This is a genomic window from Acinetobacter sp. AOR41_HL, assembly GCF_027854645.1.
Classification (GTDB): domain Bacteria; phylum Pseudomonadota; class Gammaproteobacteria; order Pseudomonadales; family Moraxellaceae; genus Acinetobacter; species Acinetobacter nosocomialis.
The window spans coordinates 288,357-340,789 of sequence record NZ_JAKTHZ010000019.1 but is presented as its reverse complement, the minus strand read 5'-3'; the positions used below and the strand labels follow the sequence as shown (position 1 = coordinate 340,789).

Genomic DNA, 52,433 nt, shown 5'->3' with positions numbered 1-52,433 from the left:
CTCTGTACACGACAAATTTCATAGAGCCCTTGTCCTATCAGGCTTTTTCTTTCTTAAAATTGCGAGCACTTTCTTAAATTCTTCTTTTTTTCCAAAACCAATCAAACGTAGAATAGCCATTTGAACATAGTCCAAACCGTAGCGAAATAAACTTACTGAAAGTCGTCCATGCTTCTTTATTTTTATCGCTTTTTTTCGATCATGTTGCCATTCACCTGTTAAATAGCACCAACAGAAACCGATCGCTAGCACTGCTATCAATTTCTTGACTCGTCTAGGGTCTGTTAAACGAGTATTTTCAAGATTGAATCCACGTCCTTTGAGACAACTAAATAAGGTTTCGATTTCCCAGCGTAATGCATAATCACCAATAGCAGAAGCATTAAACATAGGAGAAACAACAAGTAAAAGTTCTCCATCTTCTAATCGTAACGCACTAATATACAGTTTCACTCGACCAACCCAAATACGTCGTTTACGACATTCAGTTTGACCAACTTGAAGATGACGAAATAAATCACTAATTTTATGACTCTTGGCTAAGTGATTGGTCACAATAAAGTTTTTTTAACACGTATACAGAAGTTAATGTCATTTTCAATTAACCATATAAACCATTTCTCACCGATAAATTCTCTGTCTGCAAACACATTCACAATACGATCTTTACCAAAAATGGAGATAAAGCGTTGAATCAAAGCAATACGCTCTTTTGTATCTGAATTTCCACGTTTATTGAGCAATGTCCAAACAATAGGTATCGCTATTCCACGATAGACGATGGCTAACATCAAGATATTGATATCTCGTTTTCCCCATTTCCAATTGGTTCTATCCAAAGTTAATTGGACTTTATCGAATGAAAATATATTGAAAATTAACTGAGAAATTTGACGATAATCGAAATACTGATCTGCAAAGAAGCGTTGTATACGTCGATAAAATGATTGTGGTAAGCACTTGATGGGTAAGGCTTTAGATGCAGAAGAAAGATTACATGTCTGTTTTACAATTAATGCAAGCATAATCAGTGTAAAACATTTTACACGTGACTTGTTCCACTTTAGATATTTGTTTAAGATGAGATGTAACTCATTGAAATGTGTCATCATATTCATCGTCAGAAAACAAGTATTATGCCATTATTTCAATGAGTTGTCTTTTTTTGTCGTGTACAAAGAATTTTTTGTTAGGTTTGGCATTTGCTTCAGCGGTAGCCGCACCTGCCTCTCATGCAGAAATTGTAATTCATGGCACTCGTGTAATTTATCCATCAGATGCCCGAGAAGTTACGCTACAAGTTAGCAATAACGGTTCAAAACCAGCACTTGTCCAAGCTTGGATTGATGAAGGCGACCCAAAAAGTACTCCGGATCAATCAAAAGTTCCTTTTATGATTGCTCCTCCAATTTCTCGTGTTGAAGCAACAAAAAGTCAGACTTTTCGTATTACTGCTCTACCCACTGCTTCTCAGTTAAATCAGAAGCAAGAAACTGTCTTATGGTTAAATGTTTTGGATATTCCTCCAAGACCTACCTCAAAGGGCTCAGATGCGACACCTGATAATTTTCTGCAATTAGCAATTCGTTCACGTATTAAATTCTTCTATCGTCCAGCTTCGATTAAAGATGATGCGAACTTAGCGGCAGATAAGCTTCAATGGGTTAAATCTGGTCAAAACTTAACGGTAAAAAATCCAACACCTTTTCATATTACGATGACTTCTGTTTATCAGAAAGTCGGCGATAAAAAAGTAGATTTATTACCTGAAGGGCTAATGGTTAAGCCTTTTTCTGATGCATCCATTCAGCTTAAGAATGGCAATCTTCAGGATATGAGTTTTATTAATGTGAATGACTACGGTGGCCGAGTCGAACACTCAATAAAACTTCAATAATCAGATTTATATTTTTTAATAAATTTTAAGCACCTATTATGTGAGTAGGCGGACTTAGCTATGCCAAAAAAACGGCAAGAATCTTATAAATTATTAAAACGCCATATTTGTTATTACTTGGCTTCCGGTGTTGTTACCATGACAATGCCTGTATTCGTGCACGCTGAAGAAACAGCTGCGAGTGCTCCTGTCGAAGCTGAGTTTGATTCTGCTTTCTTAATTGGCGATGCAAAAAAAGTTGATATTTCTCGCTTTAAATATGGCAACCCTGTTTTACCTGGCGAATATAACGTTGACGTATATGTAAATGGTCAATGGTTTGGTAAACGTCGTATGGTGTTTAAGGCGGTAGACCCAACACAAAATGCGGTCACTTGCTTTACAGGAATGAATCTTCTTGAATACGGCGTAAAACAAGAGGTTTTGTCTAAGCATGCTCCCCTTCAAAAAGAAAATAATAGTTGCTACAAAATAGAAGAATGGGTTGAAAATGCATTTTACGAGTTTGATAACTCTCGTTTACGTGTCGATATTTCAATCCCTCAAGTCGCATTACAAAAAAATGCGCAAGGTTATGTCGATCCGAGCGTATGGGATCGCGGTATTAATGCAGGCTTTTTATCTTATAACGGTAGTGCTTATAAAACGTTCACTCAATCGAATGATAGAAGTGAAACCTCAAATGCGTTTATGGGTATCACAGCCGGACTAAATTTAGGTGGTTGGCAGCTACGTCACAATGGTCAGTGGCAATGGCAAGATACACCTGCTGAAAATCAATCTAAGTCAAGTTACGAAGAAACAAGTACTTATTTACAGCGAGCATTCCCGAAATATCGTGGTGTTTTAACACTTGGTGATAGTTTTACAAACGGCGAAGTATTTGACTCTTATGGCTATCGTGGTATTGATTTCTCAAGTGACGATCGAATGCTGCCGAATAGTATGCTTGGTTATGCCCCACGTATTCGTGGTAATGCTAAAACTAATGCAAAAATTGAAGTACGTCAGCAAGGCCAACTTATCTATCAAACAACGGTAGCACCGGGTAACTTCGAAATTAATGACCTGTACCCTACTGGATTTGGTGGCGAGATTGAAGTTACCGTTATTGAGGCGAATGGGGAAATACAAAAATTTTCTGTGCCTTATGCATCTGTTGTTCAGATGTTACGTCCGGGTGTAAACCGTTACTCACTCACTGTAGGTCAATTCCGTGATCGTGATATTGATCTTAATCCTTGGGTGGTTCAGGGTAAATATCAACAAGGTATTAATAACTATTTAACGGGTTATACCGGAATTCAGGCTTCTGAAAATTATACAGCTTTATTGCTGGGTGCTGCTTTTGCAACACCTATTGGTGCTGTTGCATTTGACGTTACGCATTCTGAGGCGGACTTTGAAAAACAAGCTTCGCAGTCTGGTCAAAGTTTCCGTTTAAGCTACAGTAAATTAATTTCACCAACCAATACGAACTTAACACTTGCAGCTTATCGTTATTCAACAGAAAACTTCTATAAATTGCGTGATGCCCTTCTTATTCGTGATTTAGAAGAAAAAGGTATCAATACTTACGCTGCGGGTCGCCAACGTAGTGAATTCCAGATTACCTTGAACCAAGGACTCCCTGAGGGTTGGGGTAACTTCTATATGGTAGGTTCATGGGTCGATTATTGGAACCGTAGTGAAACAACTAAACAGTATCAGATTGGTTATAGCAATAATTACCATGGTTTAACTTATGGTTTGTCTGCGATCAATCGTAAAGTTGAATACGGCGCAAGTAACCAATCACGTGATACTGAATACTTAATGACATTGTCTTTCCCAATGAACTTCAAGAAGAACTCAGTTAATGTCAACATTACTGCATCTGAAGATAGTCGTACAGTGGGTGCAAGTGGAATGGTGGGTGATCGCTTTAGTTATGGTGCTTCTATGTCGCATCAGGACTATGCAAACCCAACATTTAACCTAAATGGTCGTTATCGTACTAACTATACAACTGTTGGCGGTTCTTATAGTGTGGCTGATTCTTATCAACAAGCTATGGTGAGCTTAAGCGGTAGTATCGTTGCTCACTCAAAAGGTGTGTTATTTGGACCTGAACAAGGTCAAACAATGGTACTTGTACATGCACCTGATGCAGCTGGCGCAAAAGTAAGTAATACCGTTGGTCTAAGCATCAATAAAGCAGGTTATGCCGTAGTTCCATATGTTACTCCATACCGTCTTAATGACATTACCCTTGACCCTCAAGAAATGTCTAGCAAAGTAGAACTTGAAGAAACAAGTCAACGTATTGCACCGTTTGCTGGTGCAATTGCTAAAGTAGATTTTGCGACTAAGACAGGTTATGCAGTTTATATTAATAGTAAGACTGCAGATGGCAACAGCTTACCTTTTGCAGCACAAGTCTTTAACCAAAAAGACGAAGCTGTAGGTATTGTTGCACAAGGTAGTATGATTTACTTACGTACCCCACTTGCTCAAGATCGTCTGTATGTAAAATGGGGAGACGAAAGCAATGAGCGTTGTTCGGTTGAGTACAATGTTGGTAATCAGTTGCAAAACAAGCAACAAAGCGTGGTAATGACGGAGGCTGTCTGCAAATGAAAAGAATATTATTAACGGGTGCTCTATTTACCGCGGGCTTAGGTGTGTATGGTGAAGCTAATGCATACTGTACACTTAGCTCTGGGTTTACTACGGTTGATATCTCAATGGCTGTTGGGCGAGTTGTAGTGCGACCAAGCGATCCTGTAGGAAAAATTCTCACAAAAGCAACCTTTCCTATTAATCCTAATGGTTCTACACTACGGTGTACTTCGTATAGTGACACTATTACAGCTGCGTTAACTCAAAATTATCCTTTAAGCTCCTTAGGTAATAGTATTTATTCTACCAATATCCCTGGGATCGGTATTCGTTTATATCGTGAAGCTGAAAATGCCACTAATTTTTCTGGATATTATCCCTATACTCGTAGTTTAACTCCTGGAACTACTTATAACCTTGCTCAAGGTTATTTTGTTGTTGAAATCGTAAAGACAGCTCCGCAGACAGGCTCTGGTACTTTAGTCCCAGGTTTATATAGTCGTTATTATGTAAATGGCTATATGGATCGCCCCTTCTTAACTAGTACTGTTTATGGAAACGCAATTACGATTGCTTCATCGTCATGTGAAATCCAAGGTAACATTAACAAAGTTGTACAGCTTCCTACAGTTACCAAAGCTGGCTTTAAAGGTGTTGGTTCAACTCAAGGTGAACAAACCTTTGATATGAACATCCTATGTAATGGTGGTATTAACCCTACTGGCTATGAAGAGAAAAATCTCATTAGTTTGACCTATGACTTTACTCAAGATGGTACAAACAATCAGGTTTTAGCGAATACAGCTGCAGCTTCTGAAAAAGCAAACGGTGTAGGCGTTCAGTTACTTTGGAATTATCAAAATAAAAATCAGGTTATCAAAAAAGGCGATAAGCTCGCTTTAGGTACATTGTCTTCTAACCAGACGCTTCAATATAACGTACCGATGACTGCCCGCTACTATCAAACAGCAACGAATGTTACGGCGGGTAAAGTTCGTGCAATGGCAACTGTAACGATCGAATATGATTAATCATATTTGATCGTTACGAAACAGAATAAAATTTTAAAAATTAAAATTATAAAAACTAAAAGAATAGATTTTATTACATCAAAACTTTCTAGAACTTTATATTTATTAGGAAAAATTATGAAAAAAATGGGTATCATTGTCGGTAGTATTATTATGTTAAGTTGGGCAGTAAACTATAATGCTACTAGTTTGCCCACAGATCCTTTAGCTACTACGGCACCAGCAAATAGCACAACGATATCTCAAAAATTGTTTATCAATAAGCAAGGAGAGTCAAAGACTTTCTCATTGAAAAAAACGCTGCCTAATTATCGTAAAATTTGCCAATATAATTTTGATGCCGATCAGGAAGATTTTGATTTATGGAATATGCAAAATATTGAAGATGATACTCCTATCAAAAAATTTCCATTGGTCAAGGCTCAGGAGTTCGGTTTTACTATAGACTCAATTCCTAAAGATGAATATTCCAATATAGAATATGTGGCTCAAAGTAAAAATAAGCTTAATTCAACAAATGATATCGGTGATTTTTTACTACCTACAAAAGGTATCATTGCATTAGAAATGCAGCTTAAGGTTCCAATGATAGAGTTAGGTAAATCCAATTATATATCAACTATTTTTATAACAGGTACTACAAATAATCGTTACACAGTTCGCTTGCATTATGGTTTTAATTCAGGTGCTTATACTACGGAATTTAAGAAAATTATACCTAATGTGAACTACTCGATAACTTATCGCCTGAGTAATCTTAATGGGCCTATTTTTAGTTATTATGATTCTAGAAACGTAGCTTTAAATGCAGATGGTTATCAGCGTCTAGGTATATACATTAACCAAGATACTAAGCAAGTTGGTTTTATTTTAAATGGGGTTGATCTGGGTTATAGATCTAACCTTCCTGCTCCTTTAGCGAATCTAAGTTTTATGCTGTCTAGTAGTGCAGGCGTCTTTTCGGATCACTTGTTTGGTCAAGAGTTATCTAGTGAACTTATAACTGATCGAGATGATCTTCAATTTATTTACCCACCAGATACAACTGATATTTGTGGTAATATTCTTTAGGGTAAAAACTATTAAGCATAAAAAAAGGGCTGAATTACAGCCCTTTTTACTTCATTTAAAAATGAATGACAGTGCGAATGGATTTACCTTCATGCATTAAATCAAAAGCGGTATTAATGTCTTGTAAAGGCATTGTATGCGTTACAAAAGGTTCAAGTTGAATATCACCTTTCATAGCATCTTCGACCATTTTAGGAAGTTGTGAGCGCCCTTTCACACCACCAAATGCTGTACCCAACCATTTACGGCCAGTAACTAACTGGAACGGACGGGTTGAAATTTCTTGGCCTGCACCGGCTACACCAATAATGACAGATTGTCCCCAACCACGATGTGCACACTCTAGAGCTGAGCGCATAACATTGACGTTTCCAATACATTCAAATGAATGATCTACGCCCCAGCCTGTCATTTCTACAATGACTTGCTGAATAGGTTGGTCATAATCTTTAGGATTTAAGAAATCTGTAGCGCCAAACTGTTTTGCCAGCTCAAATTTATCTGGATTTGTATCTACAACAATAATGCGCCCTGCTTTTGCTTGACGTGCTCCTTGTACAACGGCTAAACCGATACCACCTAAGCCAAATACAGCAACAGAGTCGCCCTCATGTACTTTCGCTGTGTTATGCACGGCACCAATACCTGTAGTTACCCCACAACCTAATAAACATACTTGCTCGTGATTCGCCTCAGGATTAATCTTAGCTAAAGATACTTCGGCTACTACCGTATATTCACTAAAGGTTGAACATCCCATGTAGTGGTAAATTGGTTCGCCATTATATGAAAAACGTGTAGTACCATCTGGCATAACGCCTTTACCTTGAGTTGCACGTACAGCAACACAAAGATTGGTTTTTCCAGATTTACAAAATAAGCATTCTTTACATTCTGCTGTATAAAGCGGAATAACATGATCACCCGGTTGAACGCTTGTTACCCCCTCACCAACTTCAACTACTACCCCCGCGCCTTCATGACCTAGGATTGCCGGGAAAACACCTTCCGGATCATCACCAGATAAGGTAAATGCATCGGTATCACATACTCCAGTATGGGTAATCTTGATTAAAACCTCTCCCGCTTTGGGTGGTGCAACATCAATTTCAACAATTTCTAAAGGTTTTCCTGGAGCAAAGGCGACAGCTGCACGAGATTTCATCTTTGGGTTTCCTTTATATCATTCGGTATTTATAGTCGAGCAAAATAGATAATGTAATGCTAATACAAGAGCTTAATTTTGCTTAAATTAAAATTGGCTTTCATAGCAATCCATTACAGCATAGCCAGTCACATACGTCTAAGCAAGCCTACATTTAAAAAACGAGAAAACCCCTTACTTGAAGAGGTTTCTTATCAAATCATTATCTTGTAACCAGCTTATTTTTACTTATAGGTAAATATCCGGTGGGTATGGTGTGTTATCACTAATAGGTGTATAGAGCGTATTTTCAACAAAGAAGCCATTTGGAGCTTGAGTAGTATCGATTGTAATCGAGTCAAACATAACTTGTGGATATGCCCAGATAAATTGCTTCATAAGCCCTAGAGATACATTATTTTGCATATCTCCAAAAATACGTTGCCAGATAGGTGTTCGATATGGTTTGTTTTTGTCGAATCCATAGATATAAGCAATAGATGCATCTGGTACAAACCCTGATAAATAAGCAACTTTACTGGCAGGATAGCCTAAATCTTGAGTTGGTATTTGTGAAACAGCTTGATGGGCTAAATCTAATTTCGCTTCTAAAAGCCAATCATAGGCTTCAGTCATAATGTAATCAAAATGAGGGTATGAATAATGCTCACTTGGATAATTAATATAAGTTGCTAGGGTTTGTATTGGTGAGCGAATAGATGGGAAAAAGATTAATGGGCACACTTGGGCATTTGCATATTTTGCTTTAATTGCTGTTCGAATATCTTGGCAGGTCTGCCCTAACTTATTTCTTAACCATGTTTTAAATTCATCATACGGCGTTCCTGTTTTATTCATCGCCTCATAAATTGTTCCTAAGTCTGGTGCATATAAACCTGTATCTGCATTAAAAGCTAACTTGGTTGGATAGTCATAGACACATGGTAAGTTCGTATCTGTGTTATACCACCACCAAGGCTCACCAATTTGCATGTTGACATCACACCCACCCGTCACCATGGTATCTGCAAACTCAATAAAAACTTTATGTAAATATGCCAAAGCATTTTGATCACTTAAACTGAAGAAATAACTTGGTGGCTGGTAGCCTGTTTTACCCAAATTACTATTCCAGTCTCGCTGTGCCCAAAATTCATTTGCGCCTAGCGAGTACATTTCAAAACTTACCCCAAAAACGGGTTGCATATTTGCATTATGCAGAGCTTGGGCATATTTCTCATGCCATTTACGGGTACATGGGTTAATAACATCCTGTCCTGTAACGAGTGTGTCAGGAATCTGGAATCTATTAATATCACTTCTCCAGATCATTTCAGGATAATGTGACATACCACAGTAATGATTAATGAAACCGTGATAACCCAAAGCAGCCATGTTATCTACTATACGCTGCGGGTTCAGGTCGTAATGATCGTCATAGCTGGTACATAAGCCATAGTTATGCTGTGGTACAACCACTCGGCTTAGATTTAGTTTTGCATTTGCACCTGTCACGACTGAATTAGTAATGCGAATATAACCATCTTCAGCCTGACTTAAGGGCAATGATGAGTGTGGGTTATAACTACTTGTAAAAGCCGAAAATGTGATTTGCTGAATATTGGTAACTGGAAAACTATCTGTAGCCGAGAAACCTGCTTTGACTGTATCCCAGTTGATATGAATATGGGCAGATCTTGAAGATGGAGTATTTGCATAGTTGAACAAGACAATATACGCAATTTTATCTACTCCATTGTCGTTATAATAAACCGTTAAAGTTGGAGTTAGCGACTCATTATTTAGAACTGGCATAGATGGTGATAGTTCAATGTCAAAGTCCCATACCACACCTGAATAGCTATATTTAGTTTCATAAGCTAAAAATTTATGGTCTTTAGAGTCGTAAGAGTCCCAACTAATACCAGCCAAGTCTGTAGTCATGCGTGAGCGGAAAGACGCCTCAAAACCGTTGCCATAATTGGTAATCGCAAAAGACATGGTTTGTGGACCATCTATTCTCCAATAAGTTGGGTTGAACCGATCAATAAGTATATTTTGAGTAATGGGTTGAGGTGAAACAGTCGAATTATTTTGTACATTTTCTGAATTATTTATCATGTCATATTGCTCTTAATGGTTTTAAGAAGCTTTATATTAAATAATAATTTTATTTATATTGTTCAGATAAGTAACAATTTAGTCTAATCTATTAACAGTAGATAATGGTTGGAATCATTAAAATAATGTAAAGCTAACATATTATTTTAATTCTAAAGTGGACTTTGCAATAAGGAGCAATGAATGCCAAACTTTTCTCATTTAAGCCACTTTAGACTACTCGTTATTTTTACTCCAGTTCTTTCATTATTAAGTGGCTGTAGTGATCCAATATTTTATAAAAATACTAAAGCTTCTGCTATTTCTACTCCTACCTATACAACTAATTATCCAATACCTGATGAATATTTAAATGAAAAGCTCCAACCAAATGAAAAAAAACTGGCTCAAGAAATCTCTAGCGTTATTGAAGAATCAATACGTAAAGAGTATGCACCTGGTAAAGCCTTAAGAGATGCACATCCTAAAGCACATGGCTGTGTTCGTGCCGAGTTCCATGTACTTAAAAATATTCCAAATCAACTTGCAAAAGGTATATTTGTTCCTGATAAGAGCTATCAGGCTTGGATCCGATTTTCGAATGCATCTAACGATGCATCTCAAGCAGACATTGAAAAAGATGCTCGCGGCATAGCCATAAAAGTCTTAGGCGTACCAGGTCAGAAAATTTTAGAAAGTGAAAAAGAAGCGACAACTCAAGATTTTATTATGATCAATCATCCTGTCTTTTTCGTAAATGATGGGCAAAGATATCTTTCTTTTATGCAGGACGTTAATAGCAAAAGTACTCTCAGAAAGCTTCATATTCCGTTTGCTTTAGGGCTTAAAGGAACAATCAATGCTTTAGGAGCGCGTAATTCTAAAATTTCTAATCCATTATATGCACGTTACTGGTCTATGGTGCCCTATCAATTAGGATTAGATAATGACCGTCAAGCTGTTAAGTACTCCGTAAGAAATTGTTCTACGGTGTCTACATCTCTACCTGACCATCCAAGCCATAATTTTTTAAGAGCTGCACTACAAGATACGCTGCAAAAACAAGACGCTTGTATGGAGTTTCTTATACAGCCAAGAACTTCAACTCAAATGCAAGTTGAAGATGCAATGACAGAATGGAAAGAAGCAGAAGCACCTTTTTATCAGGTTGCAACTATTCGTATTCCAAAGCAAAGCTTTGATACACCGGAACAGAATCAATTTTGTGAAAATCTCTCCTTTACGCCGTGGCATGCTTTACCTGAGCACAAACCTTTAGGTGCAATAAACAGATTACGTAAAATTATTTATGAAAATATAAGTAAAGTGAGACACGATATGAACTCTGCCCCTCGACAAGAGCCTTAAAAGTGAGTTCGTCATACTTTACATATAAAAGAACTACCGATAAAAAAGGTAGTTCTATATCAATGGACCTTAAAAGAATGGCTATACTAAGCTAAAGCCTATAGATCAATTTTCTCAACAATAGAGTGTAGGATGGCTAACTTCTTTTTTATTGAATAATCTCCTTTACTTGTGTCGATAGTGATTCGATCAATGAAATCTGCTAACCAAAAAATAAAGTCTTCTTCACTTTTATAGATGGGAATCAAGCTAATATCTAACTTGAAAGGTAACTCATCCTGAAGATTAAGAAATGTGCCTCCGAAATCAAAAAAATTATATAAAAACTTTAATTCTGTACCATTAATTGCTTTTTTGATTTCCATAATTAAACTATGTAGGTTTTTTAGATGATTATTACTATGTTCTTTTTTTATATTTTTTGAAATTTTTTCTGCTAATAGTAAATATTTTGGCATTTCTATCTCCTTATTAATTTCTTATAAAATATGAGTATAAGATTAAAGTTATAAATTTAAGTTTTTAGTTTTTATTGAAGTGTTATTTATTTTTTAAATTTAATATAAATTTATGTAAATTGAAACCTTTTATAATTTAAAAATGTGATCTAATTTGAATTATATTCTGAGTAAATTAATAGGTTTTTTATTATACATAAATAAGCCCAATACTTTTAAATTATTGGGCTTATTTTTTAATATGCTTAAAATCACTTTCTTTAATCTTAAGTCATTTTATGGGAACTCTTCACTTTATGAATTTTCCCACATTTTCTACATTCTCTTACCTCAACATGAGAAATATCAAAATCATATTCCCAGATGTGCATGCAGAAAAACTGTCTAAAATTATGGAGCATAGACACCTCCTTTAAAAAACTAACAAACATGAAAGTTCTTTATAGATTCAGAATACATCTAGACTAAATTGTCTACAAGGAAGCAATTGAACTCTCTTTTAAAATTTCTATATCTCCTTAAATCATGAAGATAATAAAAAGCTACCATTGATTTCTGTATCTATTTTTATAGCGAACAAGTGAGTTATGTTCATAGTGAAAACTTATGTGAAGACATCAACATAACAAGGAATTTTGCTAATTCCATAAAAAAACCGCCCCAGAAGGCGGTCGCTGAATTTTGACAGCGATATAGAAGTGTGGTGGAAACACTTCTATTCTTTAAATTATTTTTCTTCGTTTATAATTTTCATGAAGGCCTCTGATTTAAAGTAATTAATGATAAGTTCCCCCTCATCATGTCTCTGTACTTCTACTGGCTGAGTATGACCACTATCAAATTCACAGTTAAATTTAAAGTCTGGTGGAATAAATTTTGAAATAGGAGGAAGATGAGTCTCCCCACCTGTCGTCATTCTTTCTATAAATCCCGCTAACCATAAAATATATTCATCTTTATTTTTATGGCTTGGCATTAGGCTAATATCAATCTTAACGGCGCATTCATCCAGTGGCTTTGTTAAACATTCTTCAAAGTCAATAAAGTTATATTTAAGCTTAAATTTTGTACCTTTAATCTCTTTACGGATTACGCCTATCAAGTTATTCAAATGTTCAGTCGGAGTATCAGAAAAAAGATTATTTTCTTCAATTTTTTTATATACCTTTTCAGCAATCATTAAATATTGTGGCATTTCCTATCTCCTTCCTTCTACCTTCCATTGTTTGGTAGGTTGCTTATGCAGCTTTTTAAGGAAGTATGATAGAAATCATGTGTTTTAATGTAGTAGTTAGTGACCTCATTGTAAGTAATGTGAACTTGTGAAATTAGAGCGCATGTTAAAACACAACTTATAAAAATAAGGAGTAATATGTCACAGTTTTATAAGTGAAATTCATAAATTATCGAAATAATTTCTTGCAGTAAAATACAGCTCACACAATCAAAATGATTATTTAACACGTCGCTAGTAAAATTTTAATATCTACTAATACATTGTTTTCATTATATTTTAATTTTATAGTTTTTTAGAGTACAACAAAATCATACAGTTATTGAGGTTTTTGACATATAAATTGAATATAAGAATGCTCTGATAGATCTAACTTGGATGCAAATTAAATGCTTACATGATCAATCAGCTATATGAACAGTATAGTACTATGGCCTTAAGTGCTTGGGGTTTTACTGATTTACCTTCTTATACAGATACATACGATCCTAATGAGAAAGATATAGTGATAAAGACAAATAATTGGTTGAATGATGAGGCAGCAGAAGAAAAAACACGTCAGGGTCTTACCGCTTTTGTAGCCCTCGATGATGCATTTATGAGTATCGCTTCACGTATTTATTTAATTAGAAATGCCAAAGAAACCATAGATCTACAATATTACATTTGGACTAATGATTTTGTGGGTAATCTGATCTTGCATGAATTACTGAAGGCGGCAGATCGAGGCATAAAAGTCAGACTGTTAATTGATGATCAAAACGGTATAAAATTCGATGGCATATTAAGAAGCCTTTTACAGCACTCCAATTTTGAAATTAGGCTATTTAATCCTTATAAATTTAGATATTTAAGAATATTCGACTATATTTTTCGCTTCAAAAAAGTGAATCACCGTATGCATAATAAGCTCATTATTGCAGATGCTTCAATTGCAGTAACCGGTGGTAGAAATATCAGTAGTGAATATTTTGAAGCAAGCAGTAAGTTTCAATTTACAGATTTAGATATTTTGTTTTATGGAGATGCTGTACGGCATGCCCAAGCTGTATTTGCTGACTTTTGGGAAAGTACCTTAAGTGTAGACGCGACTAAAGTGATTGGTACTTGTGCTGAGCATCATTTAAAAGCTCTAAGAGAGCATTACGAACAATTACACCATGAGAACCATAGCCTGACTGAAGATAAACTTTATGATGCTCAGTCTTATCTAAAAGAGCTTTTAGAGCACAACCCTATTCAATGGTCTAAAGCACACTTTGTAGCCGACTCTCCCAAGAAAATTTTAGGTACCGCAGCTGAACATGAAATGCTGTATGGGCAAGTCATGTCTATTATGGGTAAACCCAAGCAGCACTTAGAATTAGCTTCTGCTTATTTTGTACCCACTCAACAAGGTACGTATTATTTGAAACAACTGCGAGTTGAAGGAATTAAAGTTCGTGCTTTAACTAACTCTTTTGCTGCGAATGATGTTGCGATCGTACATGCTTTTTATAGTCAATACCGTGTAGAAATGCTTAAAAATGGTATTGAGCTTTATGAGTTTAAACCTGTTTTAGAACGGCGACGTAGAACTTGGTACGAAATCGTAACGGGTAGCGTTATACCGGCAAAGGGTAAAAATAAATCAAGTTTGCATGCGAAATTTTTTGATGTAGATGGCAAAGTATTTATTGGTTCTTTTAATTTTGACCCCCGCTCTACTTATTTAAATACCGAAGTAGGTTTAGTCATTGAATCTAGCCAATTACAAACTCAGATTTCCGTTATGTTAGATCAACATTTACCTCAAGTGGCCTATCAGTTAAAACTAAATAGCCAAGGTGAAATTACTTGGCTAGATTACCAGTCGAATGGGCAAGTCATTGAATACGATAAAGACCCGGGAACCAGCCGTTTTCAACGAACAATGATTAAAGCCGTTTCTTACCTGCCTATTGAGTGGATGATGTAAGTTTGAATATTACAAGAAACCTATTTCTTTAAAGAATTTTTGATAGGCTTCTGCTTTCTTCTCAAGCGCTAGTGGATATGCTCTAGAAGATGACGGTAACCGATATAAATGAATATCGCGGTCAGCAAAATAAGTTGTTGTCGATGTTCCAATTAAAGGTTTTTCAGTGTTCTCAGGTAAAACTGAAATCAAGGTATCAGTTGCTTTGTCACCTGTAGTCATAATAGTTTGGCATAAAGGGATTTTTTGAAGCAAAGCCGCCAAGTCTGTGGGTGTGACAATTTCCAGAAACTTATCTGAAGCATTACCTTTGAGGCGTTTAATTTGATAAGCCGTATCGAAAATGGCAATACCTGTTTCAGTTAAGAAGTTTCGGATACGTTCTTCATTAAATGTTTTCTGATTTTCGCTTAAAAAATAGGTCTTGTTTTGGAAAAAGATTAAGCCAAAAATTCTCCACATGTCATTTTGAATGTTTGGATAGTAAAAGTCCATCTTCCATTTATTACGAGGAGGTGGGAAACTCCCTAGCATTAATAAACGGGCATTTTCAGGTAAAAATGGTTGTAGTGGATGGGTTTCTATCTCAATTATCATAAAAAATCAGTATTTACTTCAAAAATTATAAGTAACTTAACGCATTTTCAGGTTAATCACGAGTCAAGAAATGCAAATTCACTTAATTAAATGCATTGAGGCGAAACCTTTTGTTGTTTCGCCTCAATCATTTCGTTTATATGCATGTTAGTAACCAAACTGCTTAAGAGTTTAAAATTTTAAAGACTTTACCTGTTCTTGGATGGGCAAAGGTATTGTCTTGATCTAAATTGATAACTTTGTCTGAAATGACAATCTTCGAAAGTGGTAACCAGTTTTGCTCTACTTCGGTTGAAGCTAAATTTTTTTCCAACGCATTTTCAAAAATTTGCTCTACCACAATTTCCATACCACACATACTTTTTGCATTAACTTCTTTTAAAATATGACGTTTAGACATTTTAGTCTCCATTTTTTTATTCTTAACGTTAAAGATAATAAAGGGAGTTTTGCTACAACATGTAAAATTTAGCATTTGAAGTGTTTTTTTTGTTTTAAACATATTTATTTAATAATTAAATGAATAGTGAAATAATTATTTAAAATAAAAGTTAATATTAGATGAACTTGTAAAAAAGTTTATTATTTTAAATAAATCTAATTTATAGAAAATAATATTTAAAGGGTCCACGTATGAACCCCTTTATTTACTTTTAAACTTGTACAGCATTATCTAGAGAACTATCATCTTTGTTTTTATTATTATCTTTACTAATCAATGAGTCAGTATCGTTATCGGTACTAAAGCTCTTACTATTTTTTTGCTTCTTCTTGTATACGCACATGCCAATGGCAATACCTGTTCCTAGTACTAAAATTGATTTTAACATTTTGCACCTCTTCAGTTGACGGAGAAACTTTTGAGAAATCAACTTAAATTAATAGCACATTATTTGTTATTTAAGGGCTTTGATTTGAGTCGCTTTTGTAAGGTATTTAATTTTTATGTTAATTGAAGAGTATAGTAGTTTCAAAAATAAATTTTGATACAAAGCAAAAAGCCTATTCTAAAAATGGAATAGGCTTTTTACTGTATTTCAGGATTAAGCAGTATTATTAATTGCTTTAAGCAATCTTATTTATCTTTAAATACATTTCCAATGTATTTAATGCTGAACTTTTAGTCAAGATGGGAAAGGGACCATTTGCAATTAATTGGTCATTCTTGTGATGAAATTCTCATTTTTAAAATAAGCAATAAAAAACGCCCATTTCTACTTCTCAAAAAGAAATGGGCGCATGTGAAAACCACTAAAGACCTGAAATACCAAATGTTCTTACATTCAGTAATATTGATTCTAATTAATTTACCGAATGGTTGACAATTAAACTATTTGTACTTTTTTTAGTCATTTCGGCCAATAAAAAATGCAAAATAATTCGCTATTTTCAATATGTTTAGCAATAAATTATTTATCTAGAATGCGATTGAGTACGGTTAACCAGTTAGAAAAACAAATTTTTTCTATACTTTCATTGGAATAATGTCGCTTTTGCATTGCTTCAATAAGTAGGTGTAGTCCCCTTACATCTTCAATTTCATCGCTAATAAGTGCTCCATCAAAGTCGGAACCAAAACCGACATAATCTTCTCCCATTTGATCTATTAAATATTCAAGATGCTCTAAAAGTACATCAATAGATGTGTTGGCATCGCGCTGCCCGTCTTTACGTAAAAATGCAACGTCAAAATTTACCCCGACTATGCCTTTAGAGTCCCTGATCGCCCTAAGTTGGTCATCTGTTAGATTTCTGGCTTGTGGACATAAGGCATGTACATTCGAATGGGTCGCGACTATGGGCTGTTGAAGAATGTTAGTGGTATCCCAAAAAGCTCGTTCATTCATATGGGAAACATCAATCACCATTTTTTTATCAGTACAGCGTTTTATAAATGCTTTCCCCTCGTGTGTAAGGCCGGCTCCCGTATCTGGTGAATGGGGAAACTTAGCATTTAAACCATGTCCAAAACGACTGGGTCTATTCCAAAGCGGCCCAATGCTACGAAGCCCTGCATCATAAAATACATCGAGTAAATCTGGATTGTGCTGTAGTGCTTCGGCGCCTTCCATATGCAATACAATGGCTAACTTTTGTTTTGCTAAACAGTGCTGAATATGCTGAACAGTTGTGCAAATTTGAATATCGTTAGAATACTCGGCAAGTTGTTTTGCTAAATCGAGTTGTGCCAGACAAATTTGCTCAATTTGCTGTTGGGTAAAGTCAGACGCGTTTTGGTCAAATAGTTTGTTGGGATGATGCTGCTTAACATAATGAAAAGGCGGCAAGAAAATAGCAAACATCCCACCGACAAAACCCGCTTCTTGACAGCGTTTTAAATCGAGATGCCCTGCTAAACGTTCCTGAATAAAAGCCTGAGCAGGATTGCTATGATCACTTAACCACAAACGGGTTAATATATCGTTATGGCCATCAAAAACAGGAAATGTGCCATGATTCATATCGGTTTTCTCACAGCTAATCATCTACAATATTTTGAACAGGAATGTTTTTCTGAACCGTAAATTGCTTTGAATTTTTAGTATTACGGAATACCAGTTTTTCTAGAGTTGCATCGAATTCACTCTCGGCACGTGCCTGTTCAATCAGCTGATGATATGGTGATTTACCGCAAACAGGGTCTGCATTACTTGCGTCACCTGTTAACATATAGGCTTGGCAACGACAGCCACCAAAGTCGCGGTCTTTATCTGGGCAACTACGGCAACCTTCTGGCATCCATGCATCGCCACGGAAGTGATTAAAACCGGTAGATTCATACCAAATTTTTGATAGGCTTTGCTCACGAACATTTGGGAAAGAAATAGGCAATTGTCTTGCTGCGTGACATGGCAAGGCCATACCATCTGGAGCAACTGTAAAGAAAATTTTTCCCCAACCATTCATACAGGCTTTTGGTCTTTCTTCGTAATAATCAGGTACCACAAAAATAAGTTTGCAAGAATGGTTTTGCGCTTTTAACTTGTCGCGATATTCATTGGTAATACGTTCAGCACGTATGAGTTGTTCTTGCGTTGGTAATAAATCTTGACGGTTTAAAAATGCCCAACCATAAAACTGACAAATTGCTAGTTCGACTGTATCGGCATTGAGTTCTAGACAAAGCTCGATAATTTTATCAATTTGGTCAATGTTATGCCGATGAATCACAAAATTAAGAACCATCGGATAATCATATTTCTTAACAAGTCGGCACATTTCATACTTTTGTTCAAAAGCATGTTTCGAACCTGCCAAAGCATCATTAACAACTGAGTCACTTGCTTGAAAGCTAATTTGAATATGGTCTAGGCCAGCTTGTTTTAAATGGGAAATACGCTGTTCAGTAAGGCCCATGCCTGAGGTAATGAGATTGGTATAAAATCCGAGTTGGTGTGCGTGTGCCACAAGCTGTTCCAGATCTTGACGTACTAAAGGTTCACCACCTGAAAACCCGAGCTGTACAGCACCCATTTGCCGAGCTTGATCGAAAACATCAAACCACTCTTGAGTAGTCAGTTCATTTTTGTGCTGTGCGTAGTCTAAAGGGTTTGAACAATATGGACATTGTAGCGGACAACGATATGTCAGCTCCGCTAGTAGCCATAGTGGTAAACCAACACCATTAGTCATATAAAAACAATCCAGTGCTGTTGCTGGGCAACTAACATGTAATCAATAACATCGTTGTCAATTTCGGCTATATCGCCAAATTGTTGCTTGAGCTGGGCAATAATGGCAGAGACATTATTTTTCCCATCAATATACTGTCCAATCGCCCCAGCACTTTCATTTAATTTAATCATGCCTTCAGGATATAAAATGACAAAACTATTTTGAGCAGGCTCAAATTGAAAGCGATAACCTTGTCGCCATGTAGGCACAAGATTTACATCAAATTGTTCTTTATTCATTTAAATAGTCCTTTGTGCCATACCCGTTCTTGAGTCACGCTATGATATGGTGCTTCATTGTGTACGTATGCCAGTGTTAAGGCATCTAAAATGCTCCATAAAATATCCAGTTTAAACTGCAATATTTCCAGCATTCTTTGTTGTTGCTCATGAGTGGTAAATGAATCAAGCGTAATTGTTAAACCATGTTCAACATCACGGCGTGCTTGACTTAAACGAGAGCGGAAATATTCATAGCCCTTGTCATCAATCCAAGGGTAATGTTGTGGCCATGATTCAAGGCGAGATTGATGAATCTGTGGGGCAAAAAGTTCAGTTAAAGAGCTGCTTGCTGCCTCACGCCATGATGCACGGCGTGCAAAATTTACATAGGCATCTACAGCAAAGCGAACACTTGGTAAAACCAAATCTTCGGAAATCACTTGTTCACGACTCAAACCTACAGCTTCGGCTAACCGTAACCATGCTTCTCGTCCACCACCGTCAGGATATTCACCATCTTGGTCAATCATGCGCTGAATCCATTCCTGACGTACACGTTGGTCTGGGCAATTTGCCATGATCGCGGCATCTTTGAGTGGAATATTGATTTGATAATAATAGCGATTTGCAACCCAAGCCTGAATTTGTTGTTGAGTGGCTTTTCCTTCATACATCATCACATGAAATGGATGATAGATATGATAATACTGACCTTTATCAATAATGGCTTGTTTAAATTGTTCGGTTGTTAAAGCTTCAGGTGTTTGAGTCATGTTTCACCTTAGAGTTCGAACTGCATGCCATCATAGGCAACTTCTACACCATGTGCTTTTAGTTCAGCAAATTGAGCAGAGTCTTCATTTAAAATCGGATTGGTATTGTTAATATGAATCAGTACTTTTTTGGGTGTATTGAGTTGGTTCAAATAAGACAGTGAACCGCCTTCCCCACTAATATATAAATGCCCCATTTCACGGCCAGTTTTTTTACCTACACCCGTTTGCTGCATTTCATCATCGGTCCAGAGTGTGCCATCAATCATGACGCAGTCAGAATTTTGCATAATCTGCATGATTTGATCATCAATCTTTCCAAGCCCTGGTGCATAAAACAACTGTTTTTGTGTTTTACGATCTTTGATGATTAAGGCAATATTGTCGCCCTCATGCGGGTCATGGCGATGTGGTGAATATGGCGGTGCCGCGCTTTGAATAATTAAAGGTAAAAATTCTAAATTTTCGAAACCATCAATTTTAAAAGCTTGTTTAGGATTAATTTCATTGTATTGAAGACCGCCATTCCAGTGCTTCAACATATTAAAGACTGGAAAACCTGTAGTCAGGTCTTGATAGACCATTTCTGTACACCACACATTCATTGGACAGCCTTCACGTAAAGTTAATAGTCCAGTGGTATGGTCAAGCTGGCTATCCATCAAAATAACGTTGGTAATGCCCGTGTCACGTAATTTACGTGCAGGTTGAGCTGCTTTAAAGTCAAATAATTGCTGACGGATATCTGGTGATGCGTTTAATAAAATCCAGTCTACGCCGTTTTCTGAAACCGCAATTGAAGATTGAGTTCGTACTTTGGCATTAATTTTACCTGTACGAACACCATGACAATTAGGACAATTACAGTTCCACTGAGGGAAGCCGCCTCCAGCCGCTGAACCTAAAATATAAATATACATAAAATTAATATCTTATTAGAAAGACATAAGCCCTAGAACAAAACTAGGGCTTATGACAGATTTGAATAGAAATAATTAACGTGCTTCAAAGTACATTGTTACTTCAAAACCAATACGTAAATCAGTGAAAGCTGGTTTTGTCCATTGCATAAATTTTTCTCCAGTCAGGATTAATCTTGCGAAATGAATCACTTGATTAAATCTTATAAAGCAATTAAAAATTTATTCTAATTAAAAATGCCACGTTTGTAGATAAGCTTGGCACAAGATATTGTTCGATAATTGTGTTTTTTGTCCAAATTTTAATAACTCCTTATCAATCAAAGGCGATTAAAAGGTCATAACAGACAAATATTCTGCTATGACCGATCTTTTACACGGCTAAGTTCATTAAGTATTGCTGTGCAATATAAAGATCTTGCTCTGGTTTAGGCTGGCATTGCACCCAAGTTCCATCAGCTTGTAGTTCCCATGCTTGACGATTATCTTTTAGGTAATTGTTTAGGCCATCTTCAATAACTTGTTTCTTTAATTTTTTACTTTCGATTGGAAAACACGTTTCGATACGAGAGAACAAATTTCGTTCCATCCAGTCTGCACTAGCACAAAATACTTTTGTATCGCCATCATTATAAAAATAGTAAACCCGTGTATGTTCTAAATAACGCCCAACAATTGAACGTACCCGAATATTATCGGACAGCCCTGCAACTTGTGGTCTTAAACAGCAAATTGAACGAATAATTAAATCAATTTGTACACCCGCTTGAGAAGCTTTATAAAGCGCACTGATGAGCTGTGGTTCAGTAAGTGCATTCACTTTAATAATGATATGTGCTTTCTTGCCAGCCAGACTTTTTTTAATTTCCTGTTCAATAAGCTCTAGTAATTGTGAATGCAAGGTAAAAGGTGCATGAAAAAGTTTCTTAAGCTTTGCCATTTTGCCCATACCGGTCAGTTCTTGGAAAATTTTATGCACGTCTTCACAAATTTCAGCATCACTCGTAAGCAGGCCAAAATCAGTATAAATTTTGGCATTCACCGCATGATAGTTGCCTGTACCTAAGTGAACATATCTTTTAATTTTGTCTTGTTCACGGCGAACAACTAAAATCATTTTAGCGTGAGTTTTATAGCCAACAATGCCATAAACGACAACTGCGCCTGCTTCTTGCAATACGTTAGCTACTTCAATATTGGACTCTTCGTCAAAACGTGCTCTTAACTCAATAACAGCAGTAACCTCTTTACCGTTACGCGCCGCTTCTGCAAGAAGTTGAACGATTTCCGAGTTGGCACCACTACGGTATAAGGTTTGTTTAATTGCCAAGACATTTGGGTCTTGAGCAGCTTCCCGAAGAAACTTAATGACGGGTGCAAAAGAGTCAAATGGATGATGAAGTAAAACATCCCCTGCTTTTAACACATCAAAAATTGGCTTTTTGCTATAGAGAAGTTTTGGTAAAACCTGTTGATACGGTTTATAGCGCAACTCTGGCAAATCAAAGTTGGAAATAAAACGGGCTAAATTGACAGGACCATCGACGTAATAAAGATGTTCTGCATCTAAATCAAATTGTTCTAATAAATAGTTCGCAATTTCTTCAGGACATTTTTTTGCTACTTCCAAACGAACTGCTTGACCAAAACGGCGTGAAGATAATTCACCTTTTAAAGCTGCCGCCAAGTCTTCTACATCTTCAGAAACGGTTAAATCAGCATTTCGGGTCACACGAAATTGATGACAGCCTGTCGCTTTCATGCCCGGAAATAAATCCGAAATATGCTGGTGAATAATGGCAGAGAGCAGAATGTAATGTTCTGCACCACCAGAAATATGCTCCGGAATTTTAACAAGTCTTGGTAAAGAACGCGGTGCCGGCACAATAGCTAAATCAATCTGACGTCCGAAAGCATCTTTGCCTTCCAAAGTCACAATGAAGTTAAGACTTTTATTAACTAACCGTGGAAATGGATGTGCAGGATCAAGACTAATTGGTGTAACTACAGGTTGTACTTCTTTAAAAAAGTACTCTTTAATCCATTCTTTATGTTTTTCTAATATATCGCCATGCTGAATAAAGTGGACGCCATAGCCTTGCAACTGTGGCAACAACGTATAATTTAAAATCTTATATTGCTCTTCAACGGCTTCATGAGCATTTTTCGAAATTTGCTTTAATACTTCTGGTAATGGCAGACCTTCTGGTCCAGTCGCTTGTGTCATTAGACTAATTTTCTGGATTAAACTTGCCACACGAATTTCAAAAAATTCATCCAGATTACGTGAAAAAATAATTAAAAAATTTAAACGTTCAAGTAATGGGTGTTCAATATCTTTGGCCTGAGCGAGCACACGCTTATGAAACTCTAATAAAGAGAGTTCTCTATTGATATATGTCTCTAAATTATGCTGGTTTGAGCTAGATAATGTAGGTAATGATGTCATTCTTGACTCTTATAATGGATAAAAAGTGAACATGAATAAAAAAGATTAATTTAAAAATATATAACCGATTTTATTCACTGAACATTTTGTAACTGTTTTATTGCAAATTCATGAATTTTTTATGAAAAACTTAAAAATTAAGATCTATTTATGTGTCTTAAATTTTTCCTTTTATTAGTTTACCTCTAATATTATCTTAGCATTAATTTTTTAAAGATCATCTGATTTTGATTAAGATTTAGTTTTCATCAAATATTCACATAGTATGCGTATTTTTTATGCATCTTAATTCACCAATTGATAAAAAATGACAACTTTAAATATATTATTTAAGACAACATCTTTATGTCTGGCGATGGCTTTATTAGCCGGTTGTAATGATAACAATGACAGTGATTCAAATACATCTGCGCCCCGAAGTAACCAGATTGTCGATATTTTAGCTTTTAATGACTTTCACGGAAATCTAGAGCCACCTAAACGCTACGTTGATGCCGCTAACCCTAATGACGCCTCTCAAACAGTTCGTATTCCAGTTGGTGGTGTGAGTTACCTTGCAGACGCAATTAAAAAACTTAGAGCTCAAAATCCAAATAATGCTGTTGTTTCAGCGGGTGATTTAATTAGTGCTTCCCCACTCACTTCTTCATTATTTTTAGATGAGCCAACCATTGACGTCATGAATGATATTCAAATTGACTTTAATGCAGTCGGTAACCATGAGTTTGACCGAGGTACAGATGAGTTACGCCGTTTGCAAAATGGTGGATGTCAACAATATACAAGTACAGCACCCTGCCAAATTAATAAAAACTTTAGTGGGGCGAAATTTAATTTCCTTGCAGCTAACGTCGCAATGAAAAACGATGCAAGTAAAACTATTTTTCCAGCTTATAAAGTCAAAATGTATGGCGGAATTCCAGTAGCATTTATTGGTTTAACGCTTAAAGCGACTCCAAGTATTGTTTCTGCAGCCGGCATTAAAGATGTTGAATTTCGCGACGAAGCGGATACGGTCAATGCGCTAATTCCTGAACTACAAAAACAAGGAATTCAGGCAATTGTTGTAGTTGTTCACGAAGGTGCTGCACCAAGTACTAAACTTAATGAAAAAACTTGTGATGGCTTAAGTGGACCTATTTTAGGTATTTTAGATCGCTTAAATCCGGCAGTTGATATTGTTGTTTCAGGGCATACGCATCAATCTTATATTTGTGACTATGCAACTAAAAATCCAGCTAAGCCATTCTTACTTACTTCAGCTGGCCAATACGGCACACTTATTACCGATATTAAGATTGAGCTAGACGGTAAAACTGGCGATATCATTAAAAAAGATGCTAAACAAATTCCTATTCAAAGTGAGGCCTATACTTCAGGCACAACGACCGTAAGCCTTACAGATCTTTATCAAAAATTTAGTAAGACACCAAGTATTGAGGCGATTTTAGATAAATACCGTCAAGCGGTAACAACCATTTCTGGACGCGTAGTTGGAACTTCTACTGCTGTTGTGAGCCGTACTCAAGTCGAAAGTGGTGAAAGTCCGTTAGGCGATATGATTGCCGACGCACAACAAGCCTCTGCTCTTAAAGCAAGCGACCAAGGTTCAGACTTTACACTCATGAACCCAGGTGGTGTACGTGCCGACCTCTTAATTAATAACAATAACCAAATTACTTTTGGTGATATTTTTGCGGTTCAGCCTTTTGGTAACTCTATTGTGACATTGAGTTTAACCGGTAAACAAATTCGAGATGTGCTTGAGCAACAATGGTCTGGTGGAAATGCTAGCTCTCCTAAAATTTTACAGCCGTCTAAAGAGTTAAGTTATCAATATGCAGCAAACACAACTATTTCACCGAGAGCAAGCAATATCATGGTTGCTGGTTCTCCATTGGTTGATACGAAGGTGTACCGTGTAACGGTAAATAGTTTCTTAGCAGATGGTGGTGACAACTTCACTGTATTAAAAGATGGCCAGAACCGCGTTGGTGGTGGTCAAGATATTGATGCCTTTGAAAGCTATGTTGCTAAAAATTCACCACTCATTATTCCGTCTACAACTCGAATTAAAGTCATCAAATAATTTCATTTAATGAAGTATAAAGGACAGTACGAAGCTGTCCTTTATTTTTATATGAAAATTTAAACGAAATTTTTATTCAGTATAGAGGTTAAGTTCTACACTGCTGATGTCTGTTCCAGTATTTGCAAAAATAATATCCATAACTTCGTATAATAGTTCATTCACTTTTTCATGTTTAAAGCTTGAAGTTTCTCCTGTTTTTAAGCAAATCAGGTTACAACTCATTTTGTCTTTTCTGAGTTTATAAATACTTTTACTTTTTCCCAAGAACACTCTTTTAACAAGTTTACGATTTTCAAACTCAGATAAAATTCGGTAAATGGTCCCTAGCGTTATTTTATGTTCATTTTTAATTTGTGCATAAATACTATCTGCACTTAAGCCGTGTGGGTTCTGATTTAAAATTTCAAAAACCTGTATTCTCGATTTTTTTATCGGTAGTCCATTTAATAATGATTTTGATATTGTCGTCATGTTAATTAACCTGAATGTTTAGAAATATAGGAATTTTTAAAAATTATTTTGTCTATATTTACTTGAAATCATGGGTGTTTTACTAAAAATCTCAAAGCCTATTCCCCTATGAATAAGCTTTGAGTCTAGATTTAACTTAGAAACTGTAAGTCGCTTTTAAGAAGTAATTGCGGCCATAAAGTTTGGTATTAAAGGTTTTGTTTTTATCCTCCAAATCAACATCGGTCAGGTTTTTTACACCATAATCCAGTGTTAAACGTGGCGTAATAGGAGAAGTAAATGTCACGTCATAGGTGGTATATGCTGGCAACTCGTTAGTTGCAGAGTACATTTGTTTGCCTACATAACTCACGCCTGCATTGACACGAAAGTCTTGAACTGGTGCCCAAGAAATAGAGCCATTGGCAAGCCATTCTGGACGTTCGGTTAAGTCTTTACCTGTGGTTTTATTTTTTGCGTCGAGATAAGTTGCATTTGCCTTAACACCTAAATTGTCAGTGAAATCATATCCACCTGTAAGTTCAACACCTTTGAGTTCTGCGCGGCTCACATTGGTCCAGATTTTTCTAAAATCACCTACTAAACGCGGGTCACCATCACTCAAGGTAATTGCTTCAATCAAGTTCTTCACATCGTTTTGGAAAACTGTAACGCCAGCATTCCAGTTTGGACGGGTCACAATTAAGGATGCTTCATAGTTTGTACTTTCTTCGGGTGCGAGATTTGGATTACCTCGAATATGACAACTACCTCCACATGAAATCATCGAGTAGTTAATGTCTAACTGAGCAGGAGCCGGAACTTTATAAGCTTGTCCCACGCCACCTTTAAGTATGACTCCTTCAGCGAGTTGATATGCTAAATAGGCTTTACCTGTGGTTTTACCATCAAAGTCATCAAAATCGTCGTAACGACCACCTAATGTTAAGGTAAGTGCGTCATTAATATGGGTATCGTTTTGAACAAATATACCGTAGCTCTTTTGCTGATTCTTTCCAGTGCCGATATAACTTACGACATCTGTAATTTTCTGATCTTTATAATCAAAACCACTGGTCGTATTATTCATGAGCCAGTCAAAGTTGGCAAAAGCACGGCCAATTAAATTTTCTTGTTTATAGTGACGGCTTTGAGGCGCATCGTATTCACTGTCATAGTCATAAATTTTGGCGGTTTCTTTACCGATATAAGCTTCTGTTTTACCCCAAGCCCATTTACCACGGTGAGCAATCCCCACATTGGTACGTTTCATTTCTGATTCTTGAATGGAGGTAGCTGCATCTTGAGTTAGCGGGCGTTTATCGTTGTTATAGCCCAAATCTAGATCTAAGGTTTGCTGGTCATTAATATTCCAGCTTAAAGTACCATTTACATTTTTGGTGTCTTTTTCTACAAAATATGCACCATCTGGATCTGGCTGGCCCTTTCTATACCATGCATCGCGGTTATAAGCATCACCTGCCAGAGTGAAACTTAAATTATCGGTTAAACCACCGTATAGGTTAAACCCGTAACGGTACTGGTTTTTACCATCACCACGGTCTGCTCGGTTATATTGACCAAAAATAGAACCGTGTAATTGTCCATCTTCTGCTTTTTTGGTAATAATGTTAATAACACCGCCCATCGCATCTGCACCATAGAGAGATGACATTGGCCCACGAATCACCTCAACACGCTCAATACTATTTAAAGGAATCGCACTCCAGTCAAAGTCATTGCCTCGCCACATGGCGCCATTAGATGACATGCGTTTACCGTTTAAAAGAATTAAGGTGTAGTTCCCTGAGGTATTCAGCATTCCCCGTATAACGATTTTATCTTGACCACTGTTATAGTTATAAACCCCAGCTTGTTTTTGTAAAACATCGGCAAGGCTGAGTGCCGCGCTACGTTCAATATCTTCACTTGTGATTACACTAATCGATGCAGGTGCTTTATCTACATCTTGTTCTTTTAAAGCAGCAGAAACCACAATAGTTTTAAGTTTTTGAACAGGTTCATTTGTGCCTTGTTGGTCAATATCGATATTTGCTTGGACTGCAAATGGAAGCAGTGTTGAGAGGGCGACCACCAGCGCCTTTTTTGTTAACGTCATTTCTCGGTCCTTATATTTTATAACGATTACCATATGATAATTGTTATCATTTATGATGTGCCGAGCATGATAGCCTCATGACTTTTATTGTTCAAGATAAAAGTAATTATTATTTATATAATGATAATCATTATTGTTTGTTCGGTTTAAAAAAGTTAATATTGCAATTTGGTGTGCCTAAAAACCTATTGAAAACAAGCTTAAAGTAGACATAACAATGCTCTCTCGATTTTTTATTTATCACCCTATTTTTGTATCTGTCATTGCCATCACTATTCTTATTTTTGGTTTTTTTTCTATTCGTGCAATGCCGGTTGAGCGTTATCCAAACCTAGCTCCTCCAAGTGTCACAGTGGTTGCTAATTACCGAGGTGCGTCTGCTGAAACTGTTGAAGAAAGCGTAACTCAGATTTTAGAACAACAAATTAAAGGACTAGATAACTTACTTTATTTCACATCAAATAGTGAATCGTCAGGAACGGCCAGTATTGATATTCATTTTAAAATTGGTACAGATATCGATAAGGCACAATTACAAGTACAAAATCGCATTAACAGTGCATTAAACCGTCTACCTGAACAGGTCCAACGACAAGGGGTAAATATTTGGAAAACCACAGGTGATATGCTGTTAATTGTGGGGCTATACGATGAAACAGGAAAAGCCAGCAATATCGAATTATCGGACTATATGGTCAATCACTTTGAACAACCACTCTCACAATTGCAAGGAATTGGTGAAGTGGATGTGTTTGGTTCAAGTTATGCAATGCGTATTTGGTTAAATCCAAATCAACTTAGAAATTATCAACTTATGCCGAGTGATGTTGAACAGGCACTTGAAGATTACAATACTCAAATAGCTGCTGGCTCAATTGGTGCTATGCCTTCTGCTTCTGATCAGAATATTTATGCCAAAGTTACTGCTGGCTCTCGATTAAAAACAGTCGATGATTTTAAATCGGTTGTCGTTAAAGCTAATGTAGATGGCAGTCTGGTTTATTTAAAAGATGTGGCGAGAGTTGAATTAGGCGCCGAAAACTATGAAAGTATCAATACGCTAAATGGCTACCCTTCCGCTGGTTTAGGTATTTCACTCAGTCCTGATGCGAACGCGATTGAAACCTCTGGTCTAATTAAAGCAAAAATTGAACAGCTCAAGCAGCATCTACCTACTGGATATAAAATTGTTTATCCACGTGACAATACACCGTTTATTGAAGAGTCCATTAAACAAGTCATCATTACTCTGCTTGAAGCTGTGGTGTTGGTCGTCATTGTCATGTATCTCTTTTTACAAAATTGGCGCGCTACACTTATTCCAACCATTACTGTACCTATTGTGATTTGCGGTACCTTTGTTGTGTTGTATTTGACTGGTATGAGTATTAACACTCTTACCCTGTTTGCACTGGTTTTAGCGATTGGATTATTAGTTGATGACACGATTGTAGTGGTTGAAAATGTTGAACGGCTTATGCATGAACAACAATTAAGTGTTCGGGATGCATGCTTAGCATCGATGCAGGAAATTACTGGTGCATTGATTGGTATTACCTTGGTACTAACCGCCGTATTTATCCCGATGGCTTTTTTTAGTGGTTCAACGGGTATGATTTACCGCCAGTTTTCAATCACTCTAGTGGCTGCGATGTTGTTATCTTTATTGGTAGCCATGTTTATTACGCCAGCTTTGTGTGCTGTCTTACTAAAAAAACAAACTCAAAAACCTAAATGGGGACAAAAACTTGAGACTTTGCTTGAAAAAGTTAAAGTTGGTTTTAGTTTTTTAGCAACAAGTTTAATCAAATTTAAAGCACTTTCATGTCTTGTAGTGTTAGCTTTAGTCGCTGTTTTAATTGTGATTTATCGTAGTTTACCGACGAGCTTTATTCCAAATGAAGATCAAGGTTTGTTGGCTGTGCCTTATAGTTTGCATAACAGTGCTTCTATGAGCCAAACACAAGAAGTAGGTAAACTGGTCAATAACTATTTCTTTGAACATGAAGCTAAAAATATTAATACCGTACTAGTAGTTAATGGGCAAAACTTTTCAGGAAGCGGTCCAAATTTAGGCATGGCCTTTGTTTCCTTAAAGCATTGGAATGAACGTAAAGGTGAAGCTAATACTGCAAGTGCTATTCGTGAACGTGCGCAAAATTACTTGCAAAAAAACTTACCCGCTAAAGTTATGGTGGGTATGCCTGCAAGTGTTTCTGGTTTGGGCCAATCTGATGCCCTAGAACTTTGGCTCAGAGATGTAAATGGTCAAGGACGCAATGAACTCATTAAACAATATAAAGCTTTAGAAAAAGAATCTCACAATTATCCTGCTTTTGAAAATTTAAGCCCGCTTGTAAGTGAGAATAAGGCTGAGGTTTTCATTCAGCTCGATCAGAATAAAGCCAAAATATTAGGGATTGATCAACAAGCGATTCGCTCAACCCTATCAACTGCTTGGGGTGGAAACTATGTAGGTGATTTTGTTGAAAGAGGCAAAATTAAACGAATTATTATGCAAGGTGATGCTGAGTTTCGTTCTAAACCTGAAGATTTAGCTTATTGGCACGTCCGTAATAATACAGGTGGAATGCTTTCTCTTGCGCATTTTGGTCGAAGCGAATGGATTGGTGGCCCAGAAACCTTAACGCGTTTTATGGGGCTTGCTGCCATACAACTTGAAGCAAATGTCAGTTCTGGCTTTAGTTCAGGTCAGGCGATGCAACAGTTAAGTGATATGGTGAGCAAACAATCTGGTGTAGATGTCGCATGGAGTGGCCTCTCTTTACAAGAGCAGCAATCGAGCCAGCAAGCCTTATTTTTATACATTATCTCTATTTTATTTATTTTCTTATGTTTAGCCGCTTTATATGAAAGCTGGAAAGTACCTCTTATTATTTTGCTTGGGCTTCCGCTAGGAATTACCGGAACTCTTGTATTTGCTCAAATCTTTAACTTACCAAACGATGTGTATTTCCAAATCGCGTTACTAACGGGTATTGGTTTGTCTTGTAAAAACGCGATTTTAATTGTGGAGTTCGCAACTAAAGCCATAAAACACGGTAAAGGCTATGTTACTGCTGCGTGTGAGGCTTTAGCTTTACGCTTACGTCCAATTTTAATGACGTCTTTAGCTTTTGGTGCAGGTGTTATTCCCCTTGTCGTTGCTACAGGTGCTGGTGCCGTGAGTCGCCATGAAATTGGTATGAGTGTATTTGGCAGTGTAGTTATAGGAACTTTACTGGTACCTGTATTTACGGTCTTTTTCTTTGTTTTGGTACATAGTTTACCGGTTTTAAAATGGTCGCTTGGCCGTGTATTTAGATATAGAAAAGACCATTCATCTTTATAAAATAAAAAAAGCAGATCAATGATCTGCTTTTTTTTTGATTGATTAAATTTAAGCGACTAGTTTCTCAATCCATACTTCTAATGTAGGTTGTTCTGCCAAATCTTCAAAGCTTACCTGAGCACCATAAGCCTGCCATTTACCCACTAAGGTCATTAAGCGAACTGAATCAAGTCCAAGCATAAGTAAATCATCATTTAACTGAATGTCTGAAGCTGGAATTTGTAATTGTTCACTTACCGCGAGAACAATTCCTTCTGGGGTTAATGGCGAGGTTGCTTGTTCGAGTTCCCAAGCACGAGTCACTTGTTGAGTTGTCATCACTTGAGCACAACGTGTACTCGCATATTTTAATGCCATATCGTGCTCTTCGCGACTAAAGTCAGCGAGTGCATCTCCACATAAAAATGGTTGTATGTTTAGCATAAATGCTTCTGCGGCACTCATGAGACAGCCAATATGGGCATAAACACCACAAATAATAAGTTGATCACGGCCCGACTCACGCATGAGTTGTTCAAGTGGGGAAAACTTAAATGCGCTATAACGCCATTTTGTTAAAACAGTATCATTTTTCTGAGGCGAGATTTCCGGCAAAATCTGAGTAATATACGGATCATCTTTTAACCCGGTTCCCCAAAAATCGGTCAATAGCTGGCGATGTTCAGGTGTCTGATTACCGGGCTGTGCAGTATAAACCACTGGAATATTAAATTTACGTGCGGTTTCAATCAGTTCTTTGGTATTTTTAATGAGCTCGGGAATAGGTGCTTGAGTTTGGTCATAAAAATCTAAAAAATACTGCTGCATGTCATGGACCAGTAACACGGCGCGATTGGTATGTAACTGCCAATGGGTTTTATTGGGCGTAAACTCATGGGCTTGAGGCATACTGTAGCTAGCAATTTTGGGAATACTCATTAAATTTTCCTTTTTTATCTTTAGGCAAGAACATTGGTTTTAGTTTCAAGTTGTTGACGTAATCTTTTTTTGTCGATTTTTCCAAAAGCTGTATATGGAAACTGCTCGATAAATTCGACACGATCAGGAATTTTGTAGGTAGCAAGCCCATAGTCTTTCAGATGTTGTCGAACTAACATCGCAAGGCGAATTGGACTTGAATCATCGGGTTGTGATTGCCATGCCACGAAAGCACAACTTTTTTCACCCATAACCTCATCGGGCATAGCAACCAGCGCTGCCAAGCGGATTTGTGGATGAGTTAATAACGCTTGTTCCACTTCTTCAGTCGCAATTTTTTCACCAGCACGATTAATTTGTTCTTTTGAACGCCCTTCCACAACAATGCAGCCATCTTCACGGATACGGACTAAATCGCCTGTGCGATAAAAACCGTCTGGTGTAAAAGAACGAGCATTATGCTCCGGTGCTTGGTAATAGCCGCGAATGGTATAGGGGCCACGAGTGAGCAAATGCCCTACTTGTCCAGCCTCTACGGGTTGGTCATGATCATCTAGTACTAAAATTTCATCATCTGGCGAGATTTTTAAACCTTGGGTATGAATAATTTGTTCTTTTGACATGCCAAAACGGGTGTAGTTCACAAGCCCTTCAGCCATTCCAAAGACTTGTTGCAAACTAACCTTAAACTCATCAATTAAACGTAAGGCAACAGCATCGGGTAAGCGTGCTCCACCGACTTGCAAGCAACGTAGAGTTGATAATATTGAATCTTGATCTTTGGCTGCTTTATCCATCCACGGTCGAACCAAGGCAGGAACCAAACAAGCATCTGTCACACCGTGTTTTTTAATAAGTGGGAATGCAGTTTCAGGGCTTGGATCTGTACCTAAAACCACCGCGCCGCCAGCATAAAAAATGCCTAAAGAACCAGCCGAGCTCATTGAAAAGTTATGTGCCGCAGGTAAAACCATCAATAAACGTGAAGTCTGATTGAGTTCGCAAATTTTGGCACTTTCACGCACACTGTATAGATAATCATCATGAGTACGTGGAATCAGTTTTGGAACACCTGTGCTACCCCCCGAAAGCTGTAAAAAAGCCACTTGATCTGCTGTAGTTGGCGAGATTGCTTCCGCTAGAATTTCTGTTTCTTTTAATAGATTTTCGATAGCAACAAAATTGCCAGCATCTCCAAGTACAAATACATACTCTAAGCAAACTGCTGTTTGCTGAAGCTTTCCGGCAAGCTCTCGGTAGTCAAATTTTTGTGCACCAAAATCAGAACAGAAATAAGCTTTTGCTTGCGTTTGTTTAAAAAAGCTACTGAGTTCAGCATATCGATGGGCAGGCAATGACATGATAGGTAAAGCACCTAATCGAATCAGGGCGAAAAATAGAACATAGAACTGATAGTGGTTTGGCATTTGTACGACGGCTTTATCACCCGCGCGTAAGCCATATTGATATAAATGGCTTGCACAACAGTCAACTAAGTTGTCAAATTTTTCATAGCTAACAGCTTTATCTCCATCATAAATTGCAATATTTTTCGCATACTTTTGAGCACTTTCCCGTAAAAAGTCACTCAGATTTTGCCCAATCCAATAGCCTTTTTTACGGTAAGCCATGGCAAATTCTTCTGGATATGGTACAGCGCCCTCTAAATACTTTATTGTTGTCATCTGTATATTCCTTATCGTGGTAATTGGTCTGGTGAAATGTGCAGGCCATCAAGTACAGTACGGAACTTTGCAGCAGTTTCAGCATGTTCAGCTTGTGGACGTGAGGCTTCCACAATTCCTGCACCGGCAAATAAACGGGCAATATTTTGATAAATACGAGCACAGCGCACGGTCACAGACCATTCACCATTACCTTCGGCGTCGGCCCAACCCATGGTTCCAGCGAATAGTTCACGATTAAATGGTTCAAGTTGCTGAATTAAATTTTTTGCTACGGAGCTTGGCTCACCACAAATTGCAGGTGTTGGATGTAGACGTTCAATTAAGTCAAAAACATGAGTATCGGCTTGCTTAAGCTCGCCCGTAATGTGTGAGGCCAAGTGCCAAAGACGTTTGGTGCGAATAAGTGAAGGTTGTTTGGGCACATGTAGTTGCTTGCAGAAAGGAGTGAGTTCATCGGCAATCATTTCGATGACAAGAGCATGCTCATGTTGATCTTTTTGTGAAGCCAGTAAAGCTCTTGCATTATTTTGGTCAACAATTGGATCATCATCGCGTGCTAATGTGCCCGCAACAGGTTTACTCCAGATTTTATTATTTTGCTTTGCAATTAATAGTTCAGGACTTGCACCAACAAACCAACCTTCGCTTTGAGGGTGTCTTGCGACTGCATAGTTATATCCTTCAGGATTATGCTTGGCCAAGTTATAAAATACATCTGAGACTGGAAGATTCTCTTCAAATTCAAGTTGTAAAATACGAGCAAGTACTGCTTTATCTAGCTTTTGTGCCCGCATTTGTTGTACTAAATATTCAACCTGTTGTTTATAGTGTTCACCTGAAGGTAAATAATCGGCCTGCTTTAAGATTAAGTCATCAAGATTAATATCAGTTTGTGAAAATAAAGCTTTCTGGTAAACCTTGGCATCTTGCATTAGCATTAAATTGACATCTGCCGATGAACTAAATGGCAACCCACCCATAACCTTGGCATCGCTATAACCATCTGCAATTGCTTGTTGTAATTGTAGACGGGCTTCGTTTAGCCACTCTTTTAGCTGAGTGTCTTTTGTAACCTCAATATCTTTAAGTTTTTGATGACTCGATATGATGTATTCAGGAGTCGTAAATATAAAACCAGCGTTATCAGTGCAATTTAAAACTTCTTTTGCGAGTGTAATTCTGCTTTCAGTAAAATTTTCTCGTTGGATAAAATACGGATGCTGTACCGACATCTCGCAACTCCTTATAAAATTATTTTGTTGTGATGAATTAATATTTAAACGCCTAATGTGGCTCCCCCATCGACCACAATTTCTTGCATAGTAATTTGTGCTGCTTGGTCTGAAAGTAAAAAGCTAACGGTATTAGCGATATCTTCAGGCTGGGCAAGTTTTCTAAGTGGAATGCCAGTGCGGTACTGGTTTAAGTCGCCATCAATAACAGCAGGTGGAGGCGAATTCTCTGTCCAAAGCTGTTGTTGCATTTGCGTTAAAGTAGAACCTGGCGAAACGATATTGAGTCTGACTTGATGAGGTGCGATTTCAAGTGCAAGATTACGGCAGTAATGACTCAGTGCCGCTTTACTCGTTGCATACATGCCGAGCTGCATACGTGGCATACGTGCACTATTTGAGCTAATAGTGACAATACTTCCCTGTTTTTTTTCACAAAAGTGCTTGGCAAGTTGTTGACTAATTGCGATGGGTGCCATGACATTCACCGCAAAAAGTGTTTGCCAATCTTCCGGTTTTGCTTCAAGCATAGAACGCATAATTAATACGCCCGCTGCATTTACTAAGCCTGTAATGTTGTGCTTTTCCAAAAGCTCTGCAATCAAATTTTGAGTAGTTTGTTGCTGTGTAATGTCTTGTGAAATTCCTTGCCAACGTGATATTTCACGGTTTTCTAGCTTTTGAATGATTTCCCATTGTTCTGGGTTTTCCTGTTGATCAATACCGATCACTTGATGCCCTTGCTGCAATAATTTTTTTGCAATAGCGGCTCCAATACCTCTTGCAGCACCTGTGACCACGATGGTAGAGCTCATATTTAACTCCTGTTTGAAGCGATATTAAATTGCGCAACATAATTGCAAATAATTATCATTATTATCAAGTGCAATAAATATCAAACATATGATTACAATCTAAATCAAGCTATTTATTAACCATAATTTCAAATTAAGTTATTGTTTTTAATTAATATTATAAAATTAAGCATTTCTTTATTGATTATAATGATAATTGTTTTCATTTACTAATAATAATCATTTTGATAATTTTACCGCGCTTTCTTGTCGAGATGGACTCAAAATGAAGCCATTTTCTCATCCTTTACATCCCCTATTTCAACAACTCAATGTTGGGAGTGAAGTCTGGTGGAATACCATTAAAAAAGTAGGTAGCCCACTCGTTAACCTACAAAAAAATAAAGCGCTATGTACCTTTGTTTGGCGTAGTGCTGAGTCTAAAGAAAGTATCGGTGTTTACATCGATATCTATTCACAGAGCCCTTCTATCTATGAAAAGTGGAATCGTTTTAGCCATATAGCTGGAACGGATGTGTACTTTTTTGAAATAGAACTTCCTCTAGACTGGTCTGGGAGTTACGTTCTAGTTGTCACGAAAGATGAAGCTCCAAACTCAACCTGTACTACTACTCGACGTCAGTGGTGGCAAACACAACTAAAGGAAAACGCTCAAATTGATCCTTTAAGCCACCAAGCAGTTTATACAGGACATTTAGCGCGTTATATCAATCAGATTCAACTCAAAAACACAAAATCTTTAATAGACGATTGCCGAATTACTAAGACATTTAAATGGTCAAGTCGCTTATGCCAACAAGATTACTTGGTTGATATTTTTATTAGTGGTGAATTAGCAGAAGAAAATCTGCCATTAATTATTTTGCTTGATGGCCAAATCTGGAGTCGAGAGCTTTCTCTTCTTCCTGAAATTCAACATTTAACTGTTTCATATAAGATTCGACCAGCAGTTTATGTTTTTGTTCATAGTTTAAATAGCCAACAACGTCAGCGAGATTACGGATGTCATGATCTGTTTTGTCAGGCACTTTTAAATGAGTTAATTGAACAACTTATTCAAAAATACACCTTTATTTCACATCAAAACATCACATTGTGTGGGCAAAGCCTAGGCGGGTTATGTGCACTTTATAGCGCTCTGCTTTATCCAGATATTTTTCAGCGGCTAATTTTGCAATCCGGATCTTATTGGTGGTCGGATTTTTCAAAAAGTGCTTTAGCCAAAGAACACATAGGTAACCTTTTAGAATTCGTTAAAAAATCTCCAAATGCTTTATCTCAAAAAGCACAGATTTATATCAGTGCAGGCATCTATGAAACCGATATGCAAGAAGATGCACTTCAACTTTACCAACAATTGCAAGCATTTAATGACGTGAGTTTCGACTGTTTTGCAGGAGGCCATGATCCTGTGAACTGGCGCCCAGACTTACTTAAAGCATTGCAAGTTTTTCTTTCACTATAACCATTTGTTTCATCAAGGATAACAATACTATGAGTAACTTACAGGAAAATTATATCAATCCATTTGATAACGAAAGTTTGTCTTTTCAAGTTTTAAAAAATCAGCAAGGTGAATTTAGTTTATGGCCTGCGCAGCATCCCGTTCCGTCTGGATGGGATGTGCAGTATGGTCCTGACACACGGTCTTCATGTATTGCTTATGTAGAAAAGCATTGGTTAACCATTAATCCTTTTCAGCAAGCGTAATGGAGAGCAGCTATGAATCAAGCATTACATAATGAGTTTACCCAAGATATTTCTGGTCCAACACGTTTTGAGCTGGCTTCTACACAATTGGGTATATTTCTAGCCGATCATTTAAGTTCTATTAACGATCTATATACCATTGCACACTGTCTTGAACTGCCTAAATCAGTTGATCTTTCATTATTTAAACAAGCCATTCAAATCGGTTTAAATGAGGCTGATACGGTTATTGCTTCATATTCATCTGACCCGTCAAAACCTTTTATTGAGCTTAATCATCAGGTCCAAATACAAATAGAGGAGTTTGATTTTTGTCATTTAACACCTAAAAAAGCTCAGCAACGCTTATGGGATTGGATGCCAACCGATCGGTTATGCGCAAAATCACTCAAAGAAACCGATAATCACTTATATCGTCAGGTGTTATTTATTACTCACAATAAAGTGTATTGGTATCAGCGTTATCACCACATCATGCTGGATGGTTTTAGTATGATTAACCTGACAAAACGTATTGTTGATTTGTACCAGCAATTGCAAGCAGAAAAAGCTCTTAACCCTTCGCCTTTTATTGATGTTCAACAGGTTACTCAAGAACGTCAAGCATATGAAAATAGTCATCAATTTAAGCAAGATCAAAATTTCTGGAAGACATATTGCCAAGATTTACCAAGTCCTGTCACTTTAAGTACTCATCATTTAGCATCAAAAACTACTGCACAATTTGTTAAACATCATCTTCGTTTTTCTTCAGGAATTTTAGGCCTGATACAACAGATTGCTTCAAATCTCAAAGTTGGTTTGAATGACATGATGATGTCATTGTCATTACAATATATTTACAAAATGACCGACAAAACAGAATTGGTTGTCGGTATTCCATTTATGCGCCGTTTAGGTTCAAAAGCAATTCGCTCGACTTTACCCGCGGTAAATGTCTTACCGGTAAAGTTCAGTGTGAGTGAAAAAGACAGTTGGGCGAGCTTAGCGCTGCATGTGCAGGCACAACTGCAACAGATACGTCCACATCAAAAATATGATGCTGAACAAATTTTAAGAGATTTAAATAGTATCGACATTCATGAACGAATGTATGGCCCTATTTTAAACTATAAAGCTTTTGACCAAGATCTAGTGTTGGATGGTGAGAAAGTAAAAACACACCACATTTCTACAGGTCCAATTGATGATTTTGAGTTTTCTTTTATTGTTCAAGATCAAGAACTCATTATAGAACTGCGTGCAGATGCAGAGCGCTATACACAAGATGAGCTCTTTATGCATGGGCAACGTTTAACTCTATTGCTTGAACAAGCGCTGATTCGACCAGAACAACAATGGAATAGTTTTAATATTACACCACAGCAGGAACTTGCTGCCCTGACTCAAAGTGGTATTGGTCCGCGTGTTAGTCATCCTGAACAATATAATAATGTTCTAGATATTTTTTATGAGCAAGTTAAAAAGTATCCCGAACGTACGGCAATCGTGAGTGGCGAACGTCCAAATATTGAGCATCTTAGTTTTGCTGAGCTTGCAGTACGCGTGAATCAATTGACTCGTTTTTTACAAGAAAATGGCGCTAAAAAGCAAAAGGTTATTGCTGGGGCTATTCCTCGTTCGATTGACTCAGTTGTGGTGATGTTATCTGTACTAAACTCTGGTGCGAGTTTCTTGCCTCTAGATTTAGATTATCCAATCGATCGTATGCAAATGATGTGTGAAGATGCTAACCCATTATTTGTATTAACTACTCAAGAACTTGCACAAAAGCTACCGCAAAATATTCCGCAGTTATATCTTGATCATGAAGATGTTCAAATACAAATCCGAAAGCAAGATGCGAGTGATATTCCTGCCGAAAATCGTAAATTTAATTTCCAAGACGTCGCTTATGTAATTTTTACCTCGGGAAGTACGGGCCGTCCTAAAGGTGTAATGAATACACATGGTTCTTTACTTAACCTTATTTTGTCACATAAACCAACTATTTATTGGCCTGTATTAGAAGCTGTAAATCAGCGTTTCCCTAACCGTCCACTACGTGCAGCGCATACACACTCTTTCTCGTTTGACTCATCTTGGTTGCAAGTTTTCTGGATGTTATGGGGCCAAGAGCTACATATTTTTGATGAAAATATGCGGCGTGATGCATTTGGTTTAGTGCAAGAGATTCAGCAACGACAAATCGATACACTTGATTTACCGCCATCTTTTTGTGCGCAAATGATGACGAATGGTTTATTTACTGAAAACCAGCATCAGCCAACGCTTATTTTAATTGGTGGTGAAGCTGCACCGTTAGCTTTATGGCAACAACTTAATGCTCAGCCTGAACTTTTTGCTCATAACTTATATGGCCCAACGGAATATACGGTTGATACTTTCCGAGCAGAATTAAAACAGACAGCTCGTCCTGTTATCGGTAACCCTATTGGTAATACACAAGCCTATGTACTCGATCGTCATTTACAACGATGCCCGACTGGCGTTATTGGTGAGCTTTATATTTCTGGTTTTGGGATTGCCAACGGTTATTTAGGTCGCGCGGACTTAAGTGCTGCCCGCTTTGTAGCAAATCCATTTGAACATGGACAGCGTATGTACCGTACAGGTGATTTAGTTCGCTGGAATAGCGTGGGTAAACTTGAATTTATGGGACGCTGTGATGATCAGATTAAAATTCGTGGTTATCGTGTGGAGATTGGTGAAGTTGAAAATGCGCTTTCGATTTTAGCCAATGTTGAAAGTGCTGTCGTGATTGCAGAACCGATTAATAATAGTCATCGTTTACTCGGTTATTGTGTAGTCAAAAATGTTGAACTTGATGAAAAAACCAGTGAACAATTAAGTCAGCAATATCTAAGTCAGTTACGTCAAAACTTACCTGAGTACATGGTGCCTTCTGCCCTAACGGTTATGTCCGAATTTCCACGAAATGTAAGTGGCAAAGTCGATAAAAAGGCGCTACCACGTCCTCAAATTCGTACCCATAGCCGAATGGCCGAAACACCAGAACAGCAACTTCTATGTCAAATTACTGCATCTGTTCTTAAGCTTGATGCTATTGGAATTGATGACGACTTCTTTATGACAGGTGGTGATAGTATTTCTGCGATTATGCTTTGTACTCAATTGCGCCAACGTGGGTACGGCTTAAGACCAAGTGATGTATTCCAATTTAAAACAGTCGCCGCTATAGCACAGCAACTCACCCGACTAGATGAGCAACAAGCAGCCATTTCAAAACCGTTATTTTCAGCTGAACTAGAACAAAAGGTTCAAGAAAAATATGGTAAAAACAGCACCATTTTACCTTTGCTTCCTTTGCAAAAAGGCATGCTGTTCTTGTCTCAAGTTGAAAAACAATTGAATTATAATGCCTTTACTCGTCTTAGCTTAAATGGAGACATTGATCCGGTACGTTTGCAACAAGCATTAATTACTGTATTAAAACGTCATCCTCAACTAGGTGGACATTTTGATAGCGAATTAGCTGAAGAACCTGTTTTTATTTATTCATTACACCCTACTCAAGCTTGGCCAGTTCAGTTTTGTTCAGTCACTCCCGATCTGCTTGAGCAAAGCATTCAAGAAGTCTTACAGCAGCCGATTCACCTTGACCAACCTTATGGCCTGATTCGGGCAACCTTAATTCAACATGCTCCAGAACAGTCAGAACTATTGATTATGGTGCATCATCTGTTAACAGATGGCTGGTCAACTCCACTATTTTTACAAGATTTTATTAAGGCCTATCAGCAAGTTAACCAGCCATTACCTGCACTTGAACATAGTTATGAAAAGGTCATTAAAGCCTTATCTGCACGTGACCATGAAATATCAAAAGTGATATGGAAACGTGATTTAACTGATTTGCAGCCACTTATTTTATTTAATCAACCACAGAAAGCTGTACAGGAAACTTCATATCGTTTAAGGGCTGAGTTGAGTGCAAAACTTCAGCACAAATTACGCCAGCAAGGCATCACGCTTAATGTCTTCATGCAAATGATTTGGGCAATAACCTTAAATATTTATGCTCATCGTGAAGATATTGTATTTGGTACACCTGTTTCTGGGCGTTCAGCACCTATTAATGGTTTAGAACAGCAAATCGGATTGTTTTTAAATACAATTCCAGTGCGTGTGAAGCTCAACATGCAGCAATCACTTTGGGAGCAATTACCTCATTTACAGCAATTGCATGTTGAACATTTAGAACATGATGGTTTAGGCCTACACGGTATTCAACAATTAATAGCTCAAGGCAATCTTTTTGATAGTTTATTAGTTGTAGAAAACTACCCAGATAGCCAATATTTACAGCAAAAACTTGGTAATGCTGCAATTTCAAAGCTCACAAATCGCGGTTATAGTCACTATCCACTTGCGTTACTGGTCATCCCTGATCATCAAATTGAGCTGTTGCTCGAACAGCGTGGTGTAATTGATCAGCCTGAGCATTTCCTTGAGCGAATGGTTCAATTAATTGAAATCGCATTAAATGAACCGGAGACTTGTCTAGGTCACTATCGCTTACAACTTGCTGGGGAGCGTGATTTAATCCAGAAAGTTAATCAAACTCAACATGAAGTTCGTCCAACAACCTTACAGCAATTACTCAGAGAACAAGCTCGAAATACTCCCGACAAAACAGCTTTATGTGATGAACATCATCAGCTTAGTTTTAGTGACGTACGTTTTCAAGTTTGTGCTTTAGCTCAGCAATTGCAAAAAATGGGCGTGCAGGCTGGAGACATAGTTGCCGTTGCCCTGCCAAGATCAATCAAACTCAGTATTGCTATTTTAGCGGTGATTGAAGCAGGTGCAGCTTATTTACCTATTGATTTACAACATCCGTCTGAGCGCATCAAATTTATGTTGCAGGATGCCAAATCTAAACTTGTGATTGGTGAACAAAAAGATCTAGCTGCTATTGCCCATCCATCAATAGCTACCTGTGCTTTTAATGAATTGTTTGATGACACAAAGGTTGATTTAAGTAGTTATAAAACGACAGTTATTACCCCACAACATCCGGCATATTTAATCTATACATCAGGTACAACAGGCCAACCAAAAGGTGTCATGGTTTCTCACCAAGCCATTGTGAACCGTATTTTATGGATGCAATCAGAATATCCACTGTCAGCCAACGATACGATTTTGCAAAAAACGCCATGCACTTTTGATGTCTCTGTATGGGAATTTTTCTGGTCGTACTTAGTAGGTGCACGATTGGTTATGGCACCTGCAGATGCACACCGTGATCCATTGGCATTATTAAGTCTTATTCAAAAATATCAGATAACGACATTACATTTTGTACCTTCAATGCTGGCTGTTTTTGAAAATGCTGCCACTGAAATTTTGTCACCTGCTCAGCTCCAAAGTTTGCCAATCCGCCGAGTATTCTGTAGTGGTGAGGCATTACCAACGGCTTTAGCAAAATCATTTACCGAGCACTTTAGCTCTGAGCTGCATAACTTATATGGCCCAACAGAAGCTGCGGTAGATGTGAGTTATATGGACGCAACACTGGGATTACACCCAGAAGAAAGTAGCGTTGCAATTGGCTATCCAGTCTGGAATACCCAGCTTTATATCTTGGATCAATACTTACGCCCTGTTCCTGTTGGAGTAGATGGTGAGCTTTATTTGGCAGGTCATCAATTGGCTATGGGTTATTTACATCGACCAGACTTAACAGCAACACGTTTTGTGGCAAACCCATTTGCAGCAGGTCAACGCATGTACCGCACTGGTGATATTGCCCGTTGGCATGCAGACGGCAGTATTCAATATGTGGGCCGTGCTGACGACCAATTAAAAATACGTGGACAACGTATCGAACTGGGTGAAATTGAACAGCAATTATGCTTAATCAGTAGCCTTGATGTAGTTGTACATCCGATCTCTTCCGAACAAAATAAAGCTGATGTTCAGCTGGTTGCTTACTTGCAAACAACAGCACCTGTGGATATTGAGAAGTTAAAGAAACAATTAGCGAAACAGCTCCCAGCTTATATGGTGCCTACACACTATGTGCTAGTTGAGAAATTCCCATTAAGTCATAATGGGAAGCTAGATCGTAAAGCACTGCCGCAACCGCAACTTAATCCTTCAAATACAGAAAAACAGTACGCCACCACTGCTTTTGAACACGAACTGACACGTATTTTCCAGCAAGTTTTAAATACGGATCAAAATATTGGTGTGAATGAAGATTTCTTTGCCCTTGGTGGACATTCTATTTTAGTAATGAAGCTTGCAATTGAAATCCGAAAGGTATTTAAGCAGACCATTCCAATAGGTCAGTTGATGAGTCATGTCACAATTCAACGTTTGGCGGCTTTACTTCTTACACAAGAACGTTTGGCAGAAGTCGAACAAACTGGCATGCAACCCATTTTACCGATCCGTTCTGGCTCTGCGCATCCATTGTTCTGTTTTTACCCAGGTTCTGGTTCCGCATGGCAATATACGGTATTGAACCGTTATCTACATCCTGATTTACCAATTATTGGGTTGCAGTCACCTCGCCCAGATGGCTTATTGGCAAATAGTACAGATATGGATGAGCTGGTTGAAAAACAACTTGAGATTATTCGCAAGCAACAACCAACAGGCCCATATACTTTATTAGGTTATTCACTTGGCGGTACGGTGGCTTATGCGGTTGCAGCGAAGTTAATTGAACAAGGTGAAAAAGTTGATTATCTCGGCTTATTAGACACTTACCCTGCTGAAATTCATCAGTGGTTAGATTTGTCAGTAGAGGAAATGAATGCTGAAGCTGAACAAGAGCAGCTTCAATTCTTCAATGATATTCTAGCCGATGCAGATACGGCATTAAGTGAAGAAACCCGCCGTTTACAAGAGGATATTTTCGCAAACTACCGTGATGCCGTACGTTTATTAAAACCTTATAAGATGCCGCAGTTTAATGGTGAACTACATTTAGTTGTCGCTGAAAAAGACTTGCTACCCTATATCCAACCAGAACAACAATGGTCCCCCTTAGTTAAAAAACTCAATATTGTTCGACTAAGCGAAGCAGACCATACTGATATATTGTCACCGCAGCAGCTTGAAACACTTGGCCCCATTTTAAACCGCATGATCTGTCAGGCACGCGGTTTAGAGGAGCACACGCCATGAGCTTTAAATCTATATTGACCGATTTTAGTCTTTTAAACCGTAATGCTCATTTCCGACATGTATTTATTGCTCGCACATTGTCATTGTTAACGATTGGCATGTTGGTCGTAGCTATTCCCAAACAAGTCTATGACATCACTGGTAGCTCACTTAACGTCGCGATTGCTATGGCTTTTGAAGGCATCGCAATGTTTATTGGTTTATTACTTGGTGGCTTACTTTCAGACCGCAAAGATCGAAAATGGCTGATTCTATTAGCACGTGGTGTGTGTGGTTTAGGTTTTGCTGGTCTCGCCATCAATGCCATGTTTGAGCACCCTTCACTCTATGCCATTTATTTTCTATCCGCATGGGATGGTTTCTTTGGTGCACTGGGTGTAACTGCAATGATGGCAATCATGCCTGTGATTGTAGGGCGTGAAAATATCGTACAAGCTCGTGCGATCAGTATGGTATCCGTACGTCTTGCAACTGTTATTTCACCAGCAATCGGCGGTATTTTAATTGCTGCTAGTGGTGTCGCAATTGTGTATTGGGTCTCAACGGTTGGTACTTTACTTACTGTATTTTTATTGATGGGGCTGCCTGCACTTAAACCACAACATGCATCAAATGGCGAAAGTCCTCTTCGCCAATTAGCCCAAGGGTTTAAATTTGTTTTTAAAAATAAAGTAGTCGGTAGCACCATTTTAATTGGAACATTGCTGAGTTTTAGCAGTGCTATTCGTATTATTTTTCCGCAAATGGCAGATGAAATTTTCCACGGCGGCGCATTTGAACTCGGACTTATGTATTCGGCCGTGCCTTTAGGCTCAACTTTAGGTGCCTTACTAAGTGGATGGACAACAAAGTTACTTAAACCCGGCTTAGTTATGCTCTATACGTGCTTAGGTGTTTTTAGCTGCATGATTATGATTGGACTTTCACCGTGGCTCATAGTGACTTTACCAATTTTATGTGTTTTCGGATATTTGATGTCGATTGCCAATTTGCTTCAATACAGCATTGTACAAGGACATACACCTGATGAATATTTAGGGCGTATTAACGCCATCTGGCTCGCACAAGATGCATTAGGCGATTCGATTGCCACTACAACTTTAGGTCTTTTAACGCGTTTCTTACCAATATCAGGAAGTATCCTCTTCTTTGGCATACTAAGCTTTGCAGTAGGATTTATGTTCCTATTCAACTCTCAAGATATGCGTGAAACAGGATTTCAAGATCCTAAACTACAAGAAAATTAAAATCTAAATAAAAAAGAAGGCAATGCGTTGCCTTCTTTTTCTTTAAACAGAATAGCTTGCTTGAAAAACCCAAGTCATAATATAGTCTTGTTCTACAGCCCAACCACCTTGATATTGTTCTAAGAGTTGATAGCGCTGTTGAATTTCTGGCAAGAAAGTTAGCGTTAATGTTTGATTTTCAAAATTAATATCACCGATAGATGCTTCTAAGAAATCGATATACTGCTTTGCAGTGGGATAAATCGCTTTATATAGACTTTCTTTTATAGAAAAAATTAAGCTCACATAGCGGGCAAAATCAAAAAACTCAGCCGCTTTATTTTTCCATAAATCAAACTCAGATGGTGTTAAAATAAGGTGTGCACTTTCTTTTGCAAATTCTGAAGTTACCCAGTGCTCGATATCAATTCCCAAATAAAGCGCGTTATTTGATAGCCCAACAATTAACTTATTTTGTGAATGACTAATACTACCCAAAACATGAGATGGCCAAATGGGCAAATGTTCATGCATAGAAGTTATTGGCTGATTCAAACTGAAATGATGATTTAAAACAGCCTGTGCTAAGACCCTACCACATAAGTACTCATTTTTACGCTCGATACGCGCTTGAGCAATTTTTAGGGGATGCTCTAACTGTTGATCTATATGCAAATGCTGTGTTTTTGATAAGTCTACCCCATAACAGAATAGCCCCGATGTGAGAAAAATAGAGCTCGAAATTTCATAAATTGATTTGCTGAGTTGTTCAGGAATATATAGATAATGACTCACTGTATTTGGCTTCAAAATAAATACTTTTAATACGTTCTCTCTTATCTTAACTTACGAGTCGCAATTTAATAAATAATTATACTTATCATTTGATAATAATTATTATTTACTTATACTGTTGGGTAAATTTTGACTTTAATTTACTTATAAACATCGATTATGAAACTTATAGGACTTTTTTTGACCCTGTTAGGAGCGGTCAGTATCTATTGTAGTCATAGCAATCAAAATCTGTTGTCTCACCATCTTCCAGCTCTATTTAAGTATTTGGGTCTAGTACTGTTGAGTGTTGGATTGATTGCACTCTTTGCGAGCTTACCAAAAGTTGTTGCTGCTTTCTGCTGGTTCATGCTCATCATTTTTGCATGGTCGTTTCTTCCCTTTATAGCGCTTTTTAAACGGAAATTGGTTTCATGAAAGCTAAAATTCAGTCTCCTATCCAGCCAGACTGGTGGGGTAAAACTTTTGCTGGCGGGGTTTTAGGACTAAGTCTTTCTATCGCGATTGGCAATTTAGTAGTTCTATTAGGTCGTCCTTATGTTGCCATGGATTTATTAGTGCAATTGGGAATGTGGAGTGTGCCTTGGGTTTGGATGCCTATTATGTTTGCCAGTTATTTTTTTACGACCGGACAAAAAGCACTGATCTATTTATCCATTGCGAATGCCCTAGCGTATAGCTGTATTTTCGTATTGCGGGGTTAAACATGAAAGTACGTTCAGACATTATGAAATTAGCAAAAAGCATGCATACTTGGGTGGGTGTATGTGCAGGGATTTTGCTTTTTATCTGTTTCTTTGCTGGTGGGCTTAGCATGTTTCAGCACCACATTAGTAAGTGGGCTACGCCAACGCAGCAAGTTTTACCTAAAGTTTCACCCAACCAATATAATGAGCTTATTCAAAAAGTTCAGGCTACCTATCCTGCTGCACAAAAGAACTTCACACTAAACTTAGCGTCTAATGAATTTCACTACGCGCCTATTACGTGGAGTGAGCATGAACGTGGAGATGGCTTTAATGCTGCTCAGTCTACGTGGATGGCAAGCTTAGACAATAAAGGTCAGTTAATCGTTGCTCAGGAAAACTTATCTAAAGCAGGTTGGCTAATCGAACAGTTGCATGAAACAGCAGGCATACCCGGCATGGCAGGTCATCACGGATTAGGACTTTACGTGATGGGCGTGGTTTCGATTTTATATTTTCTTGCTTTACTTTCAGGAGTGATTATTCTTTTACCAACTTTGGTAAAGGATTACTTTGTCATCCGTCCTGGTAAAAATAAAAAGCGTTTTTGGTTAGATGCGCATAACGTGATTGGAATTACGAGCTTACCTTTTCACATCATTATTAGCATTAGCATTATTGTCTTTGCTTTTCATGACTTTTTTTACGATGCGATTGGTGAGCTGGCACTCAAAGGACAGCCAGTTTTTCAGCGTTCTCCCCCTGCGCTTATTCAACCTAAACAAACACAAATAAATGTGCAGCAAATATTAGCTCAAACAAAAAAAGTAGCACCTGAATATTCAGTTGACTATATCCAGTTCAGTAACCTCGATAAACCTGAAAAAGCCAATGCACGTATAGCCTTGTATAGCCCCGATCAGATGTTACGCGGCGCAAATCAAGACTTTATGCGTATGAACCCCTATGCAGTTGAGCACTTTAACCATAAAGGTATTAATACTCAGACTGACGGAGGTAATAAGTTAATCAATGCCATGTTTAGCCTACATTTTGGAAGTTTTGGGGGTACGGGCGTACGTTGGATTTATTTTGTGTTAGGTGTCGGTGGCGCTTTCTTGTTTTACACAGGGAACATTCTTTGGGTTGAAACTCGTGCACGTAAACAAAAGCGTGCTGAAGATTCTGTTCCTGTTCAACGTAAAGATGTGGTGTTCCTCGCGAACTTAACTATAGGTGCATGTTTAGGGTGTGTTCTAGCTGTCGTAGGCACAATGTTAGCTAGTCGTTGGCTTTTCGCTACACTCAACATTGAAAGTATAAATCACCTCTTCATGTATGGTTATTATGCGATTTTCCTACTGACTTTGATTTATACCTTTGTGATTGGCTACGCAAAAGCTTTACCACAACTGCTCTTAACCTTGGTTTTTGTGTTATTTGCGATTCCACTTACATCTCTTTTAGCCTACTTCATTCCCCAAAGTGGCTTATGGGTACATGGCGGAGAAATCTTAGTAGTTGATTTCTTAGCTGTCATTTTTGCGTTCGCTTTCTGGCGTTTTTATCAACAAGCCCAAGATCGCCGAAAATCTGCTCCAACGGGCAGTTTATGGGCTAGCTAACAACCATAAATCAACATGGCTGAAATAATGTGTGAAATATGAAAAATTATAAAATCCACATTGTTTCGGTCAGTTGTTTAATTTCTTGAATATCATGACTCACATAAATCATCGGAATTTTTATTTCTTGTTTTACTTTCTGAAAAAAAGGAATAATTTCAGCTTTATGATTCGCATCTAGTGCGGATAAAGGTTCATCAAGTAGTAACAGCTTAGGTGAATATAACAATGCTCGACCCAGTGCCACGCGCTGTTTTTCCCCTCCTGAGAGTTTGATAGGCATACGTTGTAATAAGTGGTCTAACTTTAATAACTCAATAATGTAATCTGCTTCAAAGTGACGTTCTTGTTGGGAAAGATGCTTAAGACCAAATAATAAATTTTGCTTTACCGTTTTATGCGGAAAAAGCTGAGCATCTTGAAAAACCAATCCAACATGCCGCTTTTGCGTGCTCAAGTTAATTTTTTGATCTGAATCAAACCATGTTTGGTCCTGTATTTTAATGAGCCCACTACGCGGAGTGTTCAGCCCTGCAATGGCATGTAAAATGGACGTTTTACCTGAACCGGATGCACCAAATAGCCCAATAACAGAAGCATCGGACTGGAAACTAGGCTCAATATGAAATTGACCCATGTGTAGCTGGAAACGGCAATCAATCAACATAATCTTACCGCCCTAAGCGCTTCTTTTGATAACGATGAAACCACTGTGCAAACCATAGCGCTAAAAAAGCCACGCTTAACGATAAAACAATAAGCCGTTGAATAGCGGCCTCGGTATCGGGTTGTTGCATTAAGCTATACATGGCCAAAGGCAAAGTACGTGTTTCATTTGAAATATTACCTACAAAAGTAATAGTGGCTCCAAACTCACCTAAACTGCGGCAAAAGCACAAAATAGCGCCAATTAAAATGCCACTGCTGGCAAGTGGCAATGTGACATGAAAAAATGCCCCTAAAGATGAGGCACCTAATGTCTTTGCTGCCATTTCTAAACGCTGATCGACCAGTTCAATTGCTAGTCGAATAGATTGTACCAACAGCGGAAAACCCATTACTGCGGAAGCAAGAACGGCGCCTTTCCAGTTAAATGCAAAATCAATTCCGAGTGGAGCTAAATATTGCCCAATAATTCCACGGCTCCCAAATACCTGTAATAGCAAATAACCAGGCACCACTGGCGGAAGTACTAAAGGTAAAAACACCAATGTTTCAATGAATGACTTACCCCAAAACTCTTTACGCGCCAAAAACCATCCCACACAAATTGCAGGAATAATACTGACAACAAGACAACTTGCTGCAACCTTACAAGAAAGTTGCAGCACGCTGAGTTCTTCTGGGGTTAAAGAGAACATCATGGTTTATCTGGGGTGAGCACACTAAAGCCATATTTTTTAAAGACAGCTTTGGCTTGGTTGCTTTGTAAAAATTGATAGAACTTTGTTGAGTTTGGATTCTTTTTAACCATTCCTACAGGATAAGTAATTGGCGAATGCGTATTTTCTGGAAATACACCAACTACTGTTACATCTTTACTAATCGCTGCATCGGTTGCATAGACAATACCCACCTGACATTCACCACGCGCAACAAAATTTAATGCCGCTCGAACATCTTCTGTTTCAACTAACTTCGGCTCAATACGGCTCCACCAACCTAGATTAGTAAAAGCTTGTTTAGCATATTTGCCTACAGGTACACTTTTGGTATCTCCTGTACAAATCTTTCCAGTAAAGACTTTATTGGGATCAGTGGTTTTATCTAATTTTATATTTAATGGTCGTCCTTTAGGTGTAATTAAAACCAAACGGTTACCTAATAAATTTATACGGTCATTTGCTGCAACTTGTTTTTTGTTTTGTAGATAATCCATCCACTGTGTATCTGCTGAAATAAAAATATCTGCTGGCGCACCTGCGTCAATTTGCTTAGCTAAGGTCGATGAGCCTGCATATGAAGTCTTAACTTCTACTTTATTCTGTTTTTCGTAAATTTTTTCTAAATCTGCAATCGCATTCGTTAAGCTCGCTGCTGCATAAACGGTAACCGATTCAGCCTTGGCTGGAACATTAAAGATCCCTCCTATGCTGAGGACTGAACAAGCTAAAGCTAATTTTTTTATCTTTGTATTACTTACCATTATGTTTTACCTTTTTTGTCGTTTTTTGCAGCGATATATACTCAAGAATATAGCGATAAGCATAGACGATGAAAAGTAGAAATTATCTATAAAGATGGATATTTTTTCTGAGCAATTGGAAACTATTAGTAGATAAAACTGATTTGCGCTTAAATTCTTTGATTTATAAAGCATTCCTAATCTTATTTCTTTAAATAGCTACTCATAATTTGATAATCATGTTCTAAGGCTTGTCGAGCATTGATTTCCATTTGGCGGTAATGCTTTAAGACTTTGTGGCCCAAAGCTGTGACGGCTGCCCCACCACCATGTGTTCCACCCGTTTGTGTTTCCACTAAAGCTGTTTCAAAGCATTGATTCATGGTGTCGACCAACTGCCATGCACGGCGGTAGCTCATATTCATAGATTTTGCTGCCTGTGAGATTGAACCCGTTCTCTCAATTGCTTCAAGTAAGTCTGCCTTACCCGGACCAAATGCAATATTTTGCTCTAAAAGAATTCTAATTTGTAATTTTAAATTTTTTTCTTTCATAGACTTAGTTCACAAAGTTTCATTTTTATGCTGCTTAACATTATAGGGAACTTTAATAGGTTAAAACACATACAAATTTAAATTTCTACTCTTTCTTCAAAAGAATTCGATTAAAAAATCAAAACTGCACAAAGTGGATAAAGATCTGGAAAAAACGGATAGAGAGCAATGCTTAATCGCGGTTCAATCAGTTAAAAGCTGATTGATTGGAGGATTGAGTAAATGACCTCATCTAATTTAAAACAATGGAATGATTTTATAGATGGATGTATCGACTTCCGTCCTAACGATGGTGTGTTTCGTATTGCACGTGACATGTTTACCGAGCCAGAACTATTTGACTTGGAAATGGAACTTATTTTTGAAAAAGTTTGGATTTACGCATG

41 protein-coding genes and 1 pseudogene (1 of these 42 only partly in view) are annotated in these 52,433 nt (G+C 37.6%); 15 read left to right on the top strand and 27 right to left on the bottom strand.

The window, feature by feature from the left end; genetic code table 11:
• Positions 1-18 precede the first annotated feature (18 nt).
• Positions 19-1,109 (bottom strand): IS4 family transposase gene (locus MKL35_RS07375; protein ID WP_208728222.1). Its coding sequence is split into 2 segments (ribosomal slippage): positions 19-569 and positions 569-1,109, totalling 1,092 coding nucleotides; the frame shifts between segments, so codons are not numbered across the junction.
• Between the two features lie 41 nt (positions 1,110-1,150).
• Here MKL35_RS07375 and MKL35_RS07370 point away from each other — a divergent pair.
• The 4 genes from MKL35_RS07370 to MKL35_RS07355 all read left to right on the top strand — a co-directional run bounded on the left by MKL35_RS07370 (position 1,151) and on the right by MKL35_RS07355 (position 6,600).
• The gene (locus tag MKL35_RS07370) at positions 1,151-1,897 is read left to right on the top strand and encodes a fimbrial biogenesis chaperone (RefSeq protein ID WP_270913235.1); all 747 of its coding nucleotides are present in this window, start codon (positions 1,151-1,153) and stop codon (positions 1,895-1,897) included.
• Positions 1,898-1,957: 60 nt separating this feature from the next.
• Positions 1,958-4,516, top strand: a complete 2,559-nt coding sequence (locus MKL35_RS07365) for a fimbria/pilus outer membrane usher protein (protein ID WP_032010421.1) — start codon at positions 1,958-1,960, stop codon at positions 4,514-4,516.
• Positions 4,513-5,529, top strand: coding sequence for a fimbrial protein (locus tag MKL35_RS07360; RefSeq protein ID WP_032010419.1), 1,017 nt, complete (start codon positions 4,513-4,515; stop codon positions 5,527-5,529). The genes MKL35_RS07365 and MKL35_RS07360 overlap by 4 nt, the downstream gene beginning before the upstream one ends.
• Positions 5,530-5,646: 117 nt before the next feature.
• Positions 5,647-6,600 (top strand): DUF4882 family protein, encoded by a 954-nt coding sequence (locus MKL35_RS07355; protein ID WP_032010417.1) that lies wholly within the window; start codon positions 5,647-5,649, stop codon positions 6,598-6,600.
• A 55-nt stretch (positions 6,601-6,655) separates the two neighbouring features.
• Here MKL35_RS07355 and MKL35_RS07350 read toward each other — a convergent pair whose 3' ends face one another.
• Positions 6,656-7,765 (bottom strand): S-(hydroxymethyl)glutathione dehydrogenase/class III alcohol dehydrogenase, encoded by a 1,110-nt coding sequence (locus MKL35_RS07350; RefSeq protein ID WP_270913232.1) that lies wholly within the window; start codon positions 7,763-7,765, stop codon positions 6,656-6,658.
• A gap of 228 nt (positions 7,766-7,993) precedes the next feature.
• Positions 7,994-9,865 (bottom strand): non-contractile tail sheath protein, encoded by a 1,872-nt coding sequence (locus MKL35_RS07345; protein WP_032010414.1) that lies wholly within the window; start codon positions 9,863-9,865, stop codon positions 7,994-7,996.
• Between the two features lie 183 nt (positions 9,866-10,048).
• On the opposite strand from MKL35_RS07345, the gene MKL35_RS07340 reads away from it, so the two are divergent.
• On the top strand, positions 10,049-11,212 hold the full coding sequence (locus tag MKL35_RS07340; protein ID WP_032010412.1) for a catalase family protein: 1,164 nt from the start codon (positions 10,049-10,051) through the stop codon (positions 11,210-11,212).
• A gap of 98 nt (positions 11,213-11,310) precedes the next feature.
• On the opposite strand, the gene MKL35_RS07335 is transcribed toward MKL35_RS07340, so the two are convergent.
• Together MKL35_RS07335 and MKL35_RS07330 are read right to left on the bottom strand one after the other, a co-directional pair.
• Positions 11,311-11,670: a hypothetical protein gene (locus MKL35_RS07335; RefSeq protein WP_032010410.1), complete on the bottom strand. Its 360-nt coding sequence runs from the start codon at positions 11,668-11,670 to the stop codon at positions 11,311-11,313.
• Positions 11,671-12,397: 727 nt separating this feature from the next.
• Positions 12,398-12,865: a hypothetical protein gene (locus MKL35_RS07330; protein WP_016805599.1), complete on the bottom strand. Its 468-nt coding sequence runs from the start codon at positions 12,863-12,865 to the stop codon at positions 12,398-12,400.
• A 436-nt stretch (positions 12,866-13,301) separates the two neighbouring features.
• Here MKL35_RS07330 and MKL35_RS07325 point away from each other — a divergent pair, with 436 nt between their 5' ends.
• The gene (locus MKL35_RS07325) at positions 13,302-14,861 is read left to right on the top strand and encodes a phospholipase D family protein (protein WP_270913229.1); all 1,560 of its coding nucleotides are present in this window, start codon (positions 13,302-13,304) and stop codon (positions 14,859-14,861) included.
• A gap of 9 nt (positions 14,862-14,870) precedes the next feature.
• On the opposite strand, the gene MKL35_RS07320 is transcribed toward MKL35_RS07325, so the two are convergent.
• The 10 genes from MKL35_RS07320 to ppk1 all read right to left on the bottom strand — a co-directional run bounded on the left by MKL35_RS07320 (position 14,871) and on the right by ppk1 (position 23,496).
• Positions 14,871-15,458 (bottom strand): uracil-DNA glycosylase family protein, encoded by a 588-nt coding sequence (locus MKL35_RS07320; protein ID WP_032010408.1) that lies wholly within the window; start codon positions 15,456-15,458, stop codon positions 14,871-14,873.
• Between the two features lie 163 nt (positions 15,459-15,621).
• Positions 15,622-15,858: a hypothetical protein gene (locus MKL35_RS07315; protein ID WP_000044007.1), complete on the bottom strand. Its 237-nt coding sequence runs from the start codon at positions 15,856-15,858 to the stop codon at positions 15,622-15,624.
• 253 nt (positions 15,859-16,111) lie between these two features.
• Positions 16,112-16,288: a hypothetical protein gene (locus MKL35_RS07310; protein WP_017398111.1), complete on the bottom strand. Its 177-nt coding sequence runs from the start codon at positions 16,286-16,288 to the stop codon at positions 16,112-16,114.
• Between the two features lie 579 nt (positions 16,289-16,867).
• Entirely contained in the window at positions 16,868-17,920 is a 1,053-nt protein-coding gene (locus tag MKL35_RS07305; RefSeq protein WP_032010407.1) for a dipeptidase, read from the bottom strand.
• Between the two features lie 16 nt (positions 17,921-17,936).
• Positions 17,937-19,091, bottom strand: a complete 1,155-nt coding sequence (gene pqqE / locus MKL35_RS07300) for a pyrroloquinoline quinone biosynthesis protein PqqE (protein WP_270913225.1) — start codon at positions 19,089-19,091, stop codon at positions 17,937-17,939.
• The gene (gene pqqD, locus MKL35_RS07295) at positions 19,088-19,372 is read right to left on the bottom strand and encodes a pyrroloquinoline quinone biosynthesis peptide chaperone PqqD (protein ID WP_017398113.1); all 285 of its coding nucleotides are present in this window, start codon (positions 19,370-19,372) and stop codon (positions 19,088-19,090) included. Before pqqD ends, pqqE begins: the two co-directional genes overlap by 4 nt.
• A complete protein-coding gene (gene pqqC / locus MKL35_RS07290) occupies positions 19,369-20,127 on the bottom strand; it encodes a pyrroloquinoline-quinone synthase PqqC (RefSeq protein WP_032010403.1) in 759 nt (252 codons plus the stop codon). Before pqqC ends, pqqD begins: the two co-directional genes overlap by 4 nt.
• Positions 20,128-20,135: 8 nt before the next feature.
• Positions 20,136-21,047: a pyrroloquinoline quinone biosynthesis protein PqqB gene (pqqB, locus tag MKL35_RS07285; RefSeq protein ID WP_032010401.1), complete on the bottom strand. Its 912-nt coding sequence runs from the start codon at positions 21,045-21,047 to the stop codon at positions 20,136-20,138.
• Positions 21,048-21,122: 75 nt separating this feature from the next.
• Positions 21,123-21,197, bottom strand: a complete 75-nt coding sequence (gene pqqA, locus MKL35_RS07280; protein WP_001982218.1) for a pyrroloquinoline quinone precursor peptide PqqA — start codon at positions 21,195-21,197, stop codon at positions 21,123-21,125.
• A 223-nt stretch (positions 21,198-21,420) separates the two neighbouring features.
• The gene (ppk1, locus tag MKL35_RS07275) at positions 21,421-23,496 is read right to left on the bottom strand and encodes a polyphosphate kinase 1 (protein WP_032010400.1); all 2,076 of its coding nucleotides are present in this window, start codon (positions 23,494-23,496) and stop codon (positions 21,421-21,423) included.
• Positions 23,497-23,803: 307 nt separating this feature from the next.
• Between ppk1 and MKL35_RS07270 the strand changes: the two genes are divergently transcribed.
• A complete protein-coding gene (locus MKL35_RS07270; protein ID WP_032010398.1) occupies positions 23,804-25,585 on the top strand; it encodes a bifunctional metallophosphatase/5'-nucleotidase in 1,782 nt (593 codons plus the stop codon).
• Positions 25,586-25,657: 72 nt separating this feature from the next.
• Here MKL35_RS07270 and MKL35_RS07265 read toward each other — a convergent pair whose 3' ends face one another.
• Both MKL35_RS07265 and MKL35_RS07260 read right to left on the bottom strand, forming a co-directional pair.
• Complete coding sequence (locus MKL35_RS07265; protein WP_032010396.1) at positions 25,658-26,059, bottom strand: transcriptional repressor; 402 nt, start codon at positions 26,057-26,059, stop codon at positions 25,658-25,660.
• Positions 26,060-26,195: 136 nt separating this feature from the next.
• On the bottom strand, positions 26,196-28,157 hold the full coding sequence (locus tag MKL35_RS07260; protein WP_032010394.1) for a TonB-dependent receptor plug domain-containing protein: 1,962 nt from the start codon (positions 28,155-28,157) through the stop codon (positions 26,196-26,198).
• Between the two features lie 217 nt (positions 28,158-28,374).
• Here MKL35_RS07260 and MKL35_RS07255 point away from each other — a divergent pair, with 217 nt between their 5' ends.
• Positions 28,375-31,509, top strand: a complete 3,135-nt coding sequence (locus MKL35_RS07255) for a multidrug efflux RND transporter permease subunit (protein ID WP_032010392.1) — start codon at positions 28,375-28,377, stop codon at positions 31,507-31,509.
• Positions 31,510-31,557: 48 nt separating this feature from the next.
• Here MKL35_RS07255 and MKL35_RS07250 read toward each other — a convergent pair whose 3' ends face one another.
• From MKL35_RS07250 to MKL35_RS07230, 5 genes and pseudogenes are all read right to left on the bottom strand, one after another.
• Positions 31,558-31,758, bottom strand: a complete 201-nt coding sequence (locus tag MKL35_RS07250) for a phosphopantetheine-binding protein (protein WP_371508613.1) — start codon at positions 31,756-31,758, stop codon at positions 31,558-31,560.
• Positions 31,759-31,776: 18 nt separating this feature from the next.
• Positions 31,777-32,427: pseudogene (locus MKL35_RS07245) on the bottom strand (isochorismatase family protein); the annotation flags it as partial.
• Between the two features lie 20 nt (positions 32,428-32,447).
• A complete protein-coding gene (locus MKL35_RS07240; RefSeq protein ID WP_032010388.1) occupies positions 32,448-34,112 on the bottom strand; it encodes a (2,3-dihydroxybenzoyl)adenylate synthase in 1,665 nt (554 codons plus the stop codon).
• Positions 34,113-34,123: 11 nt separating this feature from the next.
• Positions 34,124-35,347, bottom strand: a complete 1,224-nt coding sequence (locus MKL35_RS07235; protein ID WP_032010386.1) for an isochorismate synthase — start codon at positions 35,345-35,347, stop codon at positions 34,124-34,126.
• Between the two features lie 44 nt (positions 35,348-35,391).
• On the bottom strand, positions 35,392-36,162 hold the full coding sequence (locus MKL35_RS07230; protein WP_032010384.1) for an SDR family oxidoreductase: 771 nt from the start codon (positions 36,160-36,162) through the stop codon (positions 35,392-35,394).
• A gap of 265 nt (positions 36,163-36,427) precedes the next feature.
• Between MKL35_RS07230 and fes the strand changes: the two genes are divergently transcribed.
• Genes fes through entS form a run of 4 tightly spaced genes read left to right on the top strand, consistent with a single transcriptional unit; the run spans position 36,428 to position 46,283 of the window.
• Positions 36,428-37,627 carry an enterochelin esterase gene (gene fes, locus MKL35_RS07225; protein WP_032010382.1) on the top strand — a complete coding sequence of 400 codons (1,200 nt, stop codon included), beginning with the start codon at positions 36,428-36,430 and terminating at the stop codon, positions 37,625-37,627.
• Between the two features lie 29 nt (positions 37,628-37,656).
• A complete protein-coding gene (locus MKL35_RS07220) occupies positions 37,657-37,872 on the top strand; it encodes an MbtH family protein (RefSeq protein WP_004708805.1) in 216 nt (71 codons plus the stop codon).
• A 12-nt stretch (positions 37,873-37,884) separates the two neighbouring features.
• Positions 37,885-45,036 carry a non-ribosomal peptide synthetase gene (locus MKL35_RS07215; protein WP_119689182.1) on the top strand — a complete coding sequence of 2,384 codons (7,152 nt, stop codon included), beginning with the start codon at positions 37,885-37,887 and terminating at the stop codon, positions 45,034-45,036.
• Entirely contained in the window at positions 45,033-46,283 is a 1,251-nt protein-coding gene (gene entS, locus MKL35_RS07210; RefSeq protein WP_032010377.1) for an enterobactin transporter EntS, read from the top strand. Before MKL35_RS07215 ends, entS begins: the two co-directional genes overlap by 4 nt.
• Before the next feature lie 42 nt (positions 46,284-46,325).
• On the opposite strand, the gene MKL35_RS07205 is transcribed toward entS, so the two are convergent.
• Positions 46,326-47,057 carry a 4'-phosphopantetheinyl transferase family protein gene (locus tag MKL35_RS07205; protein ID WP_032010375.1) on the bottom strand — a complete coding sequence of 244 codons (732 nt, stop codon included), beginning with the start codon at positions 47,055-47,057 and terminating at the stop codon, positions 46,326-46,328.
• Positions 47,058-47,470: 413 nt separating this feature from the next.
• Here MKL35_RS07205 and MKL35_RS07200 point away from each other — a divergent pair, with 413 nt between their 5' ends.
• Positions 47,471-47,761: a hypothetical protein gene (locus MKL35_RS07200; protein ID WP_032010373.1), complete on the top strand. Its 291-nt coding sequence runs from the start codon at positions 47,471-47,473 to the stop codon at positions 47,759-47,761.
• Positions 47,762-47,763: 2 nt separating this feature from the next.
• Positions 47,764-49,368, top strand: coding sequence for a PepSY-associated TM helix domain-containing protein (locus tag MKL35_RS07195; protein ID WP_032010365.1), 1,605 nt, complete (start codon positions 47,764-47,766; stop codon positions 49,366-49,368).
• Between the two features lie 46 nt (positions 49,369-49,414).
• Here MKL35_RS07195 and MKL35_RS07190 read toward each other — a convergent pair whose 3' ends face one another.
• From MKL35_RS07190 to MKL35_RS07175, 4 genes are all read right to left on the bottom strand, one after another.
• On the bottom strand, positions 49,415-50,035 hold the full coding sequence (locus MKL35_RS07190; protein WP_032010363.1) for an ATP-binding cassette domain-containing protein: 621 nt from the start codon (positions 50,033-50,035) through the stop codon (positions 49,415-49,417).
• Between the two features lie 4 nt (positions 50,036-50,039).
• Entirely contained in the window at positions 50,040-50,732 is a 693-nt protein-coding gene (gene modB / locus MKL35_RS07185) for a molybdate ABC transporter permease subunit (RefSeq protein WP_000971585.1), read from the bottom strand.
• Positions 50,729-51,514 (bottom strand): molybdate ABC transporter substrate-binding protein, encoded by a 786-nt coding sequence (gene modA / locus MKL35_RS07180; RefSeq protein ID WP_032010362.1) that lies wholly within the window; start codon positions 51,512-51,514, stop codon positions 50,729-50,731. The genes modB and modA overlap by 4 nt, the downstream gene beginning before the upstream one ends.
• Before the next feature lie 182 nt (positions 51,515-51,696).
• Positions 51,697-52,047 (bottom strand): winged helix-turn-helix domain-containing protein, encoded by a 351-nt coding sequence (locus tag MKL35_RS07175; RefSeq protein WP_032010361.1) that lies wholly within the window; start codon positions 52,045-52,047, stop codon positions 51,697-51,699.
• 222 nt (positions 52,048-52,269) lie between these two features.
• On the opposite strand from MKL35_RS07175, the gene antA reads away from it, so the two are divergent.
• Positions 52,270-52,433: the 5' end (the start) of an anthranilate 1,2-dioxygenase large subunit gene (gene antA / locus MKL35_RS07170; protein ID WP_000204407.1), read on the top strand. It continues 1,252 nt past the right edge of the window; 164 of the gene's 1,416 nt are visible here — the first part of the coding sequence; its start codon is at positions 52,270-52,272; its stop codon lies off the right edge, out of view.

Coding starts and splice junctions, on each gene's coding strand:
- MKL35_RS07325 (WP_270913229.1), top strand. CDS start 13,302: ATGATCAATCAGCTATATGAACAGTATAGTACTATGGCCTTAAGTGCT.
- pqqB (WP_032010401.1), bottom strand. CDS start 21,047: ATGTATATTTATATTTTAGGTTCAGCGGCTGGAGGCGGCTTCCCTCAG.
- MKL35_RS07200 (WP_032010373.1), top strand. CDS start 47,471: ATGAAAGCTAAAATTCAGTCTCCTATCCAGCCAGACTGGTGGGGTAAA.
- MKL35_RS07310 (WP_017398111.1), bottom strand. CDS start 16,288: ATGTTAAAATCAATTTTAGTACTAGGAACAGGTATTGCCATTGGCATG.
- MKL35_RS07235 (WP_032010386.1), bottom strand. CDS start 35,347: ATGTCGGTACAGCATCCGTATTTTATCCAACGAGAAAATTTTACTGAA.
- MKL35_RS07355 (WP_032010417.1), top strand. CDS start 5,647: ATGAAAAAAATGGGTATCATTGTCGGTAGTATTATTATGTTAAGTTGG.
- modB (WP_000971585.1), bottom strand. CDS start 50,732: ATGATGTTCTCTTTAACCCCAGAAGAACTCAGCGTGCTGCAACTTTCT.
- pqqE (WP_270913225.1), bottom strand. CDS start 19,091: ATGACTAATGGTGTTGGTTTACCACTATGGCTACTAGCGGAGCTGACA.
- MKL35_RS07175 (WP_032010361.1), bottom strand. CDS start 52,047: ATGAAAGAAAAAAATTTAAAATTACAAATTAGAATTCTTTTAGAGCAA.
- MKL35_RS07370 (WP_270913235.1), top strand. CDS start 1,151: ATGAGTTGTCTTTTTTTGTCGTGTACAAAGAATTTTTTGTTAGGTTTG.
- MKL35_RS07195 (WP_032010365.1), top strand. CDS start 47,764: ATGAAAGTACGTTCAGACATTATGAAATTAGCAAAAAGCATGCATACT.
- MKL35_RS07270 (WP_032010398.1), top strand. CDS start 23,804: ATGACAACTTTAAATATATTATTTAAGACAACATCTTTATGTCTGGCG.
- MKL35_RS07215 (WP_119689182.1), top strand. CDS start 37,885: ATGAATCAAGCATTACATAATGAGTTTACCCAAGATATTTCTGGTCCA.
- modA (WP_032010362.1), bottom strand. CDS start 51,514: ATGGTAAGTAATACAAAGATAAAAAAATTAGCTTTAGCTTGTTCAGTC.
- MKL35_RS07350 (WP_270913232.1), bottom strand. CDS start 7,765: ATGAAATCTCGTGCAGCTGTCGCCTTTGCTCCAGGAAAACCTTTAGAA.
- MKL35_RS07240 (WP_032010388.1), bottom strand. CDS start 34,112: ATGACAACAATAAAGTATTTAGAGGGCGCTGTACCATATCCAGAAGAA.
- MKL35_RS07305 (WP_032010407.1), bottom strand. CDS start 17,920: ATGAATCATGGCACATTTCCTGTTTTTGATGGCCATAACGATATATTA.
- ppk1 (WP_032010400.1), bottom strand. CDS start 23,496: ATGACATCATTACCTACATTATCTAGCTCAAACCAGCATAATTTAGAG.
- fes (WP_032010382.1), top strand. CDS start 36,428: ATGAAGCCATTTTCTCATCCTTTACATCCCCTATTTCAACAACTCAAT.
- entS (WP_032010377.1), top strand. CDS start 45,033: ATGAGCTTTAAATCTATATTGACCGATTTTAGTCTTTTAAACCGTAAT.
- MKL35_RS07315 (WP_000044007.1), bottom strand. CDS start 15,858: ATGTCTAAACGTCATATTTTAAAAGAAGTTAATGCAAAAAGTATGTGT.
- MKL35_RS07340 (WP_032010412.1), top strand. CDS start 10,049: ATGCCAAACTTTTCTCATTTAAGCCACTTTAGACTACTCGTTATTTTT.
- MKL35_RS07335 (WP_032010410.1), bottom strand. CDS start 11,670: ATGCCAAAATATTTACTATTAGCAGAAAAAATTTCAAAAAATATAAAA.
- MKL35_RS07230 (WP_032010384.1), bottom strand. CDS start 36,162: ATGAGCTCTACCATCGTGGTCACAGGTGCTGCAAGAGGTATTGGAGCC.
- MKL35_RS07365 (WP_032010421.1), top strand. CDS start 1,958: ATGCCAAAAAAACGGCAAGAATCTTATAAATTATTAAAACGCCATATT.
- MKL35_RS07255 (WP_032010392.1), top strand. CDS start 28,375: ATGCTCTCTCGATTTTTTATTTATCACCCTATTTTTGTATCTGTCATT.
- MKL35_RS07360 (WP_032010419.1), top strand. CDS start 4,513: ATGAAAAGAATATTATTAACGGGTGCTCTATTTACCGCGGGCTTAGGT.
- pqqD (WP_017398113.1), bottom strand. CDS start 19,372: ATGAATAAAGAACAATTTGATGTAAATCTTGTGCCTACATGGCGACAA.
- MKL35_RS07260 (WP_032010394.1), bottom strand. CDS start 28,157: ATGACGTTAACAAAAAAGGCGCTGGTGGTCGCCCTCTCAACACTGCTT.
- pqqC (WP_032010403.1), bottom strand. CDS start 20,127: ATGACTCAAACACCTGAAGCTTTAACAACCGAACAATTTAAACAAGCC.
- MKL35_RS07220 (WP_004708805.1), top strand. CDS start 37,657: ATGAGTAACTTACAGGAAAATTATATCAATCCATTTGATAACGAAAGT.
- MKL35_RS07320 (WP_032010408.1), bottom strand. CDS start 15,458: ATGATAATTGAGATAGAAACCCATCCACTACAACCATTTTTACCTGAA.
- MKL35_RS07190 (WP_032010363.1), bottom strand. CDS start 50,035: ATGTTGATTGATTGCCGTTTCCAGCTACACATGGGTCAATTTCATATT.
- MKL35_RS07330 (WP_016805599.1), bottom strand. CDS start 12,865: ATGCCACAATATTTAATGATTGCTGAAAAGGTATATAAAAAAATTGAA.
- MKL35_RS07265 (WP_032010396.1), bottom strand. CDS start 26,059: ATGACGACAATATCAAAATCATTATTAAATGGACTACCGATAAAAAAA.
- MKL35_RS07345 (WP_032010414.1), bottom strand. CDS start 9,865: ATGATAAATAATTCAGAAAATGTACAAAATAATTCGACTGTTTCACCT.